General features: G+C 71.3%; 45 protein-coding genes. 17 read left to right on the forward strand and 28 right to left on the reverse strand.

Features of this window, described 5'->3' with window-relative positions; genetic code table 11:
* Positions 1–78: 78 nt before the first annotated feature.
* From BM236_RS06175 to BM236_RS06190, 4 genes are all read right to left on the reverse strand, one after another.
* The gene (locus tag BM236_RS06175; protein ID WP_245750167.1) at positions 79–1,395 is read right to left on the reverse strand and encodes a M16 family metallopeptidase; all 1,317 of its coding nucleotides are present in this window, start codon (positions 1,393–1,395) and stop codon (positions 79–81) included.
* A gap of 72 nt (positions 1,396–1,467) precedes the next feature.
* Entirely contained in the window at positions 1,468–3,696 is a 2,229-nt protein-coding gene (locus BM236_RS06180; RefSeq protein WP_091121409.1) for a polyribonucleotide nucleotidyltransferase, read from the reverse strand.
* A 150-nt stretch (positions 3,697–3,846) separates the two neighbouring features.
* Positions 3,847–4,122 (reverse strand): 30S ribosomal protein S15, encoded by a 276-nt coding sequence (gene rpsO / locus BM236_RS06185; RefSeq protein ID WP_091121412.1) that lies wholly within the window; start codon positions 4,120–4,122, stop codon positions 3,847–3,849.
* Positions 4,123–4,273: 151 nt separating this feature from the next.
* Positions 4,274–6,286, reverse strand: coding sequence for a PTS mannitol transporter subunit IICBA (locus tag BM236_RS06190; RefSeq protein ID WP_091121415.1), 2,013 nt, complete (start codon positions 6,284–6,286; stop codon positions 4,274–4,276).
* 189 nt (positions 6,287–6,475) lie between these two features.
* Here BM236_RS06190 and BM236_RS06195 point away from each other — a divergent pair, with 189 nt between their 5' ends.
* Positions 6,476–7,534 (forward strand): zinc-dependent dehydrogenase, encoded by a 1,059-nt coding sequence (locus BM236_RS06195; RefSeq protein ID WP_091121418.1) that lies wholly within the window; start codon positions 6,476–6,478, stop codon positions 7,532–7,534.
* A gap of 106 nt (positions 7,535–7,640) precedes the next feature.
* On the opposite strand, the gene ptsP is transcribed toward BM236_RS06195, so the two are convergent.
* A complete protein-coding gene (gene ptsP / locus BM236_RS06200) occupies positions 7,641–9,347 on the reverse strand; it encodes a phosphoenolpyruvate--protein phosphotransferase (RefSeq protein WP_091121420.1) in 1,707 nt (568 codons plus the stop codon).
* 104 nt (positions 9,348–9,451) lie between these two features.
* Between ptsP and BM236_RS06205 the strand changes: the two genes are divergently transcribed.
* From BM236_RS06205 to BM236_RS06215, 3 genes are read left to right on the forward strand one after another with little or no spacing between them, the layout of a single operon-like run.
* On the forward strand, positions 9,452–10,219 hold the full coding sequence (locus tag BM236_RS06205) for a DeoR/GlpR family DNA-binding transcription regulator (protein ID WP_091121423.1): 768 nt from the start codon (positions 9,452–9,454) through the stop codon (positions 10,217–10,219).
* A 4-nt stretch (positions 10,220–10,223) separates the two neighbouring features.
* A complete protein-coding gene (locus BM236_RS06210; RefSeq protein WP_217645244.1) occupies positions 10,224–11,195 on the forward strand; it encodes a 1-phosphofructokinase family hexose kinase in 972 nt (323 codons plus the stop codon).
* A 23-nt stretch (positions 11,196–11,218) separates the two neighbouring features.
* Entirely contained in the window at positions 11,219–11,464 is a 246-nt protein-coding gene (locus BM236_RS06215) for an HPr family phosphocarrier protein (RefSeq protein ID WP_091121425.1), read from the forward strand.
* Positions 11,465–11,544: 80 nt separating this feature from the next.
* On the opposite strand, the gene BM236_RS06220 is transcribed toward BM236_RS06215, so the two are convergent.
* The gene (locus tag BM236_RS06220; RefSeq protein WP_091121427.1) at positions 11,545–12,777 is read right to left on the reverse strand and encodes a hypothetical protein; all 1,233 of its coding nucleotides are present in this window, start codon (positions 12,775–12,777) and stop codon (positions 11,545–11,547) included.
* Positions 12,774–13,115 (reverse strand): PadR family transcriptional regulator, encoded by a 342-nt coding sequence (locus BM236_RS06225; protein WP_091121429.1) that lies wholly within the window; start codon positions 13,113–13,115, stop codon positions 12,774–12,776. Before BM236_RS06225 ends, BM236_RS06220 begins: the two co-directional genes overlap by 4 nt.
* Positions 13,116–13,189: 74 nt before the next feature.
* Between BM236_RS06225 and BM236_RS06230 the strand changes: the two genes are divergently transcribed.
* Positions 13,190–13,879, forward strand: a complete 690-nt coding sequence (locus BM236_RS06230) for a L,D-transpeptidase family protein (protein WP_245750168.1) — start codon at positions 13,190–13,192, stop codon at positions 13,877–13,879.
* A 43-nt stretch (positions 13,880–13,922) separates the two neighbouring features.
* On the opposite strand, the gene BM236_RS06235 is transcribed toward BM236_RS06230, so the two are convergent.
* Positions 13,923–16,070 carry an MMPL family transporter gene (locus BM236_RS06235; RefSeq protein WP_091121432.1) on the reverse strand — a complete coding sequence of 716 codons (2,148 nt, stop codon included), beginning with the start codon at positions 16,068–16,070 and terminating at the stop codon, positions 13,923–13,925.
* 129 nt (positions 16,071–16,199) lie between these two features.
* On the opposite strand from BM236_RS06235, the gene BM236_RS18890 reads away from it, so the two are divergent.
* The 4 genes from BM236_RS18890 to BM236_RS06255 all read left to right on the forward strand — a co-directional run bounded on the left by BM236_RS18890 (position 16,200) and on the right by BM236_RS06255 (position 19,782).
* Complete coding sequence (locus BM236_RS18890; RefSeq protein ID WP_217645245.1) at positions 16,200–17,378, forward strand: sensor histidine kinase; 1,179 nt, start codon at positions 16,200–16,202, stop codon at positions 17,376–17,378.
* A complete protein-coding gene (locus BM236_RS06245) occupies positions 17,330–17,971 on the forward strand; it encodes a LuxR C-terminal-related transcriptional regulator (RefSeq protein ID WP_091121434.1) in 642 nt (213 codons plus the stop codon). Before BM236_RS18890 ends, BM236_RS06245 begins: the two co-directional genes overlap by 49 nt.
* Positions 17,972–18,058: 87 nt before the next feature.
* Positions 18,059–18,976: an ABC transporter ATP-binding protein gene (locus BM236_RS06250; RefSeq protein WP_091121436.1), complete on the forward strand. Its 918-nt coding sequence runs from the start codon at positions 18,059–18,061 to the stop codon at positions 18,974–18,976.
* The gene (locus BM236_RS06255; RefSeq protein WP_091121439.1) at positions 18,973–19,782 is read left to right on the forward strand and encodes an ABC-2 transporter permease; all 810 of its coding nucleotides are present in this window, start codon (positions 18,973–18,975) and stop codon (positions 19,780–19,782) included. Before BM236_RS06250 ends, BM236_RS06255 begins: the two co-directional genes overlap by 4 nt.
* Before the next feature lie 135 nt (positions 19,783–19,917).
* On the opposite strand, the gene BM236_RS06260 is transcribed toward BM236_RS06255, so the two are convergent.
* The 7 genes from BM236_RS06260 to rimP all read right to left on the reverse strand — a co-directional run bounded on the left by BM236_RS06260 (position 19,918) and on the right by rimP (position 27,322).
* Positions 19,918–20,853: a bifunctional riboflavin kinase/FAD synthetase gene (locus tag BM236_RS06260; protein ID WP_091121440.1), complete on the reverse strand. Its 936-nt coding sequence runs from the start codon at positions 20,851–20,853 to the stop codon at positions 19,918–19,920.
* Between the two features lie 21 nt (positions 20,854–20,874).
* Positions 20,875–21,759, reverse strand: a complete 885-nt coding sequence (gene truB / locus BM236_RS06265) for a tRNA pseudouridine(55) synthase TruB (protein ID WP_281247626.1) — start codon at positions 21,757–21,759, stop codon at positions 20,875–20,877.
* On the reverse strand, positions 21,756–22,295 hold the full coding sequence (rbfA, locus tag BM236_RS06270) for a 30S ribosome-binding factor RbfA (protein ID WP_091121443.1): 540 nt from the start codon (positions 22,293–22,295) through the stop codon (positions 21,756–21,758). The genes truB and rbfA overlap by 4 nt, the downstream gene beginning before the upstream one ends.
* 139 nt (positions 22,296–22,434) lie before the next feature.
* Positions 22,435–25,278, reverse strand: coding sequence for a translation initiation factor IF-2 (gene infB / locus BM236_RS06275; protein WP_091121444.1), 2,844 nt, complete (start codon positions 25,276–25,278; stop codon positions 22,435–22,437).
* A 111-nt stretch (positions 25,279–25,389) separates the two neighbouring features.
* Positions 25,390–25,719: a YlxR family protein gene (locus BM236_RS06280; protein ID WP_091121447.1), complete on the reverse strand. Its 330-nt coding sequence runs from the start codon at positions 25,717–25,719 to the stop codon at positions 25,390–25,392.
* 107 nt (positions 25,720–25,826) lie between these two features.
* The gene (nusA, locus tag BM236_RS06285) at positions 25,827–26,804 is read right to left on the reverse strand and encodes a transcription termination factor NusA (RefSeq protein ID WP_091121449.1); all 978 of its coding nucleotides are present in this window, start codon (positions 26,802–26,804) and stop codon (positions 25,827–25,829) included.
* Positions 26,804–27,322, reverse strand: a complete 519-nt coding sequence (gene rimP, locus BM236_RS06290) for a ribosome maturation factor RimP (protein ID WP_091121451.1) — start codon at positions 27,320–27,322, stop codon at positions 26,804–26,806. The genes nusA and rimP overlap by 1 nt, the downstream gene beginning before the upstream one ends.
* Positions 27,323–27,419: 97 nt before the next feature.
* Here rimP and BM236_RS06295 point away from each other — a divergent pair, with 97 nt between their 5' ends.
* Both BM236_RS06295 and BM236_RS06300 read left to right on the forward strand, forming a co-directional pair.
* On the forward strand, positions 27,420–27,899 hold the full coding sequence (locus tag BM236_RS06295; protein ID WP_139230041.1) for a hypothetical protein: 480 nt from the start codon (positions 27,420–27,422) through the stop codon (positions 27,897–27,899).
* Positions 27,896–28,336 carry a ferritin-like domain-containing protein gene (locus BM236_RS06300; protein WP_091121458.1) on the forward strand — a complete coding sequence of 147 codons (441 nt, stop codon included), beginning with the start codon at positions 27,896–27,898 and terminating at the stop codon, positions 28,334–28,336. The genes BM236_RS06295 and BM236_RS06300 overlap by 4 nt, the downstream gene beginning before the upstream one ends.
* Positions 28,337–28,487: 151 nt before the next feature.
* Here the strand turns inward: BM236_RS06300 and BM236_RS06305 are convergent, their stop codons facing one another.
* From BM236_RS06305 to BM236_RS06330, 6 genes are all read right to left on the reverse strand, one after another.
* Positions 28,488–29,204 carry an HAD family hydrolase gene (locus BM236_RS06305; protein WP_091121460.1) on the reverse strand — a complete coding sequence of 239 codons (717 nt, stop codon included), beginning with the start codon at positions 29,202–29,204 and terminating at the stop codon, positions 28,488–28,490.
* Between the two features lie 20 nt (positions 29,205–29,224).
* Positions 29,225–30,991 (reverse strand): proline--tRNA ligase, encoded by a 1,767-nt coding sequence (locus tag BM236_RS06310; protein WP_091121462.1) that lies wholly within the window; start codon positions 30,989–30,991, stop codon positions 29,225–29,227.
* 144 nt (positions 30,992–31,135) lie between these two features.
* On the reverse strand, positions 31,136–31,984 hold the full coding sequence (locus BM236_RS06315; protein WP_091121463.1) for a GNAT family N-acetyltransferase: 849 nt from the start codon (positions 31,982–31,984) through the stop codon (positions 31,136–31,138).
* A gap of 27 nt (positions 31,985–32,011) precedes the next feature.
* Positions 32,012–33,163 (reverse strand): flavodoxin-dependent (E)-4-hydroxy-3-methylbut-2-enyl-diphosphate synthase, encoded by a 1,152-nt coding sequence (ispG, locus tag BM236_RS06320; protein ID WP_091121465.1) that lies wholly within the window; start codon positions 33,161–33,163, stop codon positions 32,012–32,014.
* Positions 33,164–33,181: 18 nt separating this feature from the next.
* A complete protein-coding gene (locus BM236_RS06325) occupies positions 33,182–34,531 on the reverse strand; it encodes a M50 family metallopeptidase (RefSeq protein WP_091121467.1) in 1,350 nt (449 codons plus the stop codon).
* Positions 34,528–35,643 (reverse strand): 1-deoxy-D-xylulose-5-phosphate reductoisomerase, encoded by a 1,116-nt coding sequence (locus tag BM236_RS06330; RefSeq protein WP_245750170.1) that lies wholly within the window; start codon positions 35,641–35,643, stop codon positions 34,528–34,530. Before BM236_RS06330 ends, BM236_RS06325 begins: the two co-directional genes overlap by 4 nt.
* Positions 35,644–35,682: 39 nt before the next feature.
* On the opposite strand from BM236_RS06330, the gene BM236_RS06335 reads away from it, so the two are divergent.
* Complete coding sequence (locus BM236_RS06335) at positions 35,683–36,462, forward strand: alpha/beta fold hydrolase (protein WP_091121471.1); 780 nt, start codon at positions 35,683–35,685, stop codon at positions 36,460–36,462.
* A gap of 58 nt (positions 36,463–36,520) precedes the next feature.
* Complete coding sequence (gene gabT / locus BM236_RS06340) at positions 36,521–37,858, forward strand: 4-aminobutyrate--2-oxoglutarate transaminase (protein ID WP_091121474.1); 1,338 nt, start codon at positions 36,521–36,523, stop codon at positions 37,856–37,858.
* 57 nt (positions 37,859–37,915) lie between these two features.
* Here gabT and BM236_RS06345 read toward each other — a convergent pair whose 3' ends face one another.
* Complete coding sequence (locus BM236_RS06345) at positions 37,916–38,851, reverse strand: zinc metalloprotease (RefSeq protein ID WP_091121476.1); 936 nt, start codon at positions 38,849–38,851, stop codon at positions 37,916–37,918.
* A 269-nt stretch (positions 38,852–39,120) separates the two neighbouring features.
* Here BM236_RS06345 and BM236_RS06350 point away from each other — a divergent pair, with 269 nt between their 5' ends.
* On the forward strand, positions 39,121–40,530 hold the full coding sequence (locus tag BM236_RS06350; protein ID WP_245750171.1) for an aspartate aminotransferase family protein: 1,410 nt from the start codon (positions 39,121–39,123) through the stop codon (positions 40,528–40,530).
* Positions 40,531–40,655: 125 nt separating this feature from the next.
* On the opposite strand, the gene BM236_RS06355 is transcribed toward BM236_RS06350, so the two are convergent.
* From BM236_RS06355 to BM236_RS06375, 5 genes are read right to left on the reverse strand one after another with little or no spacing between them, the layout of a single operon-like run.
* Positions 40,656–42,041 (reverse strand): NAD(P)/FAD-dependent oxidoreductase, encoded by a 1,386-nt coding sequence (locus BM236_RS06355; protein ID WP_091121480.1) that lies wholly within the window; start codon positions 42,039–42,041, stop codon positions 40,656–40,658.
* Positions 42,041–42,844, reverse strand: coding sequence for an ABC transporter permease (locus tag BM236_RS06360; RefSeq protein WP_091121481.1), 804 nt, complete (start codon positions 42,842–42,844; stop codon positions 42,041–42,043). The genes BM236_RS06355 and BM236_RS06360 overlap by 1 nt, the downstream gene beginning before the upstream one ends.
* Entirely contained in the window at positions 42,841–43,746 is a 906-nt protein-coding gene (locus BM236_RS06365; protein WP_091121484.1) for an ABC transporter permease, read from the reverse strand. The genes BM236_RS06360 and BM236_RS06365 overlap by 4 nt, the downstream gene beginning before the upstream one ends.
* On the reverse strand, positions 43,746–44,897 hold the full coding sequence (locus BM236_RS06370; protein ID WP_245750172.1) for an ABC transporter ATP-binding protein: 1,152 nt from the start codon (positions 44,895–44,897) through the stop codon (positions 43,746–43,748). The genes BM236_RS06365 and BM236_RS06370 overlap by 1 nt, the downstream gene beginning before the upstream one ends.
* Positions 44,890–46,032: a polyamine ABC transporter substrate-binding protein gene (locus tag BM236_RS06375; protein ID WP_245750173.1), complete on the reverse strand. Its 1,143-nt coding sequence runs from the start codon at positions 46,030–46,032 to the stop codon at positions 44,890–44,892. The genes BM236_RS06370 and BM236_RS06375 overlap by 8 nt, the downstream gene beginning before the upstream one ends.
* Before the next feature lie 229 nt (positions 46,033–46,261).
* Here BM236_RS06375 and BM236_RS06380 point away from each other — a divergent pair, with 229 nt between their 5' ends.
* The 3 genes from BM236_RS06380 (at position 46,262) to BM236_RS06390 (ending at position 49,135) form a co-directional block, all read left to right on the forward strand.
* Positions 46,262–46,735, forward strand: coding sequence for an Lrp/AsnC family transcriptional regulator (locus BM236_RS06380; protein WP_091121489.1), 474 nt, complete (start codon positions 46,262–46,264; stop codon positions 46,733–46,735).
* Positions 46,732–48,111 carry an NAD(P)/FAD-dependent oxidoreductase gene (locus tag BM236_RS06385; RefSeq protein WP_091121581.1) on the forward strand — a complete coding sequence of 460 codons (1,380 nt, stop codon included), beginning with the start codon at positions 46,732–46,734 and terminating at the stop codon, positions 48,109–48,111. The genes BM236_RS06380 and BM236_RS06385 overlap by 4 nt, the downstream gene beginning before the upstream one ends.
* A gap of 151 nt (positions 48,112–48,262) precedes the next feature.
* On the forward strand, positions 48,263–49,135 hold the full coding sequence (locus BM236_RS06390) for a serine protein kinase RIO (protein WP_217645246.1): 873 nt from the start codon (positions 48,263–48,265) through the stop codon (positions 49,133–49,135).
* Here the strand turns inward: BM236_RS06390 and BM236_RS06395 are convergent.
* Positions 49,132–49,469, reverse strand: a 338-nt coding sequence (locus BM236_RS06395) for an integrase core domain-containing protein (protein WP_139230042.1), incomplete at its 5' end; no start/stop codon positions are given. The two genes, BM236_RS06390 and BM236_RS06395, sit on opposite strands and share 4 nt — an antisense overlap.

Consider the following 49,469-nt stretch of genomic DNA (forward strand, 5'->3'; position numbering starts at 1 on the left):
TGGTCCCGATACGCTCGCCGGCGCTCGCTCTACTCGACCAGCGAGACTCTCGGTCGCGACTCGACCGGGGGAGGCCCGTCAGGGACCGACGACGGCGAGGATCTCGGGGCCGGCGAAGATCTCGGCGGCGACGGCACGACACTCGTCGAGCGTGACGCCGTCGATCCGGGCGAGCACCTCGTCGATGCTGAGCAGGTCGACGTGGGTCAGCTCCGCCTTGCCGAGGCGTGACATCCGCGAGGCGGGGTCCTCGAGCCCGAGCACCAGTCCGCCGCGCAGCTGGCCCTTCCCGACGGCGAGCTCGTCGTCGCGGATGCCGTCGCGCGCGAGCACGGCGAGCTCGGAGCGGACGACCTTGAGCAGCTCGTCGAGCTTCGTCGGCAGGCAGCCGGCGGCGACGCCGACCAGCCCGGTCTCGGCGTACGAGCCCGTGAAGGCGTAGACGGAGTAGGCCAGCCCGCGTCGCTCGCGGACTTCCTGGAAGAGGCGCGACGAGGTGCCACCGCCGAGCGCGGTGGTGAGCACCGACAGCGCGAAGCGGCGGTCGTCGTCGCGCGCCAGCCCGGGCAGCCCGAGCACCAGGTTGGCCTGCTCGAACGGACGGCTCACGCTGACCGAGCCGGACGACACGCGCACCGCACGGCCGCCGCGGGGCGGCACCGGCGACTCGTTGCCGGAGAGGAACCCTCGCCGCCCGAAGGCCTTGCGGACCTGCCGCACGACGTCGGCATGGTCGAGGTTGCCCGCCGCCGAGACGACCATGTTGGCCGGCCGGTAGTGCTTCTTGTAGAACCGCCTGACCTGGTCGCGGGTGAGCGCCTCGATCGACCCGGTCGTCCCCGCGATCCCGCGTCCGAGCGGGGTGTCCTCACCGAACGCCTGGGCGGCGAAGAGGTTGTGCACCACGTCGTCGGGGTCGTCGTCGTGCATGGCGATCTCGTCGAGGATCACGTCACGCTCGGCCTCGACGTCGTCGGGGGCGAGCAGCGAGGACGTGATCATGTCGCCGAGCACGTCGACCGCCAGGGGCAGGTCCTCGTCGAGCACCCGCGCGTGGAAGCAGGTGTACTCCTTCGTGGTGAAGGCGTTGAACTCGCCGCCGACCGCGTCGAGCGCGAGCGAGATCTCCAGCGCCGTGCGCTCGGGCGTGCCCTTGAAGAGCAGGTGCTCGAGGAAGTGCGAGGCGCCGTGAAGGCGCGCGGTCTCGTCGCGGGAGCCGACACCGACCCACACACCGACAGCGGCGGAGCGTACGCCGGCCATCTGCTCGGTCACGACGCGGAGGCCGCCCGGCAGCACCGTCCGACGTACGACGGAGCCGGGGCCCTCCTCGAGCGTCAGCGTGGTGCCGACGCGCTGGGCGGCACCCGACGGGGTGTACTCAGCCGATCTCACGGGAAACGACCGGCCGGCAGTGGTCTGCCGGCCGGTCGCGTCCTCAGTCTTGCGAGAGGTCACGCGGTTGCGTCACTCCTCGGTCTCGACGGCCTCGTCGGCGCCCTCGGCCGCAGCGGCCTCCTCGACCACGGGGGCGAGGGAGAGCTTGCCGCGGTCGTCGATCTCGACGATCTCGACCTGGATCTTCTGGCCGACCTCGACGACGTCGTCCACGGACTCGACGCGCTTGCCGTCGTTGAGGGCCCGCAGCTTGGTGATGTGCAGCAGGCCGTCCTTGCCGGGCAGCAGCGACACGAAGGCGCCGAAGTTGGTGGTCTTCACGACCGTGCCGAGGTAGCGCTCGCCGATCTCGGGCATCGTCGGGTTCGCGATCGAGTTGACCGCGGCGCGAGCGGCCTCGGCCGCGTCGCCGTTGGTCGCACCGATGTAGACCGTGCCGTCGTCCTCGATCGAGATCGAGGCACCGGTGTCCTCCTGGATCTGGTTGATCACCTTGCCCTTCGGGCCGATGACCTCGCCGATCTTGTCCACGGGGACCTTGACGGTGATGATCCGCGGCGCGAAGGGAGACATCTCCTCCGGACCTGCGATGGCCTCGCCCATGACCTCGAGGATCGCCGTGCGGGCGTCCTTGGCCTGGTTGAGCGCAGCCGCCAGGACGTCGGCGGGGATGCCGTCGAGCTTGGTGTCGAGCTGCAGCGCGGTGACGAACTCCGGCGTCCCGGCGACCTTGAAGTCCATGTCGCCGAAGGCGTCCTCCGCACCGAGGATGTCGGTGAGGGCGACGTACTCGGTCTTGCCGTCGATCTCGCCGGAGATGAGGCCCATCGCGATGCCCGCGACGGGCGCCTTCAGCGGGACGCCGGCCTGCAGGAGCGCCAGCGTCGAGGCGCAGACCGAGCCCATCGAGGTCGAGCCGTTGGAGCCCATCGCCTCGGAGAGCTGGCGGATCGCGTAGGGGAACTCCTCGCGGGTCGGGAGGACCGGCACGAGCGCGCGGCGGGCGAGCGCTCCGTGGCCGACCTCGCGACGCTTGGGCGAGCCCACGCGACCGGTCTCACCCGTCGAGAACGGCGGGAAGACGTACTTGTGCATGTAGCGACGGTGCTTCTCCGGGGAGAGCGTGTCGAGCTGCTGCTCCATCTTGAGCATGTCGAGGGTGGTGACGCCCAGGATCTGGGTCTCGCCGCGCTCGAAGAGCGAGGAGCCGTGGACCCGCGGGATCACGCCGACCTCGGCGTGCAGCGGACGGATGTCGGCCAGGCCGCGACCGTCGATGCGGACCTTGTCGCGCAGGACGCGCTCGCGGACGAGCTTCTTGTTGAGCGAGCGGAATGCAGCGCCGACCTCGCCCTCACGACCCTCGAACTGAGCGCCGATCTGGTCGATGAGCGAGGCCTTGATCTCGTCGAGACGGGACTCGCGCTCCTGCTTGCCGCCGATGGTGAGCGCCTCGGCGGTCTCCTTCGCGACGGCGGCCTCGACGGCGGCGAAGACGTCGTCCTGGTAGTCGAGGAAGATCGGGAACTCGGCGACCGGCTTGGCAGCGACGCTGGCCAGCTCGGACTGCGCCTCGCACAGCTGCTTGATGAACGGCTTGGCGGCGTCGAGGCCCGTGGCCACGATCGGCTCGGTCGGCGCCTGCGCGCCACCCTGGACGAGGTTCCAGGTCTGCTCGGTCGCCTCGGCCTCGACCATCATGATCGCGACGTCACCGGTCTCGGTGACCCGGCCCGCGACGACCATGTCGAAGACGGCGTCCTCGAGCTGGGTGTGGGTCGGGAAGGCGACCCACTGGCCGTCGATCAGCGCGACGCGGACGCCGCCGACCGGGCCGGAGAACGGCAGGCCTGAGAGCTGGGTCGACATCGACGCGGCGTTGATCGCGAGGACGTCGTAGGGGGTGTCGGGGTTGAGCGACAGGACGGTGATGACGACCTGGACCTCGTTGCGCAGACCCTTCTTGAAGGTCGGGCGCAGCGGGCGGTCGATGAGGCGGCAGGTGAGGATCGCGTCCTCGCCGGGACGACCCTCGCTGCGGAAGAACGAGCCGGGGATCTTGCCCGCGGCGTACATCCGCTCCTCGACGTCGATCGTGAGCGGGAAGAAGTCGAAGTGGTCCTTCGGCTGCTTGGAGGCGGTGGTGGCCGACAGCAGCATGGTCTCGTCGTCGAGGTAGGCGGTCACCGATCCGGCGGCCTGTCGGGCCAGGAGGCCCGTCTCGAACTTGACGGTGCGCTTGCCGAACTTGCCGTTGTCGAGAACGGTCTCGACGGCAGAGATCACGGGTTCAGTCAATTTTCTTCTCTTGTCATAGCGGTGGAGCGCCACGCTCCACGGGTTCGGGACTCGGATTTCGTTTGACAGCCTATCGGGCAGCCCCCCGAAATGCGGAACAGGCGACCCCCCGCAACGGGGAGCCGCCTGTCCATCACGTCAGAGACGAGATCAACGACGCAGACCGAGACGCTCGATGATCGAGCGGTACCGGCTGATGTCGGTCTTCTGCAGGTAGTTGAGCAGACGACGACGCTGGCCGACGAGCAGCAGCAGGCCACGACGGCTGTGGTGGTCGTGCTTGTGCTGCTTGAGGTGCTCGGTGAGGTGCGAGATGCGGTGCGACAGCAGCGCGATCTGGACCTCCGGGGAGCCGGAGTCACCCTCGGTGATGGCGTACTCGGCGATGATCTTCTTCTTGGTCTCCGCGTCAGTACCGACCGACATGGCGACTCCTCTCGTCTCGCTGCGCGGCGCGCCCGGGCCTGTTCACCGGGGCACTCTTGATCCGCGGCCGTTCTTACGGCAGCTGCCCGAAGGCAACCGGAGAAGACTATCCCGGCCGCGGACCAAGAGCCGAATCGAGCCGAGCCCCCGCTCAGACCCGGACGACGTCGATGACGGCGAGCACCTCCTCGGCGGTCCGGGCCTCGCGCAGGCGGGCGACCTGCTCGGGGTCCGTGAACGTCTTGGCGATCCTGGCCAGCACGGCGTTGTGGTCGTCGCCGGCGCCCGCGATGCCGAGGACGAACTCGGCGGGCTTGCCGTTCCAGTCGACCGGCTCGTCGTAGCGCACGAACGAGATTGCGGTCCGCCGGATCGACGGCTTCGCCTCGTTGGTGCCGTGCGGGATGGCGAGCCCGTTGCCCATGTAGGTCGACACCGACGTCTCCCGCTCGTGCATCGCGTCGACGTACGACGGGTCGACGGCTCCGGCCGCCACCAGGAGCTGTCCCGCCTCCTCGATGGCCGCGTCCCGCGACGTGGCCGTGCCGCCGAGCACGACCGAGGTCGGCGACAGGACGTCGCCGGCACCGGCCTCCGCCCCGTCGGCGTCAGTGGCCGCTGCGCCGTCGCCCGCTCCCCCGGCGCCGTCGACCATCGCGACGATCTCGTCGTAGCGCGGGCTGGCCATGAAGTTGTCGACGGAGACGTGGATGGCCGACGGAGTCTTCTCCTGCGCCCTGTCGGTGAGGTCCTGGTGGGTGACCACGAGGTCGAAGGTGTCGGTGAGGCTCGAGATCGCCTTGTTGACCACCGTCACCTCGCCGTGGCCCGCCGCCCGGATCTTGTTGCGCAGCACGGAGGCACCCATCGCCGAGGAGCCCATGCCCGCGTCGCACGCGAAGACGATCGAGCGGATCGGGCCGGAGTGGGCGCGCTGGCCGGTGAGGGCGCCGGCGACCGACGACCGCTTGCCCTTCATGCTCTCCATCGAGGCCGTGGCAGCGGTGAGGTCACCTTCGTCCGCGTCCTTCTCCATCCGCAGCAGGAAGGCAGCGACCGCGAAGCTCACCGCCGCCGCAAGGATCACCGAGAGGGTGACGCCGATGAAGCTGTCGGCCGGGGCCGCGAGCCAGACCGCGATGATCGATCCCGGCGACGCGGGGCTGCGCAGGCCGGTGTCGAGGAGCTGGTTGGTGGCCACGCCCGTCATGCCGCCGAGGATCACCGCGGCGATCAGCTTCGGCTTCATCAGCACGTAGGGGAAGTAGATCTCGTGGATGCCGCCGATGAACTGGATCAGGATCGCGCCGGGGGCGGAGGACTTGGCGATGCCCTTGCCGAAGATCGTGAAGGCGAGCAGCAGACCGAGACCCGGACCGGGGTTGGCCTCGACCAGGAAGAGCAGCGAGTGGCCCTGCTTGGCCGCCTGGTCGAGCCCGAGCGGGGTGAACACGCCGTGGTTGATCGCGTTGTTGAGGAAGAGCACCTTCGCGGGCTCGACGAAGACCGACGCCAGCGGCATCAGGTTGTGGTCGACGAGCCAGTCGACGGCGTTGCCGGCGCCCTCGGAGAAGTGCTCCACGAACGGCCCCGCGAGTGCGAAGCCGACGACCGCCAGGATTCCGCCCCAGATGCCGGCCGAGAAGTTGTTGACGAGCATCTCGAAGCCGGGCCTGATCCTGCCCTCCCACAGGGCGTCGAGCTTGCGCATCGACCAGCCGCCGAGCGGGCCCATCACCATCGCGCCGAGGAACATGGGTACGTCGGCGCCGGTGACCGCGCCCATCGTCGCGATCGCACCGACGACACCGCCGCGGATCGCGTCGCCGCCGTACGCCATCCGACCACCGGTGTAGCCGATGAGGATCGGCAGCAGGTAGGTGATCATCGGGCCGACGATGCCGCCGCCGTCCTTGTCCCAGCCGCCGAGACTGGAGACGAAGCCGTAGTCGTGCTGCCCGGCCTCCAGGCCCGGCTTGTAGCCGAACCAGTGCTCGCCGATCAGCGTGATCCACCCCGTCTGGATGAACAGCGCGGTGATCAGGCCCCAGGCGATGAAGGCGCCGATGTTGGGCAGGACCATGTTGGACAGGAACGTGCCGAACTTCTGCACGTGGACGCGGGCTCCCGGGCGGGAGCCTGGAGTGGCGGCTGTGGCGGCCATGGGCGGTCCTCTCGTTCTCATGGCGGCGTGACCTGCATCACGCGGCAATGCGCCTCAGTGTGCACCGATTCGGGCATGTTGCCAAGCATTCGGGCACAGATATTTGCCCGATGATGTGGCTTTTGCCCGTCGCGCGCCGCTATCGTCGGGCGAAGACCGCTCGGAAGATCAGGAAAGGACGACGCCGCCATGAAGGCACTGCGCTTCTACGCACCGGAGGACGTTCGGCTCGAGGACGTCCCGGAGCCGACCTGCGGCCCCGACGAGATCAAGCTCAAGGTCCGCAACTGCTCCACCTGCGGCACGGACGTCAAGATCTTCCACAACGGGCACCAGAACCTCACCCCGCCGCGCACCATCGGGCACGAGATCGCGGGCGAGGTCGTCGAGGTCGGCGCCGATGTGAACGCCACCTTCGGCGGCGACTGGAAGGTGGGCGACCGGGCCCAGGTCATCGCCGCGGTCCCCTGCGGCGAGTGCCACGAGTGCCGCAAGGGCTGGATGGCGGTCTGCCAGAACCAGACCTCGGTCGGCTACCAGTACGACGGCGGCTTCGCCGAGTACATGATCGTCCCGAAGCAGGTCCTGAAGGTCGACGGGCTCAACCGGATCCCCGACAACGTCGGCTTCGACGAGGCCTCGGCCGCCGAGCCGTTCGCATGCGCGATCAACGCCCAGGAGCTGCTCGGCATCGAGCCCGGCGACACGGTGGTGATCTTCGGCGCCGGCCCGATCGGCTGCATGCACACCCGCATCGCCCGCGGCGTGCACCAGGCCGGACCGGTCTACCTCGTCGACGTCAACGCCGAGCGGCTCGCCATGTCCGCCGACGCGGTCAAGCCCGACGAGACCATCAACGCCGCCGAGGTCGACGTGGTCGAGCGGGTCATGGAGCTGACCGGAGGCCGGGGCGCCGACGTCGTCATCACCGCCACCGCCGCCAACGTCACCCAGGAGCAGGCGATCTCGATGGCGGCGCGCAACGGTCGCATCTCGTTCTTCGGCGGACTGCCGAAGACCGACCCGTTCATCAAGTGCGACTCCAACCTGGTGCACTACCGCCAGCTTCACATCCACGGCGCGAACGGCTCAGCGCCGGAGCACAACAAGCGCGCGCTGGAGTACATCTCGACCGGGCAGGTCCCCGTGAAGGACCTGATCACTCGTCACATCGCGCTGGACGACGTCCTCAGCGCCTTCGACATCGTCAAGAACGGCGAGGCCATCAAGGTCACCGTCGAGCCGTAGCCGACGGAGTCGGCAACGGCTCGGGGCGGGGAGGTCGGGCGAGCCCACGGCCGAGGCCGCGACGGCGAGTCGGGACCCACCCGTCGAGACCTGATCGACGACAGTCTCAGCCGAGCAGCGCTCGCACCGCCTCGCGTCCCGCCTGGGGGTCGGCGGCGGACAGCGCCGCCTCGGCGGCCTCGGCGCACGTCGTGGCCGTGACCGTCGCGAGCTGGGCGCCGACGGCACGGACGGCGGCCGGCGCCATCGACAGGGAGGTGACCCCCATGCCCACCAGCGCGACGGCGAGCAGCGGGTCGGCGGCCGCCTCGCCGCACACGCCGACGGGCTTGCGGGCGTGCCGGCCGGCCTCTGCGGTGATCGCGATGAGGTGCAGGACGGCGGGCTGCCAGGGGTCGGTGAGGTGCGCGAGGTCGGTGGCCAGCCGGTCGGCGGCCATGACGTACTGGGTCAGGTCGTTGGTGCCGATCGAGAGGAAGTCGACGACCTCCAGGAAGCGGCTGGCGAGCAGCGCCGCGCTGGGCACCTCGACCATCACCCCGGGCTTGAGCCCGCGCCCGCGGACCCGCTCGGCGAAGTCGGCCGCCTCGCCGACCGTGGCCACCATCGGCGCCATCACCCACGTGTCTGTGCCCGTGCGCCGGGCCGCCGTGGCGATGCCGTCCAGCTGGTGCTCGAGGAGCTGGGGGTTGTGCCGGGCCAGCCGGAGCCCGCGGACGCCGAGGGCCGGGTTCTCCTCGTCCTCGAGGGTCGCGAACGCGATCGGCTTGTCCGACCCCGCGTCGAGGGTCCGGACGACCACGTGATGGCCGCCGGCCGCGAACGGCTCGAGCACCCGCGAGTAGATGTCCGCCTGCTCGTCGGCGGTCGGCTCGTCGCGGCGGTCGAGGAAGCACAGCTCGGTCCGGAACAGTCCCACGCCCTCGACCGGTGCGTCGGCGGCCACCCGGGCCGACTCGCCGTCGGCGACGTTGGCGAGCAGGGTCACCCGGGTCCCATCGGCCGTGGCGGCCGGGCCGGTCCAGGCCTCGACCGCCACCCGTCGCTCGCGGTCCGCCTCGACCAGGCGGCGGGCGTCGGACTCCGAGACGCCCGGCTCGACGGTGCCGGCGGCGCCATCGACCAGGACCCGGCCACCGGGGGCTAGGCCGAGCGCGTCGGCGACGCCCACCACGCAGGGGATCCCGAGCTGGCGGGCGATGATCGCGGTGTGGCTGGTGGCTCCGCCCCGCTCGGTGACCAGCGCGAGGACGAGATCGGGCGCCAGGCTCGCCGTGTCGGCGGGTGCGAGGTCGTGGGCCACCACGATCGACGGCACCTCGGGCGGGGCGACGCCCGGCTCGGGCTCCCCCACCAGGCGGGCGACGACCCGGCGCTCGATGTCGCGCAGGTCGGTGGCCCGCTCCGCCATCAGCCCGCCCATCGCGGTGAAGACGCCGACGAACTGCTCGACGGCGCCGCTCACAGCGGCCAGCAGGCCGTCGCCGCCCTCGAGGCGGGAGCCGACCGCCTGGCGCAGGCCCTTGTCGCGGGTCAGGCCCGCGCTCGCGGTCAGCACCTCGGCAGCGGCGCCCGAGGCCCGGGCCGCCTTGGCGGCGTACCCCTCGGCGACGGTGGCGACGGCCCGGTCGAACGCGCCGAGCGCGTCGTCCACGGTCGCGTGGCCTCCGTCGCCGTACGATGCGACCGCCTCCGGCGAGACCTCCTGGGTGACGACGAGGACGGGGCCGAACGCGAGCCCTGGGACGACCGGCGTGCCGCGGAGGACGGGGTGCGTCGCAGTCAGGTCGGCGTTGCTAGCGATGGTGGCCATGGTCACATCCAAAACCTCCCGACCTTGACAGTCAACATATTCGGGACTAAAACAACACAATCAAAGGTGTTGCGCGACCGCCGGCAGTGAGGAGCCCCACAGAGATGTACGCCGAGGAGCGCCACCAGGCCATCGCCGAGCTGGTGGCGAGCCGGGGCAGGGTCGCGGTCACCGAGCTTGCGACCCGGTTCGACGTGACCACGGAGACCGTCCGCCGCGACCTCTCCCAGCTCGAGCGCCTCCAGCTGGTCCGCCGTGTGCACGGCGGCGCCGTCTCCCTCCGGTCGGTCACCATGCTCGAGCCGCGGCTCTCCGACCGCGACCAGGACCACACTCCGGAGAAGGACCGGATCGCGCAGGCGGCCGTGGCACTCCTGCCCCAGGGTGGCGGGACCCTGCTCATCGACGCCGGCTCCACCACCGCCCGGCTCGCGGCGCGGCTGCCGGCGACCGACCACTGGACGGTCATCACCCACTCCGTCCCGATCGCCGCGATCCTCGCCCCGCTCCCCCACATCGAGCTGCACGTCCTGCCGGGCCGGGTCCGGACCGCGACGCAGGCGGCGGTCGGCCATGCGACGGCGCAGGCGATCACGCAGTTCCGCGCCGACCTCGCCTTCCTGGGCACCAACGGGATCTCCGTGCGGCACGGGCTGTCGACGCCGGACGCCGAGGAGGCCGCGACCAAGCGGGCCCTGGTCGAGAGCGCCCAGCGGGTCGTCGTCGTCGCCGACGCGACCAAGATCGGCCACGAGCGCGCGGTGCGGTTCGCCTCTCTCGACGAGATCGACGTCCTGGTCACCGACGACAGCATCAGTCCTGCCGATGCCCAGGCGCTCGAGGCCGCCGGCCCCGACGTGGTGAGGGCGTAGCGGCGTGGCCACCCTCGGACGGATCGTCACGCTGACCGCCAACCCGAGCGTCGACCGCACCGTCGCCCTGCCGGGGCCGCTGGAGCGCGGCGCCGTGCAGCGCGTCGACCACGCGACGTCGCAGGCCGGGGGGAAGGGCGTCAACATCTCGCGGGCCGCCGTCGCCGCCGGCCTGGACACCGTCGCGGTCCTCCCCGCGCTGAGCGACGACGCGTTCGTGCACGAGCTGGACGGCGCGGGCATCGCGTGCCGTACGTCGCGCCCGGCCGGCGAGATCCGGGTGAACCTCGCCCTCACCGAGCCCGACGGCACGACGACCAAGCTCAACAGCCCCGGCGCAGTCGTCGGGCCGGAGCACCTCGACGACCTCGCGGCCACCCTGGTCGAGGAGGCGGAGCGGTCGTCGTGGGCGGTGCTCGCCGGGTCGCTGCCGCCCGGTGCACCGCCGGGGTTCTACGCCGACCTCGTCCGCCGGCTCGGTGGACTCACCCGCGTCGCCGTCGACACCAGCGGCGAACCGCTCGCCGAGCTCGTCGCCGGGCTGCCCGACAGCGCACCCGACCTGCTCAAGCCGAACGCCGAGGAGCTGGCCTCGGTGACGGACACGGACGTCGCCGAGCTGGAGGCGGACCCGGCCGCAGCCGCCCGAGCCGCCCGGCTGCTGGTCGACCGCGGCGTCGGAACGGTCCTCCTCACCCTCGGCGCCGAGGGCGCCGTCCTGCTCGACCGCAGCGGCGCCTGGCACGCCCTGCCGCCGCCCACCACCGTGGTCAGCACCGTCGGCGCCGGCGACTCGAGCCTCTTCGGCTACCTGCTCGCCGAGCTCCGCGGGCTCCCCCCTGCGGACCGGCTCGCGCTCGCCGTCGCCTACGGCAGCGCAGCCGCGAGCCTGCCCGGCACCACGATCCCGACGCCCGACCACGTCACGCCCGAGGCGGTCGTGGTCCGGGCCCTCGGTGTCCATCAGCCCTCGTGATCTCGCCCCAACGAAGGAGAACCATGCCCAGCAAGTCAGTCGTCGTCGGCTCCGCCGTCGGCCTGCACGCCCGACCCGCCGCGATCATCGCCGAGGCGGTCGAGAAGCTCGGCGCCGGCGTCACCATCAACGGCGTCGACGCCGGCTCGTCGCTCATGATCATGACGCTGGGCGCCAAGAAGGGCGACACCGTCGAGGTCGCGAGCGACGACGACGCTGCCCTGGCGGAGATCGTCGCGCTCGTCGAGCGCGACCTCGACGCGGAGTAGCGCGACGCTGCGGCCGCCCGGTGCGGCGGCCGGCCGCGACACGCCGGCGAGTACGGCGTGTCGCGGCTCCGGCGGCGCAGTCAGCGGCCCTTCGTGGCGCCGTCCGGGGTGGCCGCCGGCCGCTGCACGCTCGGCGTGATGCCCGGCAGCGACACCGGCGGCACGCTGGCCAGCGGGAAGGGTCCGATCGTGGGCGGCGTGCTGCTGGCGAAGGCGTCGACCTGCGGCAGGAACGACTCCTGCAGCCGGGTCGCGAGCGGGTAGACGTTGCCGACCTGGGCCGCGCCGTTGGTCCAGGGGTAGGAGACCCGGGCATCGGATTCGAGCGCCGTGTAGTCCGAGCAGGTGCTGTCCACGTCGGCGCCTGCCACGACGCTCCAGCCTTGCGGCACCACGCTGTTGGCCGGGCCGCCGTCCGGGCACTCCGGGCCTCGCACGACGCTGATCGGCTTGCCCATCTGGTCGAAGAGCTGGACACCGGTCAGCGGCTTGCCGCTGGCGTCGTAGGCGTAGATGTTGCTCACCCAGTGGCCATCGGAGTAGACGCCCGCCTGGTCGAAGATGCCGCTCTGGTCGTCGGGCCCCCCGGACTGCCCGTCGCGGTAGCCGGCGTGATAGCCCGCGTCGTAGCCGATGTCCTGACCGCGGTCGTAGCCACTGTCGGCGCTGGCCATCAACACCACCAAGTAGGGCACGGCGACGATCGCGACACCGTTGAGCACGAGCAGCACCACACGCGCCGCCGCCCCGCGCCGACCGCCCGGCCAGAGCCGGCCGCGGCCGACCTGCACGCTGATCACGACCGCGGCGGCGAGCAGCGCCCAGGACCAGGCCGACATCGCGGGCAACGGCTCGATCCGCCCGCCCTCGAAGAAGTAGTAGCCGACGCCGGTCATGGCGGAGAACGTCGCTGCCCCGAGCTGGATGGCCGCCCAGGCGCGGGCGACCCACCACAGCGGCCGCAGCCAGGTGAGCAGGGGCCGGGTGTCGCGCGGCAGCCGGGCGAGCACGCCGTCGGCACGGTGCCTGACCGCGTCGAGCAGTCCGTCGACCGACTCGCCGACCGGTCGCCGCCCCGGTCGCCCGGGCGACCGGACCTCCAGCCCAGCGGCCGCTCGCAGCTCCTCGGCGTACTCCGCGGGGCTGCCGAGCGCGCTCGGGCCCCGGTCCGCGACCAGCTCGGTCAGGTCGGCCTCGAGCCCGTCGGTCATCTCGGTGACCTCGTCGGGGTCGAGGTCGACGAGCTCGTGTCGCACGCGGGCCAGGAAGAGCCTGACCTCGGGGGCCACGGGACTGGTCTCGGTGGTGCTCATGCGCTGACCCCCTGGAAGCTCTGCTTGGTGAGAATCGTGGTGACGGTGGTGGAGAAGGCGGTCCAGTCGTCGCGCTGCTGCTTGAGCTGGGCGCGACCGGCGGGCGTGATCCCGTAGTACTTGCGGTGCGGTCCGGACTCCGAGGGCACGACGTAGGACGTCAGGGCGCCGGCCGAGTAGAGCCGGCGCAACGTCCCGTAGACCGACGCGTCGCCGACGTCGGAGAGTCCGCCGTCGCGCAGGCGGCGGACGATGTCGTAGCCGTAGGCGTCCTCGCTCTCGACGACCGCGAGCACGGTCAGGTCGAGCACTCCCTTGAGGAGCTGCGTGGTATCCATGCGACGCACACTACTATGCATTCCGGGATACCGCGCGAGACAGAGGACCCGCGTGTCGTGGCACGATGCCCCGCATGAGGCGTCTCGGTCTGCTCGTCGTCGGTCTGCTGCTCGCGACCGGCCCGGTCGGCACGCCTGCGCAGGCGGAAGGTCCGCAGGCCGGCGTACCGGCGTTCGCCGGCGCCGTGCCCGCGACCACCTCCCAGGTCGTCAGGACGATCACGAGCAGGCGCTGGTGCCACCGGGTCTACTGCACGGTGACGCAGGCCTGGCAGAAGGACGCCGGCGGCTGGCACCTCGTGCGGCAGTTCCGATCGACGATCGGATCGAGCGGCTGGGGCAAGCAGCGCGAGGGCGACCGCCGCTCGCCCGTGGGCGTCTACGGGATCAAGGTGACGTTCTCGACGGGGGCGAAGGCGCCCGGGCCGATGCCCTGGCGGCGGCGCCGGCCGACGTCGGTCGTGAGCGACGCGGCGGGGTCGAGCTACAACACCTGGCTCGAGGTCCCCGGCGTGCGCAGCGGTGACCGGCCGTCGATGCGCTGGGGCTGGGTCGTCGACTACAACCACGTCCGGCTGACGCCCGGCGACGGCACCCAGCCGGTGCCGGGCAAGGGCAGCGGGATCTTCTACCACACCTCCAGGCCGGGGCACCGCTGGGCGCCGACCGCGGGGTGCACGCAGGTCGGCAACCCGAGGGGGATGCGCTGGCTGGTGCGCTGGCTGCGCCCCGGAGCCGACCCACGAGTGGTCCAGCGGCTCTGAGGCGCAGCCAGCGCGTCCCGGTGTCGGCCGGGTCCAGCCGGGTCTAGAGGGCGTACGCCGGCTCCGGCTCCTCGACGGGCGTCCCGGCGGGTGCCGCGATCCGACCGGGCCACCAGACCTTCTCGCCGAGCAGGACCAGGGCCGCCGGCAGAAGGACCTGCCGCACCAGGGTCGCGTCGAGGAGGATCGCGACGGCCAGCCCGACGCCCATCGTCTTCATCTCGAGCATGCTCAGCGTCGCGAAGATCGCGAAGACCGAGACCATGACCGCGGCGGCACTCGTGACGACGCCCGAGGTGTCGGCGATGCCACGGCTGACGGCCAGGCGCGGCGGCAGCCCGTTGAGCGCGTGCTCACGGACTCGGCTCAGCACGAACGCGTGGTAGTCCATCGAGAGGCCCACCAGGATCACCATCACGAAGAGCGGCAGCCAGTTGATGATGAAGCCCGGCGACTCGAAGCCGAGCGGTCCCTCCAGGAAGCCATGCTGGAAGACCAGCGTGAGGACGCCGAACGCGACCCCCACCGACGCCAGGTTGAGCACGCTGGTCACCAGTGCGAGAACGAGGCTGCGGAAGGCCAGGCCCATGACCAGCACGGTCAGCAGGAGCACGACGCCCACCACCAGAGGCAGTCGGTCGTTCAGCACCTGCGTGGTGTCGTGGTCGGCGGCCGCCGACCCGCCGACGTACGCCGTCCGGTGACCCATGGCGGCCGGGACGAGCCGGTCCCGCAGGTTGAGCACTGCGTCGTCGACCCGAGGGTCGTCGTCGGTGTAGCGCATCGTCAGGTGCAGCAGGGCGACGCTGCCGTCCTCGGCGACCCGGATGTCGGGTGTCCCGGGCAGGAAGTCGGGCGTCTCCGACGCCGCCGCCTGCAGCTCGGTCAGCGCGGCGCGCACCTGCCGCTCCTGGCCGTGGCGGATCGGCGCCACCACGTCGGCCCCGAGCTGCTGGGACGGGAAGGCCGCCTCCATGTCCCGGTAGGTCTGGACCTGCGGGATCGACTGCGGCAGCGTCGCCAGGTTGGACTGGTGGATCTTCATGCCCAGCGCCGGGGCCGAGAGCGCCAGGACGACGAGGCCACCGGCCAGGAGAGCGGCGACGGGGTGCCGCACGACCGGAGCGAGGAGACGGGTGCTGATGCCACCGCGGCCGAGGCGACGGTTGAGCCGCCACAGCAGCGGGATGCGCGGCCGGTCGACCCAGCGGCCCAGGCCGCCGAGCAGCGCGGGGAGCACCGTGATCGACCCGATCACGGCGACGGCGACCACGACGATCGCGCCGGTGGCGAGGGAGTTGAAGGTGACGTCGCCGACGAGGTAGAGGCCGGCCATGGACGCGATCACGGCAGCGCCCGAGACCAGGATCGAGTGGCCCGAGGTCGCCGCGGCGATCTCGACGGCGTCGAGCGTGCTGCGGCCTGCGTCGCGCTCGGCCCGCGCCCGCTTGAGGAAGAACAGCGAGTAGTCGACGCCGACCGCCATGCCGATCAGCACGATCAGGCTGCTGACCGTCGGCTCGGCGTGGACGAGGTGCGAGATCGGCGCGGACAGCCCGATCGTCGCGGCGACGCTGGTGGCGCCGACGAGCACCGGGATGCCGGCTGCGATCAGGGCGCCGAAGGCGAGCAGCATCAGGATCAGGGTGATCGGCAGGCTGATCCCCTCGGCCGACGACAGGTCGTCACCCACGCGCTCGTTGATGGCGTCGTTGATGGTGACGTCGCCCGTCTCGCGGATGTCCAGCGCGGGGTGCGCCTTCTGCACGGCGTCGGTGGCCTTCTGCAGGCCGTCCACGTCGTCGGTGTCGTCGCGCAGCTCGGCGTTGACGATCACCGCCTTGCCGTCCGGGCTGGTCACCGGGTCGGCGAGCCGGGTGACGAAGGACAGTCCGGTGGCGCGGCCGGCGAGCTCGCCGGCGGCGGCGCTCCGCTCGGCCGGCGTACCCCCGGTGATGAGGATGCTCTCGGTGTCCGGGGCGTCGAGGTCGGCGCCGCGGACGAGGGCGGCGGCCCGGCCGGAGTCACCGGTGTCGTAGTCGGCGTCGGTGGTCTGCTGGCTGGGGATGGCGGCTGCGAGGGCGACCGCGACGGCGACGAAGGCGAGCCAGCCCCCGATCGCTCGCCACGGGTGGCTGGCGCACCACCGGGCGATCCTCAGTGGAATCCCATCTCTGTTGCGTGCACTCATGTCAGGCTCCTTTCAGGCGGTGGTTCCAGCCTTGTGGAGCGACGGAGCCTTGTCGGTGGTGCACGCCCCCGGACCGAAGGTGGTGCCAGCACCACTGCGCGCCGCCTCCCGGCGCGCCAGGATGGGGGCGTGACCGCCCTGACAGCACCCGCCCTCACGATCCCCACGGCCGGCCGGCTCCGCCTCACGGCGTACGCCGGCCAGCACGTGCTGCTGTGGGTGCCCACGCTCGTCGCGTTCGTCGTGACCGTCACCGGAGGCGCCCTGGCCCTGGTGACGATCGGGCTGGTCCTCCTGGTCTGGTCGGTGCCGCTGCTGCGCTGGGTGGCCGACCGCCACCGGGCCACCGCGGCGCGGACCCTGGGCGTCCCGGTACCGGCCGACCGCCTCCCCGTCCGCGAGGGGACGCGACTGATCGGCCGGGTGGTCGTGTGGGCCCGCGACCCCATGACGTGGCGCGAGATCGCCTGGGCGTTGGTCTCGCTGACCCTCGGCTTCGTGCTGTCGCTGATCGCGGCACTGCTCCTCGTGCTGGTCGTCACGGGGGCGCTGTGGTGGTACGGCGTCGAGCCGATCATGCGGGCCAGGGCCAGGCTGGACTGCCTGTTCCTGACCTACGGCCGCGTCGAGCGCCTCGAGCAGCGGGTCGTCGACCTGGCGGAGAGCCGGGCCGAGGTGGTCGACCACTCGGCGGCCGAGCTGCGGCGCCTCGAGCGCGACCTGCACGACGGTGCGCAGGCCCGGCTGGTCGCCCTGTCGATGAGCCTCGGGATGGCCGAAGCGGCCTTCGACGCCGATCCCGAGCGCGCGCGCCGGCTGGTGGGCGAGGCGCGCGCGACCACGACGGCCGCGCTCGGCGACCTGCGCAACGTGGTGCGGGGGATCCACCCGCCCGTGCTCGCCGACCGCGGCGTGGTCGGCGCCGTCGAGGCGCTCGCCGCGGACCTGCCCTTCGAGGTCGACGTGAAGGCCAGCCTCCCCGGGCGTCCCCCGGCGCCCCTGGAGTCGGCGCTCTACTTCGGGATCGCCGAGTGCCTGGCCAACGTCGGCAAGCATGCGGAGGCGGCGCATGCGTGGGTCCACCTGCGCCACCACGAGGGCGTCCTGAGCGCGGTCGTGGGCGACGACGGGAGAGGCGGTGCCGATCCCGGCGCCGGAACGGGCATGCTAGGTGTGATGCGCCGACTGACGGCTTTCGACGGCACGGTGTCCGTCTCCAGCCCGGTCGGCGGCCCCACCCTGGTCACCCTGGAGGTTCCGTGCGCCTTGTCCTCGCCGAAGACAACGCCCTCCTCCGGGCCGGCCTGACCCAGCTCCTGGAGGGCCACGGGTTCACCATCCTGCACGCAGCCTCCGACGCCGCCGCGCTCGAGGCGGCGCTGGCCGACCCCGAGGCCGAGGCGGCCGTGCTCGACGTCCGGATGCCTCCGACGTTCACCGACGAGGGGCTGCGCGCGGCGATCGCGGTGCGGCAGCGACGGCCCGGGTTCCCCGTCATGGTGCTCTCGCAGTACGTCGAGTCGCTCTACGCCCGCGAGCTGCTGGCCTCCGGCGAGGGTGCCGTCGGCTACCTGCTCAAGGACCGGGTCGCCGACGTCGCCGAGTTCGCCGCGGGCGTGCGCCAGGTCGCCTCGGGCGGCACGGTCCTCGACCCCGAGGTGGTGTCGACGGTGCTGGCCCGGCGCCGCGAGGAGCCACTGGAGCGGCTGACCGCCCGCGAGCGCGAGGTGCTCGGCCTGATGGCGGAAGGACGCTCCAACGCCGCGATCGCGGAGCGTCTCACCGTCACCGACAAGGCGGTGGCCAAGCACATCAACTCGATCTTCACCAAGCTCGACCTGCCCGTCGACGACGACGACCACCGCCGGGTGCGCGCAGTACTGACCTGGCTGCGCGTCTGACCCTGAGGGCTCTCAGGGGTGGGCCAGGGTCGGTTCCGGGGCACTGCCCGACGCGCGCGACGGCTCGGCCCGGCGAGGATTCCGGACATGATCAACGTCGAGTCCCTCACCAAGAAGTACGCCGGGTTCACGGCCGTGGACGACGTGTCGTTCACCGCCCGGCCCGGTCGCGTCACCGGCTTCCTCGGCCCGAACGGGGCCGGCAAGTCCACCACCATGCGGGTCATGGTCGGCCTCACGCCGGCCTCCGCCGGAGAGGTGACCATCCTCGGTCGCCGCTTCGCCGACCTGCCCGACCCCGGCCGCGAGGTCGGCGTGCTCCTGGACGCCTCCGCCCAGCACGCCGGCCGGACCGGCCGCGAGATCCTCACCATCGCCCAGCGCACCATGGGCCTGCCGAAGTCGGTCGTCGACGAGACGCTCGAGCGGGTCAGCCTCACCGAGTCCGAGGCCGGCCGCCGGGTGCGCAACTACTCCCTCGGCATGCGGCAGCGGCTCGGCATCGGCGTCGCCCTCATCGGCGACCCCGAGGTGCTGATCCTCGACGAGCCGGCCAACGGTCTCGACCCGGCCGGCATCCGCTGGATGCGCGACCTGCTGCGCGGCTTCGCCGACGACGGCGGCACCGTCCTGCTCTCCTCGCACCTGCTCCACGAGATCGAGGTCATCGCCGACGACCTCGTCGTCATCGGCAACGGCCGCATCGTCGCCGAAGGCACCAAGGACTCCCTGCTGGCCGCCGGCGGCACCCTCGTCCGCTCGGCCGACCCGGCCGCGCTCGCGGCGGCCCTGACCGCGGCCCACATCGGCCACACCTCCGCCGACCGCGGCGCCCTCCTCGTCGACGCGGAGCTCGCGGTCGTCGGGCAGACGGCGTTCGCGGCCGGCGTACCCCTCGTCGAGCTGCGGGCCGCCGACGGCGCCGGGCTCGAGGAGATGTTCCTGACGCTGACCGCCGAGAGCCAGCGCGACTCGATCACCGACCCGGAAGGAGCGGCGGCATGACCACCGCAATCCTCGCCGCCGACGCCCGTACGCCGGCCCGCACCCGCACCACCCCGAACCCCATCCCCTTCACCCGGATCCTCGGCGTCGAGCTCCGCAAGATGTTCGACACCCGCTCGGGCTTCTGGCTGATGGCCAGCATCGGCATCCTGGCGGTCATCGCCACCGGCGCCGTCATCCTGTTCGCGCCGAGCGACGAGGTCGACTACTCGGCGTTCGCCTCCGCCATCGGCATCCCGATGACGATCATCCTCCCGATGATCGCCGTGCTCTCCGTGTCGAGCGAGTGGAGCCAGCGCAGCGCGCTGACGACGTTCACGCTCGTGCCGAGCCGGGCTCGCGTGATCGGCGCCAAGGCTCTGCTCACCGTCGCGGTCGGCGTCGTGTCGATGCTCGTCGCGCTCGGTGTCGGCGCCGTCGGCAACGTGATCGGCAGCGCGCTCGCCGGCGTCGACCAGAGCTGGAACGTCTCCCCCACCGAGTTCGCCCAGATCGTGCTGGCCGACGGTATCGGGATGCTGATGGGCTTCATGCTCGGCGTGCTGCTGCGCAACTCTCCGGCAGCCATCGTCGGCTACTTCGTCTACGCCCTCGTCCTGCCGGGCATCTCCGGTGCGCTCGCCAGCGCCAACGACTGGTGGGACCAGCACGGCGCGTGGTTCGACCTCAACTGGGCCTCCAACCGGCTCTACGACAACTCGCTGACCGGCGAGATGTGGGCCCAGCTCGGCGTGACCACGCTGCTCTGGCTGGTCCTCCCCCTCGCGATCGGCCTCCGCTTCCTCATGCGGGCTGAGGTCAAGTAGCGCGAGGAGTCGATCCCTCCGCACTGAGGAGTCAATCCGTCAGCACCGAGGAGTCAATCCCTCAGCACCGAGGAGTCAATCCCTTCACCGGGATTGACTCCTCGGTGCGTCCGGGGTGACTCCTCGGCGGTCGGGTCAGGCGCGGAGCAGCCGGCGGGCCTCGTCGACGTCCGCCCGCATCTGCACGATCAGCCCGTCGATGGACTCGAACGCCACCATCCCGCGCAGCCGCTCGACGAACTCCACGACCACCTCGACGCCGTAGAGCTCCAGGTCGGTCCGGTCGAGGACATAGCTCTCGACGCGACGGGTGATGACGCCGTCGAAGGTCGGGTTGACGCCGACGCTGATCGCCGCGGGATAGCGCTCACCGGTGTCGAGCCGGGTCAGCCAGCCGGCATACACGCCGTCGGTGGGAGTCGCGGTGAGCGCCTCGGTCGGGACGTTGGCGGTCGGGAAGCCGAGCTCGCGGCCGCGCTGCTCGCCCTTGACGACGATCCCACGGACGGCGTACGGACGGCCGAGCGCCTCGGCAGCGCCAGCCACGTCGCCGGCGGCCAGGCACGTGCGCACGTAGGTCGACGACCAGACCTGCGGACCGCCGTCGAGCGGGATGCCCTCGACCGCGAAGCCGTGATCGGCCCCGAAGTCGGACAGGCAGGTGACGTCACCGGCGGCCCTGTTGCCGTAGCGGAAGTTGGCGCCCACCACCGCCGCCTGGGCGTGCAGGGCGTCGACCAGCACCCGCTGGGCGAACTCATCCGGCGTCCACGACGCCATGTCGCGGTCGAAGGGCAGCGCCAGGACGGCGTCGGCGCCGTGCTGGATCAGCAACTCGGCGCGGACCTCGGTCGTGGTCAGGCTGGTCGGCGCGTGCTCGGGTCGCAGCACCGCCATCGGATGCGGGTCGAAGGTGACGGCGACGAGGGTCAGCCCCTGCGCGTCGGCCTTCTGCCGTGCGGTCGCCAGGACGTGCTGGTGACCGAGGTGCACTCCGTCGAAGTTCCCGATGACGACGGCGGTCCGACCCAGGTCGGACGGCACCTCGTCGAGCGATCGCCACAGCTGCACGGGGTCAGACTCTAGCGATCGTCACCCGGTGAACACCGCGACGGGTCGGGCGACCGCCGCATCCGCCGTCGGCTCGTAGAGCGCCAGGAAGGCCCCGTCCGGGGCGAAGACGGCGGTGAGGGCGTCCAGTCCGAGCGCGAGCCGGCGGCCCACCCGGACATCACTCGCCTGCCGCTCGTCGAGGTCGTACGCCGGGAAGGCGGCCCTGGCCGCGTCGGCGATGGGCAGCACGGCGAACTCCTCGCCGAGCTCGTCGAGAGTGTGCGCGACGTCGAGGCCGTAAGGCCCGACGGCCGTCCGGCGCAGCGCGGTCAGGTGTCCTCCCACGGCGAGCTCGGCGCCGACGTCACGAGCGATCGCACGCACATAGGTGCCGCTCGAGCAGCGCACGGAGATGTCGACGTCGGTGGCGTCGCCGGACCTGCGGATCTCGTGCACGGTGAGCTCGTGGACGGTCACCGGCCGGGCCTTCAGCTCGACCTGCTCCCCCGCTCGGGCGAGCGCGTAGGCCCGCTTGCCGTCGACCTTGATCGCGCTGACCGCGGTCGGCACCTGCTCGATGTCGCCGACCTGGCCGGCGAAGGCGGCGCCGATCGCCTCCTCGGTGAGGTGACCCGTCGACGCGGTCGCGAGGGGCTCGCCCTCGGCGTCGTCGGTGGTGGTGCTCTCACCGAGGCGGACGGTCGCGTCGTAGGCCTTCTCGGTGATCATGAGGTGCCCGAGGAGGCGGGTGGCCCGCTCGATCCCGACGACCAGCACGCCGGTCGCCATCGGGTCGAGCGTGCCCGCGTGGCCGACCTTGCGGGTCCCGGCGAGCCGCCGGACCTGCGCGACCACGTCGTGGGAGGTCATCCCACCGGACTTGTCGACGATGACCAGGCCGGGCTCCGGCCTGGGGCCGTTCACGCCCGGTCATCCTCGGGGTCGGCCTCGGTCTCGGTGTCGGACTCGAGGCGAGCGACGAGGTCGTCGTCGCCCTCGTCGTCCTGGTCCCAGTCGTCGAGCCCGTCGTCGAGCCCGTCGAGGTCGCGGGGCTTCTTGTAGGGGTCCGCCTCGCCGGCGTACTGCTCCACTCGGGCGGCCGCGACCTGCTCGTCGAGCTCCTTGGCCCGCGCGAGCACCTCGTCGAGGTGCCGGGCGGTCTCGGGGAGCGCGTCGTGGATGAAGTCGATGGTCGGGGCGTGCCGCATCCCGAGCTGCTTGGCGACCTCCGACCGGATCAGGCCCTTCGCCGAGGTCAGTGCCGCAGCGGTGGCGTCGAGCTGGGCCTGGTCGTCGCTCATCACGGTGTAGAAGACCGTCGCCTGCTGGCTGTCGCCGGAGACGCGGACGTCGGTGACGGTGACGAAGCCGAGCCGTGGGTCCTTGATCCGACGCTCCAGCATCTGCGCGACGATCACCTGGATCCGGTCGGCGATCTTGCGCACCCGGGGGTTAGTCATGTCTCTCACTCTCTCACCCCGTCGAGGGGTCAATCCTTCAGGTCCGAGGAGGCAGTCCAAACGGCCCGAGAGGCCAATCCCTCGCCTTCACAGCGAACGGATTGACCCCTCGGACCTGACGGATTGACTCCTCGGCGAATCAGCTGCGCGGGATCTCCACCATCTCGAAGGCCTCGACGATGTCGCCCTCCTTGATGTCCTGGAAGTTGCGCAGCACCAGACCGCACTCGAAGCCCTCGCGGACCTCGGAGGCGTCGTCCTTCTCCCGCTTGAGCGAGGCGAGGTCGAGGTTGTCGGCGACCACGCTGCCGTCGCGGATGACCCGGACCTTGGCGTTGCGTCGGATGAGACCGGAGATGACGTAGCAACCGGCGATGTTGCCGATCCTGGAGCTGCGGAAGATCGCGCGGATCTCCGCCTGGCCCAGGGCCCGCTCCTCGTACTCCGGCTTCAGCATGCCCTTGAGCGCGGCCTCGATCTCCTCGATGGCCTGGTAGATGACGGTGTAGTACCGGATCTCCACGCCCTCGCGGTCGGCCAGCTCCGTCGCCTTGCCCTGCGGGCGGACGTTGAAGCCGATGATGATCGCGTCCGAGGCGGCGGCCAGGTCGACGTTGGTCTCGGTGATCGCACCGACACCGCGGTCGATGACCCGGATGCCGACCTCGTCGCCGACGTCGATCTTCGCCAGTGCGTCCTCGAGCGCCTCGACCGAGCCGGACACGTCGCCCTTGAGGATGAGGTTGAGCTCCTGGCTCTCGCCCTTCTCCATGGAGGCCATGAAGTCCTCGAGGGTACGACGCACGCGACGCTTGGCCTGCATGGCAGCACGCTCGCGAGCCTCGCGCTTCTCGGCGATCTGGCGGGCCATCCGGTCGTCCTCGACGACGAGGAAGTTCTGACCGGCGCCGGGTACGGCGGAGAGGCCGAGGACCATGGCCGGACGCGCCGGCGTCGCCTCGGTGATCTCGTGGCCGTACTCGTCGAGCATCGCGCGGACGCGGCCGTGGGCCGGGCCGGCGACGATCGAGTCGCCCACCCGCAGGGTGCCGCGCTGGACGAGGATCGTGGCGACCGGACCGCGGCCGCGGTCGAGGTGCGCCTCGATGACCAGGCCCTGGGCGTCCTGCGTCGGGTTGGCCCGCAGGTCGAGGCTGGCGTCGGCCGTGAGGACGATCGCCTCGAGCAGCTTGTCGAGGTTGAGCCCGGACTTGGCCGAGACGTCGACGAACATCGCGTCGCCGCCGTACTCCTCGGGAATCAGGCCGTACTCGGTCAGCTGGCCGCGGACCTTGGTCGGGTCTGCCTCGGGCTTGTCGATCTTGTTGACCGCGACCACGATCGGCACACCGGCCGCCTTGGCGTGGTTGAGCGCCTCGACGGTCTGCGGCATCACGCCGTCGTCGGCAGCGACCACGAGGACCGCGATGTCGGACGACTGCGAGCCGCGGGCACGCATGGCGGTGAACGCCTCGTGACCCGGGGTGTCGATGAAGGTGATGCGGCGCTCGTTGTCGTCGACCTCGGTGGAGACCTGGTAGGCACCGATGTGCTGGGTGATGCCACCGGCCTCGCCGGCGACGACGTTGGCGTTGCGGAGCGCGTCGAGGAGCTTGGTCTTACCGTGGTCGACGTGACCCATGACGGTCACGACCGGCGGACGGACGACCAGGTCGGCCTCGTCGCCCTCGTCGGCCCCGAACTCGATGTCGAAGCCCTCGAGCAGCTCGCGGTCCTCGTCCTCCGGGGAGACGACCTGGACGACGTAGTTGAGCTCCTCGCCGAGCAGCTCGAAGGTCTCGTCACCGACGGACTGGGTCGCGGTGACCATCTCGCCGAGGCTGAAGAGCATCTGCACGAGCTGGGCGGCGTCGACGTTGATCCGCTCGGCGAAGTCGGTCAGCGAGGCGCCACGCGGCAGGCGAACGGTCTCGCCGTTGCCCTTGCGGACACGGATGCCGCCGATCGTCGGGGCCTCCATGGCCTCGAACTCCTGGCGACGGGCCCGCTTCGACTTGCGACCACGACGCGACGGACCGCCGGGGCGACCGAAGGCGCCACCGACCTGGCCACGCTGGCCGGGGCGGTTGGGACCGCCACCACCGGGACGGCCGCCGCCACCGGGGGCACCGCCACCAGGGCCGCCGCCGAAGCCGCCGCGACCGGGGGCACCGGCACCGGCACCCGCGCCGCCACGACCGGGGGCACCCGGACGACCGCCGCCGCCCGGACCGGGACGACCGGGAGCACCGGGACGACCCGGCGCACCGCCGGGACGCGAACCGAACGCGGCCGGGGACTTCGGCATCATCGCCGGGTTGGGACGCGGCATGCCCGGACGACCGGGGGCGCCACCGTCACGACCCGCCGGCGGACGCGGCGGACGCTGACCGGCGCCACCGTCGGCGGGGCCGGCCTGGCCACCGTCGCGGGCAGCGGGCGGAGCGGGACGACGGCCCATGCCCTGGCTGGGCGCGAACGGGTTGTTGCCCGGACGCGGGGCGCCGGCACGCGGCGCCGGACGCGGACCGGGCGTGGGGGGCTTGGGCGCACGCGGCGCGGCGGGCGCAGCCGACGCGGCAGGAGCCTCCGGGGTCTGGGCGGCCGGAGCGGCCGGCTCCTCGACCGGGGCGGGCGTCTCGGCGGGAGCCGGGGCGGCCTTCCTGGCCGGGCCGGGCTTGGGCGCCGAGGGAGCGGCAGGCGCAGCCTCCGCCGGAGCGGACGCAGCGGCAGCCGGGGCCGCCTCGGTCTGCGCCGGCGTCGGCGACTCCTTGGCGGGCGCCTTGGCCTCCGCGGGGGCGTCGGGCGTCTTCTTGGCGAGCAGGTCGGCGCCGTACGTCGCCTCGAACTTCTTCACCGCGGGGAGCTCGACGCTCGACGACGCGGTCTTGGCGAACTCACCGATCGCACCCAGCTTCTCCAGCGCTTCCTTGCTGGTGATGCCGTACTGCTTCGCGAGCTCTGATACTCGGGTCTTGGCCACAATTCTCCTTCTGGCCACAGACCCGGTTGTGCGGGCTTTTCTCTGTGACCGTTAGTGCTGGGTGCCGTGCAAATGGCGGGAGGGGCTCATCGCGAGATACTCATCGAGTGCTCATGAGCTGTTGCTCCGATTCCTAGGCGGGTCGTTCACGGTCATCGAGTCGAGGTAGTCCCCCACCGGCGCGGCGGGCAGACCGGTCCCGAGCCGCAGGGCTCGGGGAAAGGCCTTCCGTCGCACCGCGAGGTCGTAGCACTCGCCCGTGGGGTGCAGGTGCGCCCCACGGCCGGGCGCGGTGGCTGTCGGATCGGGTACGACGGCCGGCTGGCCGTTCGCGTCCGAGCCGGCGGTCACCCGCAACAACTCGCGTTTGGCGGCCCGCGTCCGACATCCGATACACGTCCGAACAGGACCGTGATCAGGGATTTCGTCTTGGCGTGCCACCGGACGACCACTCTACCGCCTCCGGCGAGTGGATCCCGAAACGGGGGCGTGACCGAGCACTCAGCTCTCAGCCGAGTGGTCTCGACTCCTCGCGCCGCGCTCGTCCCTCACGCGTCGCTGGGCTCCTCATCCGAGCGGATGTCGATGCGCCAGCCGGTGAGCCGGGCGGCGAGGCGGGCGTTCTGGCCCTCCTTGCCGATGGCGAGCGAGAGCTGGTAGTCCGGCACGACGACGCGGGCGGACCTGGCGTCGGCGTCGAGGATCTCGACGGAGTTGACCCGCGACGGCGACAGCGCGTTGGCGACCAGCGTGGCCGGGTCGTCGGACCAGTCGACGATGTCGATCTTCTCGCCGTGCAGCTCGGCCATCACGTTGCGCACCCGCTGACCCATCGGGCCGATGCACGCGCCCTTGGCGTTGACGCCCTGCACGTTGGACTTGACCGCGATCTTGGTGCGGTGACCGGCCTCGCGGGCGATCGCGGCGATCTCGACGATGCCGTCGTTGATCTCGGGGACCTCGAGCGCGAAGAGCTTCTTGACCAGGCTCGGGTGGCTGCGCGAGAGGGTGATCTGCGGCCCGCGCATGCCCTTGCGGACGCTGGTGACCAGGCACTTGATGCGGGTGCCGTGGTCGTAGGGCTCGCCGGGGACCCGCTCGCTGGACGGGAGCAGCGCCTCGATCTTGCCGAGGTCGACCATCACGTCATCGGGGTTGCGGCCCTGCTGGATGACGCCGGAGATGATGTCGCCCTCGCGTCCGGAGAACTCGCCGAACTTGATGTCGTCCTCGGCGTCGCGCAGCCGCTGGAGCATGATCTGCTTGGCGGTCGTCGCCGCGATCCGGCCGAAGCCGTCCGGGGTGTCGTCGTACTCGGTGAGGACGTTGCCCTCGGCGTCGACCTCGGCCGCCAGCACGCTCACGTGGCCGGACTTGCGGTCCAGCACGACCCGCGCGTTCGGCTCGGCGCCCGGGGTCTTGTGGTAGGCCGTCAGCAGCGCCTGCTCGATCGCCTCGACGAGGACGTCGAAGGAGATCTCCTTCTCCCGCTCCAGCATCCGCAGGATGCTCAGGTCGATGTCCATCAGGCGTCTCCTTCTTCCATGTCATCGCCGAGGTCGCCGGAGGCGCCCTCGGGTCGGCTGAACTCGATCTGCACCAGGGCACGCTTGACGTCGGCGTAGGCGACCCGCCGCGACTTGCCCGACACCTCGAGGGTGACGCCGTCCTCGTCGCTGGCGACGATCCGGCCCGTGAACGCCGCGCCCTCGTGAGGGGTCACCTTGACCAGGCGCCGCTCGTTGCGGCGCCAGTGCCGCGGCAGGGTCAGCGGCCGGTCGACGCCGCGGGAGGTCACCTCGAGGGTGTAGGGCTGGGCACCCATCACGTCGGAGTCGTCGAGGACCTGGTTGACCTCGCGGGTGGCGTCGGCGACGTCGTCGAGCGTCACGCCGCCATCCTTGTCGACGGCGACCCGCAGGATGCGACGCTTGCCGGCCGGCGTGATCTCCACGGCCTCCACGTCGAGCCCCAGGGAGGCGAGCGGACGCACGAGCTCGGTCTCGAGCCGTTCCCTGACGGTTCCTGTTGCCGGGTCGCTCATGGGAGTCCTCCCTGTCCTGTTGTGGGGTGCAGTTGTGCCGCACAGCCTATCGGCTCCGCGCGACGGTCTGAACCGCGCCACTGGGTAAGGTCCGGGCGTGCGATCGCAGTCTCGGCCCATCCGCCGGCCCCTCTCCAGGCCCGTCTCCCGGCGCAGTGTCCAGGGGCTGTTGGCCGGGGCGGTGCTGGTCCCGCTCGCCGGCTGCGACCTGCGTCCGGACGCCACCTCCCCGACGCCACCCCCACCGACCGCCGACGAGCGGCTCGTCGACGCGACGGCGGCCGCGATCCGGACCGCACGCGACGTCGCTGCCCGTGTCCCCGAGGGCCGGGCGCTCGTCGGCGTGCACGAGGCTCACCTGACGGCGCTGGGCGCGCCGTCGGCGTCGGCCAGCCCGTCGGCCCCCGCCGCCCCCGCGCCCGCCGACCTGCGCGCGACGGAGGGCGGTCTCGAGTCGACCCTGACCGACGCCGCGACGCGCGCGAGCGACGGCGCCCTGGCCCGGCTGCTGGCGTCGATGGCCGCCTCCGTCGCCCAGCACCTCGCCGCCCTCCCGAACCCGAAGGCGAGCCGATGAGCACCTCCGACGAGCCGCTGCAGACGGCCCTTGCCGCCGAGCACGCGGCGGTCTACCTCTACGCGATCCTGGGTGGCCGCACGTCGCGCACGACCGCCCCGGCCCTGTACGCCGACCTGCGCCGCGCCTACGAGAGTCACCGCGCCAGCCGCGACCAGCTGCAGTCCCTGATCGCCGATGCCGGGCAGCAGCCGGTCGGACCCGAGCCGGCGTACGCGACGCCGCACGGGATCGATGCCACCGAGGGCATCCGACGGGCGGCGCTCGCGCTGGAGCGCTCCTGCGTGGAGACCTATGCGTGGCTCGTCTCGGCCACCGACGACGCTCAGCGCTCCTGGGCGATCAACGCCCTGAGAAGCGGAGCGGTCCGCGAGCTCGGATTCCGGGGAACTCCCGAGACGTTCCCCGGAATCCACGAGCTCGCGGACCACTCATAGGCCTGGACACGAGGCCACGAGGGACCCGCCTGCTGTGGGGACTGGCGGTTGGGACGCCCTCGTGCACAATCATGCAACCGAGCGTGCCCAGGGGCCACCGAACGCGTTCCTCAACTCTGTGCATTGCGAGAACCTGCAACAGGGTTGACGGTCAGGCCCAGCTTGCGATCAGGTCCCGGACCTCGCCGAGGGAGCGGGCCACACCGTCCGGCGTGCCCTCGGTGCGACCCATCTGCTCGGGCGGGATCACGCTGTGCGGGATGTGGATCGCCCGCATCCCGGCTCGCTGGGCGCCCCAGACGTCGTCGTAGAGCCGGTCGCCCACATAGACGCAGTGGGCCGGGTCGCTGAGCCCGACCGCCTCCATCGCGGCGCGGAACGCCTCGCCGGACGGCTTGGTCCAGGGGATCTCGGAGGTGTAGACGTCGGCGTCGATCAGGTGGGCGACCCCGTCACGCTCGAAGAAGCCGGTGTGCCACGTCCGCGGCCAGATGGTGTTGGAGAGCACGCCGACCTTCAGCCCGTCGGCCCGCAGCGCCTCGAGGAGCGGGCGCGCCTCCGGGTCGGTGTCGGTGTGTGGCAGCCAGAAGTCGTAGTAGCCGCCCAGCCCGTCAGGGTCGTGCTCGAGCGCCGCCACCTCGAAGATGTCGGCGATCGTGGCGCTGCGCTGCTCCTCGCGCGACCAGCGCCAGACGGTGCGGGCCGCCTCCAGGAGCCGGGCGGCGTTCACGGGGTGCTCGTCCTCGCGCGCACCCCGCACGGCCAGCGCCAGCGCGAGCGCCTCGGCGTCGAAGTCGACCGTGTGCCAGGGCGTGAGGGTGCCGCCCCAGTCGAAGATGACCGCCTCGACCGTCCGCGCGGCCGTCATCGCGGGGCCGGCCCGCCCGGTCAGGCCCGGACCAGACCGGTCACGTGGTCGCGCACCTGCTCCGCGGGCACGTCGCGACGCTCGCCGGTCCGGCGGTCCTTGACCTCGATGAGCCCGTCGGCCAGGCCGCGGCCGACGGTGACGATGGTCGGCACGCCGATCAGCTCGGCGTCCTTGAACTTCACTCCCGGGCTGACCTTCGCGCGGTCGTCGAAGAGGACGTCGACGCCCGCATCGGCCAGCTCGTGGGCGAGGCGGTCGGCGGCGGCGAGCACGGCCTCATCCTTGCCGGCAGCGACCAGGTGGACGTCGTACGGCGCCACGTGGCGGGGCCAGCACAGGCCGATGTCGTCGAGGGTGTCCTCGGCGATCGCGGCGACCGCGCGGCTGACGCCGATGCCGTAGGAGCCCATCGTGACGGTCACGAGCTTGCCGTTCTCGTCGAGGACCTGCAGGCCGAGCGCGTCGGCGTACTTGCGGCCGAGCTGGAAGACGTGACCCATCTCGATGCCGCGCGCGGACTCCAGGACGCCCTCGTCACAATGGGGGCAGTGGTCGCCGTCGCGGACGTCGGCGGCCTCGATGGTGCCGTCGGGGGTGAAGTCGCGACCCGCGACGAGGTCCATGACGTGCTGGCCCTGCACGTCGGCGCCGGTCACCCAGCGGGTGCCCTGGGCGACGCGCGGGTCGACGAGGTAGCGGATGCCGCTGCTGCCCTGCTCGCCCAGCACGCCGGGGCCGATGTAGCCCTTGACCAGGGCGGGGTGCCTGGCGAGCTCAGCCTCGTCCATCGCCTCGACCTCGATCGGCTCCAGCTGGCCCTCGAGGCGCTTCTGGTCGACCTCGCGGTCGCCGGGCAGGCCGATGGCCAGCGGCTCACGCGTGCCGTCGGGGTGCTTGAGGACGACGAGGACGTTCTTGAGCGTGTCGCCCGCGGCCCACGGCCGGTCCTCGCGCGCGAAGCGCTCGTTGAGGTGGGCGACGAGGGACTCGATCGTCGGGGTGTCGGGCGTCTGCTCCGCGTGCGCGGCCGGCAGGTCGTCGTACGGCTGCGGGGCGGGCGGGCGCACCTGGACCGCCTCGACGTTGGCGGCGTAGTCGCACTTCGTGCACCGGACGTAGGTGTCCTCGCCGACCTCCGCCTTGGCCAGGAACTCCTCCGACGCCGAGCCGCCCATGGCGCCCGAGGTCGCCTTCACGACGACATAGTCGAATCCGAACCGGTCGAAGATCCGGACGTAGGCGTCGCGGTGCCGCTGGTAGCTCTCCTCGAGGCCGGCGTCGGTCACGTCGAAGGAGTAGGAGTCCTTCATGATGAACTCGCGGCCGCGGAGCAGGCCGGCGCGGGGACGCGCCTCGTCGCGGTACTTGTTCTGGATCTGGTAGAGGCTGAGCGGCAGGTCCTTGTAGGAGCTGTAGAGGTCCTTGACGAGGAGCGTGAACATCTCCTCGTGGGTCGGGCCCAGCAGGTAGTCGCCGTCCTTGCGGTCCTTGAGCCGGAAGATGCCGTCGCCGTACTCGGTCCACCGGCCGGTCGCGTCGTAGGGCTCCTTGGGCAGCAGCGCCGGGAAGCTGACCTCCTGCGCGCCGATGCCGTCCATCTCCTCGCGGATGATCCCCTCGATCTTGCGCAGCACGCGCAGGCCGAGCGGGAGCCAGCTGTAGATGCCGGGCGCGGCGCGACGGATGTAGCCGGCCCGGACGAGGAGCCGGTGGCTCGGCACCTCGGCGTCCGCGGGGTCCTCTCGCAGGGTCCGCACGAACAGGGTCGACATCCGCATCAGCATGAGCAGAAGGTTACGGCTCGACCAGCACCGCAGGTACTCCGGGACATGGATGCAGATGGGTGATCGAGTCCGGTCCGACGCGCTCAGGCCCGCACCGATCGCCCAGACGCACCCGTCCCCTCAGAACATGCCTCAGAACATGCCTCAGAACATGATCGTCGAGAACCGCGCCGACTCCACGAAGCCGACCCGCTCGTAGGCGCGCCGCGCGGGCACGTTCCAGTCGTTGACGTAGAGCGAGACGACCGGCGCGATCTCTCGGCGGACGATCCGGGCCACCGCGGCCATGCCCGTGGTCGCCAGTCCCCGGCCGCGCATGTCGGGCACGACGTAGACGCCCTGGATCTGGGCGGCGTACGGCGACGCGCAGGCCACCTCGGCCTTGAAGACGAGCCGGCCGGACTCGTCGAAGCTGGCGAAGGACCAGCCCCGCGACATCAGCTGGAGGACGCGGGCGCGGTAGAGCTCGGCGCCGCCGCCGTGCTCGGGCGAGACGCCGACCTCCTCGGTGTACATCGCGACGCAGGCCGGGTAGACCTCCGCCAGGTCGGCCCGGTTCGTACGCCGGACCAGCGGGTCACCCTCGACGACAGGATCCCCGTCGAGCTGGAGATGGGGCTGACCCCACCGGACGTCGCGCGGACGACCCCACGAGCCGGCGACGGTGTTCCAGAACGACCGGACCGCGTCGTCGGGCCCGACGATCGTCGAGACCGTGCGGCCGCGGGTGAGGGCCCGCTCGCCGAAGGCGCGGGCGTCCTCGTCGGTCGCGCAGATCGGCACCAGGTTGGCGCCCACGTGGCAGGCCGCCACGAGCGCCCCGCCGGCGTACCGACCCCACATCTCGCCGCCGAGCCAGCGCGGCTCGAGGCCGGTGGTGCGTGCCCGGTAGTCGGCGAAGACGTTGACGACCGGGTCGGTGATCACCAGCGCGAGGAAGGCGTCCAGGTCCGCGGGGCCGAGAGGCCGGATCCCCTGACGCGTGGTGAGCACGGGGCGAGCCTAACCATGTCGGCCGGCTCAGCCGACGTTGACCGACGGCGCCATGCCGTCGACGGCCTCCATGCCCTCGGCGATCTTCATCGCCTCCTCGATGAGCGTCTCCACGATCTGCGACTCGGGCACCGTCTTGATGACCTCGCCCTTGACGAAGATCTGGCCCTTGCCGTTGCCGGAGGCGACGCCGAGGTCGGCCTCGCGGGCCTCGCCCGGGCCGTTGACGACACAGCCCATGACGGCGACCCTCAGCGGCACCTCCATGCCCTCGAGGCCGGCGGTGACCTCCTCGGCGAGCTTGTAGACGTCGACCTGGGCGCGGCCGCACGAGGGGCAGCTGACGATCTCGAGCTTGCGCGGGCGCAGGTTGAGCGACTGCAGGATCTGGATGCCGACCTTGACCTCCTCGACCGGAGGCGCGCTGAGGGAGACGCGGATGGTGTCGCCGATGCCCTTGCTCAGCAGGGCGCCGAACGCGGTCGCGGACTTGATCGTGCCCTGGAACGCCGGGCCCGCCTCGGTGACGCCGAGGTGCAGCGGCCAGTCGCCGCGCTCGGCGAGCAGCTCGTAGGCGCGGACCATGATCACCGGGTCGTTGTGCTTGACCGAGATCTTGAAGTCGTGGAAGTCGTGCTCCTCGAAGAGGCCGGCCTCCCAGACGGCGCTCTCGACCAGCGCCTCGGGCGTCGCCTTGCCGTACTTCTCCAGCAGCCGCTTGTCGAGGCTGCCCGCGTTGACGCCGATCCGGATCGAGGTGCCGTGGTCCTTCGCGGCGGCGGCGATCTCCTTGACCTGGTCGTCGAAGGCGCGGATGTTGCCGGGATTGACGCGTACGGCGGCACAGCCGGCCTCGATCGCGGCGAAGACGTACTTCGGCTGGAAGTGGATGTCGGCGATGACCGGGATCTGCGAGTGCTGGGCGATCTCGGCCAGCGCCTCGGCGTCGTCCTGGCTCGGGCAGGCGACGCGGACGATGTCGCAGCCGGAGGCCGTCAGCTCGGCGATCTGCTGCAGGGTCGAGTTGACGTCGGCCGTCAGCGTGGTCGTCATCGACTGCACCGAGATCGGGTGGTCGCTGCCGACGCCGACCTTGCCCACCTGGATCTGGCGGGTCCGGCGGCGCGGAGCGAGCACCGGCGGCGGGGCGGCGGGCATGCCGAGGCTGATGGCGGTCATGGCGTCAAGTATCCGTGTCTACTGGGACTGCAGGTGAACGGGGACCACGAGGTCCCCGACGATCAGGACGCCGCCCATGACGAGCAGCGCGGAGGCGACGACGTAGGCGACCGGGAGAAGCTTGGCCGCGTCGACGTAGCCGGGGTCGGGCCGCCGCCGCAGCCGGGCGAGGCCGCGGCGCAGCGCCTCCCAGAGCGCGCTGGCGATGTGGCCGCCGTCGAGCGGGAGCAGCGGCACGAAGTTGAACAGGCCGATGAAGAGGTTGAAGCCCGCCACGAGGCCGAGCAGGAACATCACCTTGTCGAGCAGCGGGAAGTCCTGCTCCGAGACCGCCTCCCCGGCGATCCGGCCGCCGCCGACGATGCTCACCGGGCCGTTGGGGTCACGCTCGGACACACCGGCGATCGCCTTCGCGACGCCCCAGACCTTGACCGGCAGATGGGCCAGCGCGACCACGCTGTCGCGGGTCATCCCACCCATCTGCTCCAGCGTGAAGATCGGGCCGCCCTTGGTCGCGACGACGCGCGTCGTCGGCGAGACGCCGAGGAAGCCGACCTCCCGCAGGGTGGTGTCGGTCGCGGAGTCCGGTCGCGCCTCGACGGTGGTGTTCGTCGTCGCGGTGTGCTCGACGCCGTCGCGCAGGTAGCCGATCGTCGCGGTGCCGTCGTCGTTGGCGCGGACCAGGTCCTTGAGCTGGTCCCAGTCGCCGACGGCGACGCCGTTGAATCTGGTGATCGTGTCGCCCGGCTTCAGCCCGGCCTTCGCCGCGGGCGAGGCCGGGTCGTCGGCACGGCAGTCGGTCCGCTGCTCGACGTAGGGCACGACGCACTGCGACACCTCGTCGAGGACCGGCCGGCCGCTGTCGGCCTTGAGCTCGCGGACGCCGTACGCACCGAAGATCACGCTGAAGAGCGCGAAGGCGATGAGCAGGTTGACCGTCGGCCCGCCGGCCATCACGATCACCTTCCGCCACCACGCCATCCGGTAGAACAGCCGGTCCTCGTCGCCTGGCTGGACCAGCTCCCACTCCGCCGCGCGCGCGTCGGAGATCAGCTGGGTGAACATCCCGGTGTTGGACTTGCGCACCTTCAGCGACCCGTCGGGCTGCCGCTCGCCGAGGTCCTCGGCGTCGGGCGGGAGCATCCCGATGATCTTGACGTAGCCGCCCAGCGGGATGGCCTTGACGCCGACCTCGGTCTCGCCGCGCTGGGTCGACCAGACGGTGGGGCCGAACCCGATGAAGTACTGCGTGACCTTGCCGCCGAACGCCTTGGCCGGAATGAGGTGGCCCAGCTCGTGCAGGCCGATCGAGGCGAGGATCGCGACGAAGAAGAGCACCACGCCGAGGGCGTAGTAGACGGCGGTCATCGGGTTCCGGTTCCGATCAGCTGGGTGGCGGTGGTCCGTGCCCACGCGTCGGCGGCGAGCACGTCGTCGACGGTGAGCGGCTGCTTCGAGAGTACGTCGTCAGCGGTCGCGAGCACCTTCTCCACCGTGTCCACGATGCCGGTGAACGGCAGCGCCCCGCGCCGGAAGGCATCGACGCACATTTCGTTGGCGGCGTTGTAGACCGCCGGCGCGACGCCGCCCCGCTCCCCCGCCGCCCGCGCCAGGGAGACGGCCGGGAACGCCTCGTCGTCGAGCGGGAAGAACTCCCAGGTGTTGGTGGTCGACCAGTCGACCGGCGGGGCTGCGTCCGGGACGCGGTCCGGCCAGGCGAGGCCGAGCGCGATCGGGATCAGCATCGTCGGCGGGCTCGCCTGGACCAGCGTGGAGCCGTCGACGAACTCCACCATCGAGTGGACGACGCTTGTCGGGTGCACCACGACCTCGATGCGGTCGAAGGGGATGCCGAAGAGCAGGTGCGCCTCGATGACCTCGAGCCCCTTGTTGACCAGGGTCGCCGAGTTGATCGTGATGACCGGACCCATGGCCCACGTCGGGTGGTCGAGCGCCTCCTCGACGCTCACCTGCTCCAGGTCCGCGCGGGACCGCCCACGGAACGGGCCGCCCGAGGCGGTCAGCACCAGGCGGCGTACCTCCGACGCGGCGCCGCCGCGCAGGCACTGGGCGATCGCCGAGTGCTCGGAGTCGACGGGCACGATCTGGCCGGGCTTCGCCCGGTCGCGCACGAGAGGGCCGCCCATGATGAGCGACTCCTTGTTGGCCAGCGCGAGGGTGTTGCCGGCGTCGAGAGCGGCGAGCGTCGGACGCAGCCCCACCGCGCCGGTGATGCCGTTGAGCACCACGTCGGCGCCCATGGAAGCGGCCTCCACGCTCGCCTCCTCGCCGAGTCCGGAGAAGGCGGGACCGAACTCGGCCACCTGCTGCGCGAAGAGCTCCGGGTTGCTCCCACCGGCGGTCAGTCCGACGACGCGGAAGCGGTCCGGGTTGGACCGGACCAGGTCGAGCGCCTGGGTCCCGATCGAGCCGGTGCTGCCGAGGATGACGATCTGACGGGGGTCGCGGGGGTCCTGCACGTCACCATCCTCCCAGGCGTCGTCGCTAACGTGGCGATCATGGGCGAGTACGTCGACGTCGCCGGTCATCCGACCTGGCTGCACCGCTGCGGCAGCGGCTCGGAGACGATCCTGCTGCTGCACGGCGGGCTGAGCTGCAGCGAGGAGCTGCTGACGGCGCTCGAGGAGCCGCTCGGGTCGTCGTACGAGCTGGTGGCCTTCGACCGCAAGGGCCACGGCTGGACCGCCGACACCGACGAGCCGTTCCACTACGAGTCGATGGCCGACGAGGTGATCGCGGTGGTCGAGCTGCTCGGTGGCGGCCCGGTGCACGTGGTCGGCTGGAGCGACGGCGGCATCGCCGCGCTGCTGGCCAGCCGCAGGCGCCCCGACCTGATCGCTCGGCAGGTGCTGATCGGCACCAACTTCCACCACGACGGGATCGTCCTCGACGGGCTCGCCGAGGATCCTGGGGTCTCGGCAGGGATGGCGGAGTCCTACGGGCGGCGCTCCCCCGACGGCCGCGACCACTTCCCGGTGGTCCTCGAGAAGTTCAACACGCTGGCCCGCACCGAGCCGACCCTGGCTCCCGGGGACCTGGCCGCCGTCGCCACCCCGACCCTCGTGCTCGTCGGCGACGACGACATGGTCGCCCTGGCGCACACCGTCGCCCTCTTCGAGGGGCTCCGCGCCGGGCAGCTCGCCGTCGTGCCCGGCGCCTCCCACGCGGTGCCGGTCGAGAAGCCGGCGCTCGTGGCCGGGCTGATCACCGAGTTCCTGCAGGGACCGGTGCCGCCGCCCACCGCGCTCCCCGTCCGTCGCGCTCCTGCGCGAAGCTGACCGGATCCGTGGCGCCGGCGGCTTCAACAGACGGATCCGCGCGTCATACCCTCTCCCCATGACCGAGATCGGCGGCCCGACCGTCCCCCAGCAGCGCAAGCTCGTCACCGCGATCCCGGGGCCGGGCTCGCTCGAGCGGCTCGACCGCAAGAAGGCCTACGTCGCCGACGGTGTCGGCACGACTCTGCCCGTCTTCGTGGTCGCGGCCGGCGGCGGCGTGCTCGTGGACGTGGACGGCAACAGCCTCATCGACCTGGGCTCCGGCATCGCCGTCACCACGGTCGGCAACGCCGCGCCCCGCGTCGTCGCACGGGCGACCGAGCAGCTGGCCGCGTTCACCCACACGTGCTTCATGGTCACGCCGTACGACGGCTACGTCGACGTCGCCGCCAAGCTCGCCGAGCTGACGCCGGGTGATCACGCCAAGAAGTCGGCGCTGTTCAACTCCGGCGCCGAGGCGGTCGAGAACGCCGTGAAGATCGCCCGCGTGGCGACCGGACGCGACGCCGTCGCCGTCTTCGACCACGCGTACCACGGTCGCACCAACCTGACGATGGCGATGACGGCGAAGAACATGCCCTACAAGAACGGCTTCGGGCCCTTCGCCGGCGAGGTCTACCGCGCGCCGATGTCCTACCCGCTGCGCGACGGCCTCTCCGGCGCCGAGGCGGCGGCCCGCGCGATCGACGTGCTCGAGAAGCAGGTCGGCGCCGCCAACCTCGCCTGCGTCGTCATCGAGCCGATCCAGGGCGAGGGTGGCTTCGTCGTGCCCGCGCCCGGGTTCCTGCCCGCGATCGCCGACTGGTGCCGCGCCAACGGCGTGCTCTTCGTCTCCGACGAGATCCAGGCCGGCTTCTGCCGCACCGGCGCGTGGTTCGCGGTCGACGAGGAGAGCGTCGTCCCCGACCTGATCACCACCGCCAAGGGCATCGCGGGCGGCCTCCCCCTCGCCGCCGTGACCGGTCGCGCCGAGGTGATGGACGCGGTCCACGCCGGCGGGCTCGGCGGGACCTACGGCGGCAACCCCGTCGCCTGCGCGGCGGCGCTCGGCGCGATCGAGGAGATGGAGACCGGTGACCTCGCCGGCCGCGCCCGCGACATCGGTGCGCTCATGCGGGCCCGTCTCGACGCCCTCAAGGACGCCCACCCCGTCATCGCCGAGGTGCGCGGCCGCGGCGCGATGATGGCGATCGAGCTGACCACCCCCGGGACGCTCGAGCCCGACGCCGCCCGGACGGCACGCGTGGCGGCGTACTGCCACTCCCAGGGCGTCGTCGTCCTCACCTGCGGGACGTGGGGCAACGTCTTCCGCTTCCTGCCCCCGCTCTCGATCAGCGACGAGCTGCTCGAGGAGGCCTTCGATGTCGTCGCCGAGGCCTTCTCCGCCACTGCCTGACTTCTCAGCGCCGAGTCGGCAGAAGCTCTCCGAGCTTCTGCCGACTCGGCGCGTGGGTCAGGCGCGGTACGCCGCCCACATCTGCGAGGCCCGGTCGGCCTGGCCCTGCGTGAACTCCAGGTAGCAGCTGTCGTAGCTGTAGTCCATGAAGTTGTGGATCGGGTCCAGACCCGGCAGCGAGCACGAGTCGCGACCCGCGGGGCAGCCGCTGGTGGCGCTGGACTGGGCCGGCGTGTCCGTGACCTCGTCGTTCGTGGCGGTGCAACCGCCCTGGAAGGTGTGGTAGAGCCCGAACCAGTGGCCGGCCTCGTGGCTGGCGGTCTCGCCGAGGTTGTAGTTGGCGATGCTGCCGCCCGGCAGCGAGGAGTACTGCACCCGGATCCCGTCGATGGCGCCCTGCCGGGCGTAGTCCCACGGGAACGTCGCGATGCCGAGGTAGCTGAAGTCGACGAGCCAGACGTTGAGGGCGTTCTTGCCGCCGAGTCGGGTCTGCCTGCGGTACGTCGACGACTGCTTGTCCTGGTGCCAGGAGTTGTTCTTGTAGCGGTCGACGCCGGCCAGCGTGAACGTGACGCCCAGGTCCGCCGCGGTCGACGACTTGCCGCCCGCGTAGTCACGGTTGAGCACGGAGATCTGCTGGTCGATCTGGGACTGGGTGACGTCACCCGCGCCGCTCGCGCTCAGCATCACGTGGAAGTAGACCGGGACGGTGGCGCCGATGCGACCGCTCGAGGCGGCGGTCGCCCCCTTCTTGGCCGCCAGCCGCTTCTCGAGGTCCGCCTGGATCCGCTTCTGCTCGGCGGCGCTGACGGCGCGGGTGTCGCCGCCGGTGCCGCCGCGGGCGGCGAAGGCGGGCGTCCCGGACTCGTTGACCTGACAACCGGCGGCCTCCGGACGAGCGGCGGTCGCCGTACCGCTCGGTGCGACGGCGAGGAGCGCACCGGCCGCGACGGCTCCGGCTGCGAGGGATGTGAGGTGGCGCGACAGGGGCATGGGTTGTTTCCTCCCGAGAGGGCCACCGGGTCGGCGGCAACTAGTCGCTGATCCTCATCCCTGATGCCGTCGGGACCGAGCCCGCCGGGCCTGCGAGTTCATGCGTTGCACAAAGGTGCAGACCCGCTGCCGGCGACGACTGGATCCTGCGTCGCCACGGCGAATCCTGGAAGTCTTCCCCGCTCGCCACAACGGATTCCGTCGTCGAGTCCGCGCAACGGCGACGGATTCACTTGCATCCTGCGGTATCTCCAGGGAGCATGGGACCCATGGACCCGGACAACGCCCCCGACCTCGCTCGCCTGCAGCGTGCCGCCAAGGACCACCTCTGGATGCACTTCACGCGGCACTCCTCCTACGACAGCGCCGACGTGCCCATCATCGTGAAGGGCGAGGGCGCCTACATCTACGACGTCCACGGCAAGCGGTACCTCGACGGCCTCGCCGGGCTCTTCGTCAACCAGCTGGGCCACGGCCGCACCGAGCTCGCCGAGGCGGCGTCCAAGCAGGCCCAGCAGCTGGCCTTCCACCCGCTGTGGTCCTACGCCCACCCGGCCGCCATCGAGCTCGCCGAGAAGCTGGCCGGCCTCGCGCCGGGCAACCTCAACCGCGTCTTCTTCACCAGCGGCGGCGGCGAGGCGGTCGAGACGGCGTGGAAGCTGGCCAAGAACTACTACAAGCTGGTCGGCAAGCCGCTCAAGCACAAGGTGATCAGCCGCGCGATCGCCTACCACGGCACCACCCAGGGCGCGCTGTCGATCACCGGGCTGCCGTCGCTCAAGCAGCAGTTCGAGCCGCTGGTGCCCTCGACCTTCCGGGTCCCGAACACCAACGTGTACCGCGCCGACTCCATCACCGGTGGCCTGATCGACGTGACCGACGACGCCTCGGCCGAGGCCTTCGGCCGCTGGGCCGCCGACCAGATCGCGGTCGCGATCGAGAACGAGGGCCCCGACACGGTCGCCGCCGTCTTCCTCGAGCCGGTCCAGAACGCGGGCGGCTGCTTCCCGCCGCCTCCCGGCTACTGGCAGCGCGTGCGCGAGATCTGCGACGAGTACGACGTCCTGCTCGTCTCCGACGAGGTCATCTGCGCCTACGGCCGGCTCGGGACATGGTTCGGCGGGCAGAAGTTCGACTACGAGCCCGACATCATCACCTCGGCGAAGGGCCTGACCTCGGGCTACTCCCCGCTCGGCGCGATGATCGCCTCCGACCGGCTGATGGAGCCCTTCCTCGCCGACGGCCAGATGTTCGCCCACGGCTACACCTTCGGCGGCCACCCGGTCTCCACCGCCGTGGCGCTGAAGAACCTCCAGATCATGGAGGACGAGAAGATCCTCGAGAGGGTCTCCTCCAACGAGGCGGCGTTCCGCTCGACGCTGGAGAAGCTCTACGACCTGCCGATCGTCGGCGACGTCCGCGGCTCGGGCTACTTCTACGGCATCGAGCTGGTCAAGGACCGCGAGACCAAGGAGTCCTTCACCGAGGACGAGTGCGAGCGGATCCTCTACGGCTACGTCTCCAAGGCGCTCTACGAGGAGGGCCTCTACTGCCGCGCCGACGACCGCGGCGACCCGGTCATCCAGCTCTCACCGCCGCTGATCGTCGGGCAGCCCGAGTTCGACGAGATCGAGCGGATCCTGCGCGTCGTCCTCGACAAGGCCTACTCGCTGCTCTGATCCCGCTCCCGGCCGCCGGCGTGGGTTAGCCGGCGCGGACCACCGAGTCGGCAGAAGCCCTCAGACCCGTGAAGAGCTTCTGCCGACTCGGCGTCTCAGCATCACGAACTTCTGCCGACTCGGCGTCAGGAGTCGAAGCCCAGGCCCGCGCGGTCGAGGGTGCGGAGCCAGAGGTTGCGGCGGCCGTGGTTGGCGTCGGCGCGGGCGAGTGAGCGCGTGGTCATGCGAATGCCGGCCCAGCGCAGGGGCTCGGGCGGGAAGGGCAGCGGCTTCCGCCGCACCATGGCCAAACCGGTCCGCTCGGTGGACTCGCCCCGGAGCAGGTCGAGCATCACTTGGGCGCCGAAGCGCGTCGCCGCCACGCCGAGGCCCGTGTACCCGAGCGCGTAGGCCGCGTCGCCGCCCAGGGCGGTGCCGAAGAAGGCGGAGAAGCGGGTGCAGGTGTCGATGACGCCCGCCCAGCGGTGCGTGAAGCGCACCCCCTCGAGCTGCGGGAAGGTCTCGAAGAAGTGCCGGGCCAGCCGGTCGTGGGTCGGACCGGACTCGAGCGAGAGCGAGATCCGCGAGCCGTAGTGGTAGACCGCGTCGTAGCCGCCCCACAGGATCCGGTTGTCGCGGGTGAGCCGGTAGTAGTGGAACTGGTTGGCGGAGTCCCCCACACCCTCCCGGCCCGACCAGCCGATCGACGCCATCTGGGCCTCGGAGAGCGGCTCGGTCATGAGCACGTAGTCGTAGACGGGCACGGTCATCAGCGAGAGCCGCCGCAGCAGCGGGGGGAAGGCGTTGGTCGCCAGCGCCACCTGCCCCGCCCGGACCCATCCCCTGTCCGTCGCGACGCGCAGCCCCGTCGAGCCGCGGTCGAGCGAGGTCACCCGAGTGCTCTCGTGGATGACGACGCCGGCGTCCAGGCACGCCTGCCGCAAGCCCCACGCGAGCCTTGCCGGCTCGACGAGCGCGGTGCCGTGCGGCTCGAGCAGCCCGCCGACGTACGTCGGGGAGTCGAGCAGCGCGCGCACGCCGACGGCATCGAGGAGGGAGTGCCCGACGCCCCGCTCCCGCATCTGTCCCGACAGCTCGGCGAGCTCGTCGACCTGGTGCGGCCGGGTCGCCACCGACAGCTCGCCGGTCAGGCGCCAGTCGCAGTCGATCCCGAACCGGGCGACGGTCTCCCCGATCGCGGCGAGGTTCTCCGCGCCGAGCCGGTCGAGCGTCTCGAGCTCGTCGGGCCAGCGCGCCAGCCCGTTGCCGAAGCCGTGCGTGAGGCTCGCCGAGGCGAAGCCGCCGTTGCGCCCGCTCGCCTCGCCGCCGCACCGGCCCGCCTCGAGCACGAGCACCGACCGGGACGGGAACCGCTCCCGCGCGAGCAGCGCGGTCCACAGCCCGGTGTAGCCACCGCCGACGACCACGAGGTCGGCCTCGGCCGCTCCCGCCAGGGGCGGGAGCGGCTCGGGCCGGGTCGGGTCGTCGAGCCAGTACGCCGTCGGCTCGGCCTCCGCCAGGGCCGGGTGCATCAGGCGACGAGCCCCTTGGCGCGTCGCCGGGAGAGGACCTCGCCGCTGACGACCACGGCGATGGCGATCAGGAACATCACCGTGCCCACGACGTTGACCTGCATCGGCACACCGCGCTGCGCGGCGCCCCAGACGAACATGGGGAACGTGACCGTCTGGCCGGCGTTGAGGTTGGTGATGATGAAGTCGTCGAAGGACAGGCTGAAGGCGAGCAGCGCTGCTCCGAGGATGCCGGGGAAGACGAGCGGGAAGGTGACCCGCCAGAACGTCTGGAACTCCGTCGCGTAGAGGTCCATCGCCGCCTGCTCGAGGTTGGCGTCCAGACCGGCCAGCCGCGACCGCACGGTGATGACGACGAACGACAGGCAGAACATCACGTGCGCGATGAGGATCGTCCAGAAGCCGAGCCGACCGCCGAAGCCGGTCGCCACGAACAGCGCGAGCAGGGACGAGCCCATCACGATCTCGGGGGAGGCCATCGGCAGGAACAGCACGATGTTCATCGACCCGCGTCCATGGAACCGGTGGCGCACCAGCGCGAACGCGGCCAGCGTGCCGAGCACGGTCGCGACCAGCGTGGCCAGCAGGCCGATCTCGACGCTCTTCCCGACCGCAGCGCACATCCCGTCCGGCCGGCAGGGATGCAGCCAGTTGTCCCACGTGAAGGACTGGAACCGGTAGAGGTTGCGGGCGTGGCTGCTGTCGTTGAACGACATCAGCGCGACGATGACGTTGGGGATGTACATGTAGACCAGCACGAGCAGCCCGAGGAGCAGCACGAGGTTGCGGCGTACGAAGCTCACAGCAGCTCCTCCGTCCCGGCCTTGCGGATGTAGAACAGCACCAGCACCAGGATGATCAGCATCAGGATCACCGAGAGAGCGCCGGCCCTCGCGTAGTCGCCCGTGGTGGTGAACAGGTCCTGGATCACGTTGCCGACCATGCGCTGGTTGGGGCTCCCGAGCAGGGAGGCGTTGATGAAGTCGCCCGTGGCCGGGATGAAGGTGAGCAGCGTGCCGCCGACGACGCCCGGCAGCGACAGCGGCCAGGTCACCTTGAAGAACGCGCGGGACGGCGAGGCGTAGAGGTCGCTCGCGGCCTCGATCAGCCGACCGTCGATCTTCTCCAGCGAGGCGTAGAGGGGCAGCACCATGAACGGCAGGAAGTTGTAGGTCAGGCCGGCCACGACCGCGATCGGGGTCGCGAGCAGGCGGTTGTCGGACCCGAGGATGTGCACGGTCTGCAGCGCGTCCACCACCCACCCGTTGTCGCCGAGGATCAGCTTCCAGGACAGTGTCCGGATGAGGAAGCTGGTGAAGAACGGCGCCACCACCAGCACCAGCATGAGGTTCTTCCAGCGCCCGGCCCTGAACGCGATCGCGTAGGCGAGGACGTAGCCGAGCACGAGGCAGAACGCGGTCGCCAGGGCGGCGTACCAGAGGGACCGCACCATCGGCTGCCAGTACTCGCTGAGCGCGTGGCCGAAGTTGGCGAAGTGGTAGGTGACGTCGTAGCCGGTCAGCACCGAGCCGTCCGGGTCGAACAGCGACGTGGCGAGCAGCGAGTAGAACGGCACCACGAAGAACAGGCCGAGCCAGACCGCCGTGGGCAGGATCAGCCAGTAGCCGGTCAGCTTGCGCCGCTGGCGCGGCCCGCCGGCCACCGCGTCGGGCGTCGGATCCGTCTCCGGGGTCAGGGCGACCATCAGGCCTCTCCCAGCCCCGCGTCGATGTCCTGGCTGGAGTCGAGGAGGAAGGCGAACTCGGGGCGCCAGGAGACGTCGACCTTCGTCCCGGGGGCGAGGACGCCACGGGCGCCGGTGTTCTGCTCGAAGGCGAGCATCTCCCGGCCCCACGGCATCCTGACGACGTACTGCGTCGAGACGCCGATGAAGCTCGAGTCGACGATGACGGCGCCGGTCATGTGGTTGCCCGGTGCGTCGATGGGCTCACCGGCGGGCGCGATGAGGACCTTCTCCGGCCGGACCCCGACCCACCCCTTGGTGCCGACCGTGTTGGCGGTGTGGGCGCGCTCGACCGGGATCGAGACGACCGTGCCCTCCATGTCGACCTTGACCTGCCCATCAGCACCGCCCTCCACGCCCACGACGCTGCCGCCGATGAGGTTGGACTGGCCGAGGAAGTTCGCGACGAACGTGGTCGCCGGGTTCTCGTAGAGCTCGGTCGGGCTGCCGAGCTGCTCGATGACGCCGGCGTTCATCACCGCGATCGTGTCCGCCATCGTCATCGCCTCCTCCTGGTCGTGCGTGACGTGCACGAAGGTGAGGCCGACCTCGGTCTGGATCCGCTTGAGCTCGAGCTGCATCGCCCGCCGCAGCTTGAGGTCGAGGGCGCCGAGCGGCTCGTCGAGGAGCAGGACCTCCGGCCGGTTGATGAGCGCCCGGGCGAGTGCGACACGCTGCTGCTGACCGCCCGAGAGCTGGGCCGGGCGCTTGTTCGCCTGCTCGGTCAGCTCGGTGAGCTCGAGGATGTCGGCGACCGGGCCCTTCACGTCCTTCACGCCACGGCGGCGCATCCCGAAGGCGACGTTCTCGGAGATGCTGAGGTGCGGGAAGAGCGCGTAGTTCTGGAAGACCGTGTTGACCGGCCGCCGGTAGGGCTTCTCGTGCGTGATGTCCTGGTCGCCGATGGTGATCGACCCGGCGGTCACCGTCTCGAGGCCGGCGACCATGCGCAGCGTCGTCGTCTTGCCGCAGCCGGACGGCCCGAGCAGGGCGAAGAAGCTGCCCCGGGGGATCTCCAGGTCGAGCGACTGCACCGCCACGAAGCCGTTCGGGTACTCCTTGCGCAGCCCGGTCAGGCACAGGTCGCGCCCGCCGGCCGGGGCGTCAGCCACTGATGACATCGTTGAAATCTCCTTCGTACTGCCGCATCGTGGCCTCCTCGAGCGCCATGAAGACGTGGGTCGCCTTGAGGTAGTCCTCGCTCGGGAAGATGAGCGGGTTGTCGACCAGCGTCGGGTCGACCTTCTCCATCTCGGCCTGCGCACCGTCGACGGGGCAGACGTACCAGACGTACGCCGCGAGCTTCGCCGCGACCGCGGGGTCGTAGTAGTAGTCGATCCACTTCTCCGCGTTGGCCTGGTGGGAGGCGAGGTTGGGCACGATCATGTTGTCCGACCAGATCATCAGGCCCTCCTCGGGCCGGACGAACACGAGGTTCTCGTCCTCGGCGGCCGCGATGTCGCCCGACCAGGCGACGCAGGCCGCGATGTTGCCGGCGGAGAGGTCGTTGAGGTACTCGTTGCCCGTGAACGCGCGGATCTGCCCGCGCCGCCGCGCGGCGCTGATCTTGTCGATCGCGCCGGCCCAGTCGTCGCTGCTGAACTTGCTCGGGTCCTTGCCACCGGAGAGCAGCATCAGCCCCATCGTGTCGCGCATCTCGGTCAACATCGTGACCTTCCCGCGCAGGTCGTCGCGGGTGAGCAGCTCGTCCATGGTCCGGACTTCCTTGACCAGCGACTTGTTGTAGGCGATGCCGGTGAAGCCGCTCTGCCACGGCGCGGAGTAGTCGCGGTTCGGGTCCCATCCCACGCCCTGCAGCGACGAGATGAGGTTCTTGTCGAGGTTCGGGACCTTCGACTTGTCGAGCTTCTGGATCCAGCCCATCTGGATCATCCGCGCGGCCATCCAGTCCGTCAGCATGAACATGTCCCGCTTGGTCGGCGCGCAGGCGCCGAGCTGGTTCTTGACCTTGCCGAAGAACTCGACGTTGTCGTTGACGTCGGCGACATAGCTGACGTCGATGCCGAACTCCTTCTGGAAGTCCGTCAGCGTCGAGGTGTAGTCGTTGTCCGGGTCGTCCTCGTCGATGTAGGCCGGCCAGTTCGAGACCACCAGCCGCTTGTCGGTCGCCGACCGGTCGGTCGCGCGACACGCCGCCGGGTCCTGCTTCAGGTCGCGCGTGGAGAACAACGGCAGAACGGCGATGCTGGCCAGGCCGAACGCACCCGCGCCGGCACCCCTCAACACACTTCGGCGGCTCAGGCCAGGTCCGGCCACGGCGCACCTCCTTCCCACCCCGGCGATCCGGGTGCCCGGATCGTGGCACGATCGCCGGGTGCGCCACAAGGGAATCCGTGGCCTGGAAACGAGATTGCAACGAACTACGTCGCCTGACCGGTGCCGGACCACCGAAAACCTCAGCCACACGCGGCGGAACCTTTGACCACTGGCAGGACGAGCCGGGACACTGACGCCCATGACCCGCACCCGCACCAAGCAGCCGGTGACCCTCGACGAGGTCTCGAAGGCGATCATCGAGCAGCTCCAGCAGGACGGCCGCCGCTCGTACGCCGCGATCGGGAAGGTCGTCGGACTCTCCGAGGCCGCCGTCCGCCAGCGGGTCCAGCGGCTGATCGACTCCGGAGTGATGCAGGTCGTCGCCGTCACCGACCCCCTCGAGCTCGGCTTCGCCCGGCAGGCCATGGTCGGCATCAGGGTGTCCGGGCCGCTCGACCCGGTCGCCGACGCGCTGAGCGCGCTTGAGGAGGTCGACTACGTCGTCATCACCGCGGGCTCCTACGACCTGCTCGCCGAGGTCGTCGCCGAGAGCGACGAGCACCTGCTCGAGCTGATCTCGGACAGCATCCGCGCCATCCCGGGCGTCGTCGCGACCGAGACGTTCATGTACCTGCGGCTGCAGAAGCAGACCTACTCGTGGGGCGTGCGGTGAGCTCGTACGCCGACCTCTCGCTCTGGCATGCCACGGCCGGCGATCCGTGGACGCCCCGGCCGCCGCTGGCCGGGGATCTGGCGGTCGACGTGGCGGTGGTCGGCGCCGGCTTCACCGGTCTGTGGACCGCCTACTACCTGGCCGAGGCGCGACCCGACCTCCGGATCGCGGTCGTCGAGAAGGAGGTCGCCGGCTTCGGGGCGTCGGGGCGCAACGGCGGCTGGGCCTCGGCGCTCTTCCCCGCGTCGCTGGGCGCCCTCGCCGCACTCGGGTCGCGGGAGGGCGCGCTCGCCCAGCACCGGGCGATGCGGGAGAGCGTCGACGAGGTGATCCGGGCGGCGAGCGCCGAGGGGATCGACGCCGACATCGCAAAGGGCGGCACCGTCGTGCTCGCCCGCAGCAGCCCGCAGCTCGCCCGTGCCCGCGCCGAGGTCGACGACGCCCGCTCGTGGGGGCGTGGCGAGGACGACGTACGGCTGCTGGACGAGGCGGAGGCGCGGGCGGTCCTCAACGCGACCGGGACGCTCGGCGCGACCTACACCCCCGACTGCGCGGCGATCCACCCCGCGAAGCTGGTGCGCGGGCTGGCCCGGGCGGTCGAGGGCCGCGGCGTCACGATCCACGAGCAGACCCCGGTCACCGCGATCGAACCGCACCGCGTCCTCACGCCGCGGGGCACGGTGAGCGCCGACGTGGTGGTGCGCGCGACGGAGGGCTACACACCCGGCCTCCGCGGGCTCGAGCGGGCCGTCGTGCCCGTCTACTCGCTCATCATCGCGACCGCTCCCCTGCCCGAGTCGGTCTGGTCGGAGATCGGGCTGGCGCGGCGCGAGACGTTCAGCGACCACCGCAACCTCATCGTCTACGGCCAGCGCACCGCGGACGACCGGCTCGTCTTCGGTGGCCGCGGGGCGCCGTACCACTTCGGCTCCCGGATCGACCCCGCGAACGACCGCGACGATCACGTCTTCGCGAGCCTGTGGTCGGCGCTGCTGGAGATGTTCCCCGTCCTCGCCCGCACGAAGGTGACCCACTCCTGGGGCGGGGCGCTCGGGATCCCCCGGGACTGGTGCGCCTCCGTCGGGCTGGACGCAGCGACGGGGCTCGGCTGGGCGGGCGGGTACGTCGGCGACGGGGTCACCACCACCAACCTGGCCGGCCGGACGCTGCGGGACCTGGTGCTGGGGCACTCCTCCGACCTCACCGCGCTCCCCTGGGTCGGTCACCGCTCGCCGGCCTGGGAGCCCGAGCCGCTGCGCTGGCTCGGCATCAACGCCGGCCTGCGGGCGATGACCGTCGCCGACGCCGAGGAGCGCGTCACCGGTCGGCCGTCGCTGGCCGCGCGGGCGATGGCCCCGCTGCTCGGCGGCCACTGAGAAAACCGGTTGCGCGGCCGGTGGGTGCCCCGGGACGATGTCGGCGATCGGGCGCTGTGCCCGGTGATGACCGAGAGGAGGCGAGGAACCGTGACGACTGTCGTTGTCGGCCTGCCCACCCGCCATCCCTCTCACCCTCACCGGAGCACCGTTGTCTTCCGATCTGTCATCCGACGTCACGCTTGACCCACGCTTCACCTTCGACTTCGTCGCCTTCGACGGCGACGACGAGCTCGACCCCGGCTCGCGCTGGTCGACCTGGCTCGCCGTCGAGCCGCTCTGCCGCGGACCGGAGCCGCGCCCGGACTGGGTGGTGACCTCCCAGGCCGCCATCGACACCGAGCTCGGCATCCTCAAGACCGGCAAGGAGGCCGACGCCTTCCTGCTCGAGCGGGCCGTGCCGGGATCGGACCGGCTCGGCGACTCCTGCGTCATGGTGGCCAAGCGCTACCGCGGCGAGGAGCACCGCACCTTCCACCGCTCGGCCAGCTACACCGAGGGCCGCCGCACGCGGAACTCGCGCGACGCCCGCGCCATGGCCAACAAGACCGACTACGGCAGGTCGGTCGCCGCCGGCCAGTGGGCGCGCGCCGAGTGGGAGGCCCTGGTGCGCTGCCACGAGCTCGGGCTGCCGGTCCCCTACCCCGTCCAGGTCGACGGCACCGAGATCCTCATGGAGTGGATCGAGGTGGACGGCGAGACGGCGCCGCGGCTCGCCCAGACCCGCCCGGAGGCCACCCTGCTCGCGGACTACTTCGAGCAGCTCCGCGCCGTCCTCCTCACCCTGACCGAGCAGGGGCTGGTGCACGGCGACCTGTCGCCGTACAACATCCTGGCCGTGGGCGACCGGCTCGTCGTCATCGACCTGCCGCAGATGGTCGACCTGGTGGCCAACCCGGCGGGCGCCGAGTTCCTGCTGCGCGACTGCACGAACATGTGCCGGTGGTTCGCCGCCCGCGGGCTGGACCCGCGGCTGACGGACGAGCAGGCGCTGTTCGGGGAGCTGATGGCGGTGGCGTTCTAGTTGTGATGCCCAGCCAGGTTGTCCAACCTGGTGATGGGTGCTTGCTTGCCGATTGCTGAGTGGGGCCGGTGGTGGTTGTACTGGTGGACCCATCCTGGCAGGGCCGCGAGTCGGGCTGATTCGGAGTTGTAGAACTTCTTGAACGCCCAGCCCTCGGCCAGAGTGCGGTGGAAGCGCTCGATCTTGCCGTTGGTCTGGGGCCGGTAGGGCCGGGTGCGCTTGGGCGTGATGCCGAGCTCGGCGCAGGTGTCGCGCCATAGGTAGGAGCGGTAGCAGCTGCCGTTGTCGCTGAGAACACGCTGGACGGTGACGCCACGTTCGGCGAACCACGCCA

Source organism: Nocardioides terrae (assembly GCF_900112345.1).
Taxonomy (GTDB): Bacteria; Actinomycetota; Actinomycetes; order Propionibacteriales; family Nocardioidaceae; genus Nocardioides; species Nocardioides terrae.

Coding starts and splice junctions, on each gene's coding strand:
- rpsO (WP_091121412.1), bottom strand. CDS start 4,122: ATGTCGGTCGGTACTGACGCGGAGACCAAGAAGAAGATCATCGCCGAG.
- BM236_RS06190 (WP_091121415.1), bottom strand. CDS start 6,286: ATGGCCGCCACAGCCGCCACTCCAGGCTCCCGCCCGGGAGCCCGCGTC.
- BM236_RS06195 (WP_091121418.1), top strand. CDS start 6,476: ATGAAGGCACTGCGCTTCTACGCACCGGAGGACGTTCGGCTCGAGGAC.
- ptsP (WP_091121420.1), bottom strand. CDS start 9,347: ATGGCCACCATCGCTAGCAACGCCGACCTGACTGCGACGCACCCCGTC.
- BM236_RS06205 (WP_091121423.1), top strand. CDS start 9,452: ATGTACGCCGAGGAGCGCCACCAGGCCATCGCCGAGCTGGTGGCGAGC.
- BM236_RS06215 (WP_091121425.1), top strand. CDS start 11,219: ATGCCCAGCAAGTCAGTCGTCGTCGGCTCCGCCGTCGGCCTGCACGCC.
- BM236_RS06220 (WP_091121427.1), bottom strand. CDS start 12,777: ATGAGCACCACCGAGACCAGTCCCGTGGCCCCCGAGGTCAGGCTCTTC.
- BM236_RS06225 (WP_091121429.1), bottom strand. CDS start 13,115: ATGGATACCACGCAGCTCCTCAAGGGAGTGCTCGACCTGACCGTGCTC.
- BM236_RS06230 (WP_245750168.1), top strand. CDS start 13,190: ATGAGGCGTCTCGGTCTGCTCGTCGTCGGTCTGCTGCTCGCGACCGGC.
- BM236_RS06235 (WP_091121432.1), bottom strand. CDS start 16,070: ATGAGTGCACGCAACAGAGATGGGATTCCACTGAGGATCGCCCGGTGG.
- BM236_RS06250 (WP_091121436.1), top strand. CDS start 18,059: ATGATCAACGTCGAGTCCCTCACCAAGAAGTACGCCGGGTTCACGGCC.
- BM236_RS06255 (WP_091121439.1), top strand. CDS start 18,973: ATGACCACCGCAATCCTCGCCGCCGACGCCCGTACGCCGGCCCGCACC.
- rbfA (WP_091121443.1), bottom strand. CDS start 22,295: ATGACTAACCCCCGGGTGCGCAAGATCGCCGACCGGATCCAGGTGATC.
- nusA (WP_091121449.1), bottom strand. CDS start 26,804: ATGGACATCGACCTGAGCATCCTGCGGATGCTGGAGCGGGAGAAGGAG.
- rimP (WP_091121451.1), bottom strand. CDS start 27,322: ATGAGCGACCCGGCAACAGGAACCGTCAGGGAACGGCTCGAGACCGAG.
- BM236_RS06300 (WP_091121458.1), top strand. CDS start 27,896: ATGAGCACCTCCGACGAGCCGCTGCAGACGGCCCTTGCCGCCGAGCAC.
- BM236_RS06305 (WP_091121460.1), bottom strand. CDS start 29,204: ATGACGGCCGCGCGGACGGTCGAGGCGGTCATCTTCGACTGGGGCGGC.
- BM236_RS06310 (WP_091121462.1), bottom strand. CDS start 30,991: ATGCTGATGCGGATGTCGACCCTGTTCGTGCGGACCCTGCGAGAGGAC.
- ispG (WP_091121465.1), bottom strand. CDS start 33,163: ATGACCGCCATCAGCCTCGGCATGCCCGCCGCCCCGCCGCCGGTGCTC.
- BM236_RS06325 (WP_091121467.1), bottom strand. CDS start 34,531: ATGACCGCCGTCTACTACGCCCTCGGCGTGGTGCTCTTCTTCGTCGCG.
- BM236_RS06335 (WP_091121471.1), top strand. CDS start 35,683: ATGGGCGAGTACGTCGACGTCGCCGGTCATCCGACCTGGCTGCACCGC.
- gabT (WP_091121474.1), top strand. CDS start 36,521: ATGACCGAGATCGGCGGCCCGACCGTCCCCCAGCAGCGCAAGCTCGTC.
- BM236_RS06345 (WP_091121476.1), bottom strand. CDS start 38,851: ATGCCCCTGTCGCGCCACCTCACATCCCTCGCAGCCGGAGCCGTCGCG.
- BM236_RS06350 (WP_245750171.1), top strand. CDS start 39,121: ATGGACCCGGACAACGCCCCCGACCTCGCTCGCCTGCAGCGTGCCGCC.
- BM236_RS06355 (WP_091121480.1), bottom strand. CDS start 42,041: ATGCACCCGGCCCTGGCGGAGGCCGAGCCGACGGCGTACTGGCTCGAC.
- BM236_RS06365 (WP_091121484.1), bottom strand. CDS start 43,746: ATGGTCGCCCTGACCCCGGAGACGGATCCGACGCCCGACGCGGTGGCC.
- BM236_RS06380 (WP_091121489.1), top strand. CDS start 46,262: ATGACCCGCACCCGCACCAAGCAGCCGGTGACCCTCGACGAGGTCTCG.